Annotated in this window: 57 protein-coding genes, 3 pseudogenes and 1 CRISPR repeat array (2 of these 61 only partly in view); of the genes and pseudogenes, 59 read left to right on the forward strand and 1 reads right to left on the reverse strand. The window is 38.1% G+C overall.

Annotation, left to right across the window (positions count from 1 at the left end; genetic code table 11):
- From HHK02_RS05790 to cas9, 10 genes and pseudogenes are all read left to right on the forward strand, one after another.
- A protein-coding gene (locus HHK02_RS05790) for a polyprenyl synthetase family protein (RefSeq protein ID WP_181462881.1) crosses the window boundary here: on the forward strand, positions 1-781 show its 3' portion. It extends 200 nt beyond the left edge of the window; the window shows 781 of its 981 coding nt (coding positions 201-981); its start codon lies off the left edge, out of view; its stop codon occupies positions 779-781.
- Positions 782-2,578: pseudogene (locus HHK02_RS12900) on the forward strand (LPXTG cell wall anchor domain-containing protein); the annotation flags it as partial.
- Positions 2,579-3,331, forward strand: coding sequence for a coiled-coil domain-containing protein (locus HHK02_RS05800; RefSeq protein WP_231124910.1), 753 nt, complete (start codon positions 2,579-2,581; stop codon positions 3,329-3,331).
- Positions 3,332-5,350 (forward strand): beta-galactosidase, encoded by a 2,019-nt coding sequence (locus HHK02_RS05805; protein ID WP_181462882.1) that lies wholly within the window; start codon positions 3,332-3,334, stop codon positions 5,348-5,350. It abuts the gene before it with no gap.
- Positions 5,351-7,273, forward strand: coding sequence for a PTS sugar transporter subunit IIA (locus tag HHK02_RS05810; protein WP_181462883.1), 1,923 nt, complete (start codon positions 5,351-5,353; stop codon positions 7,271-7,273).
- Entirely contained in the window at positions 7,274-8,293 is a 1,020-nt protein-coding gene (locus tag HHK02_RS05815; protein WP_168240504.1) for a LacI family DNA-binding transcriptional regulator, read from the forward strand.
- A CRISPR array of direct repeats spans positions 8,294-12,987; the repeat unit is 36 nt; unit sequence GTTCTAAACATTATTGATTTGAAGTACATCTAAAAC.
- Positions 12,988-13,659, forward strand: coding sequence for a type II-A CRISPR-associated protein Csn2 (csn2, locus tag HHK02_RS05820; RefSeq protein WP_019253824.1), 672 nt, complete (start codon positions 12,988-12,990; stop codon positions 13,657-13,659).
- The gene (gene cas2, locus HHK02_RS05825; RefSeq protein WP_085680852.1) at positions 13,660-13,965 is read left to right on the forward strand and encodes a CRISPR-associated endonuclease Cas2; all 306 of its coding nucleotides are present in this window, start codon (positions 13,660-13,662) and stop codon (positions 13,963-13,965) included.
- Positions 13,966-14,874 (forward strand): type II CRISPR-associated endonuclease Cas1, encoded by a 909-nt coding sequence (gene cas1, locus HHK02_RS05830; protein ID WP_099979647.1) that lies wholly within the window; start codon positions 13,966-13,968, stop codon positions 14,872-14,874.
- The gene (gene cas9 / locus HHK02_RS05835) at positions 14,875-16,479 is read left to right on the forward strand and encodes a type II CRISPR RNA-guided endonuclease Cas9 (RefSeq protein WP_231124911.1); all 1,605 of its coding nucleotides are present in this window, start codon (positions 14,875-14,877) and stop codon (positions 16,477-16,479) included.
- A 73-nt stretch (positions 16,480-16,552) separates the two neighbouring features.
- Here the strand turns inward: cas9 and HHK02_RS05840 are convergent, their stop codons facing one another.
- Entirely contained in the window at positions 16,553-16,837 is a 285-nt protein-coding gene (locus HHK02_RS05840) for a hypothetical protein (RefSeq protein WP_231124912.1), read from the reverse strand.
- 477 nt (positions 16,838-17,314) lie between these two features.
- Between HHK02_RS05840 and HHK02_RS05845 the strand changes: the two genes are divergently transcribed.
- From HHK02_RS05845 to HHK02_RS06085, 49 genes and pseudogenes are all read left to right on the forward strand, one after another.
- On the forward strand, positions 17,315-18,436 hold the full coding sequence (locus tag HHK02_RS05845; RefSeq protein WP_181462904.1) for a glycerol dehydrogenase: 1,122 nt from the start codon (positions 17,315-17,317) through the stop codon (positions 18,434-18,436).
- Positions 18,437-20,566, forward strand: coding sequence for an LTA synthase family protein (locus tag HHK02_RS05850; protein ID WP_099979727.1), 2,130 nt, complete (start codon positions 18,437-18,439; stop codon positions 20,564-20,566).
- A complete protein-coding gene (locus tag HHK02_RS05855) occupies positions 20,567-20,830 on the forward strand; it encodes a hypothetical protein (RefSeq protein WP_078009744.1) in 264 nt (87 codons plus the stop codon). It abuts the gene before it with no gap.
- The gene (locus tag HHK02_RS05860; protein WP_099979726.1) at positions 20,831-21,484 is read left to right on the forward strand and encodes a histidine phosphatase family protein; all 654 of its coding nucleotides are present in this window, start codon (positions 20,831-20,833) and stop codon (positions 21,482-21,484) included.
- On the forward strand, positions 21,485-22,222 hold the full coding sequence (locus HHK02_RS05865) for an IclR family transcriptional regulator (protein ID WP_098035598.1): 738 nt from the start codon (positions 21,485-21,487) through the stop codon (positions 22,220-22,222). It begins immediately after the preceding gene.
- Positions 22,223-22,978: an SDR family NAD(P)-dependent oxidoreductase gene (locus tag HHK02_RS05870; RefSeq protein WP_181462884.1), complete on the forward strand. Its 756-nt coding sequence runs from the start codon at positions 22,223-22,225 to the stop codon at positions 22,976-22,978.
- A pseudogene (locus tag HHK02_RS05875) lies at positions 22,979-24,481 on the forward strand (YfcC family protein). It abuts the gene before it with no gap.
- Positions 24,482-25,891 (forward strand): Na+/H+ antiporter NhaC, encoded by a 1,410-nt coding sequence (gene nhaC, locus HHK02_RS05880; RefSeq protein WP_098035596.1) that lies wholly within the window; start codon positions 24,482-24,484, stop codon positions 25,889-25,891.
- Positions 25,892-27,220, forward strand: coding sequence for a nucleobase:cation symporter-2 family protein (locus HHK02_RS05885; RefSeq protein ID WP_098035613.1), 1,329 nt, complete (start codon positions 25,892-25,894; stop codon positions 27,218-27,220). It begins immediately after the preceding gene.
- Positions 27,221-28,654 (forward strand): C69 family dipeptidase, encoded by a 1,434-nt coding sequence (locus HHK02_RS05890; RefSeq protein WP_099979725.1) that lies wholly within the window; start codon positions 27,221-27,223, stop codon positions 28,652-28,654.
- Positions 28,655-29,572 (forward strand): magnesium transporter CorA family protein, encoded by a 918-nt coding sequence (locus tag HHK02_RS05895; RefSeq protein WP_003669776.1) that lies wholly within the window; start codon positions 28,655-28,657, stop codon positions 29,570-29,572.
- Entirely contained in the window at positions 29,573-30,493 is a 921-nt protein-coding gene (locus HHK02_RS05900; protein WP_098035637.1) for an RluA family pseudouridine synthase, read from the forward strand.
- Complete coding sequence (locus HHK02_RS05905; protein WP_003669779.1) at positions 30,494-31,249, forward strand: TerC family protein; 756 nt, start codon at positions 30,494-30,496, stop codon at positions 31,247-31,249.
- Positions 31,250-31,567, forward strand: coding sequence for a thioredoxin (gene trxA / locus HHK02_RS05910; RefSeq protein ID WP_003669309.1), 318 nt, complete (start codon positions 31,250-31,252; stop codon positions 31,565-31,567). It abuts the gene before it with no gap.
- On the forward strand, positions 31,568-32,890 hold the full coding sequence (locus HHK02_RS05915) for an MATE family efflux transporter (RefSeq protein WP_099979724.1): 1,323 nt from the start codon (positions 31,568-31,570) through the stop codon (positions 32,888-32,890).
- Positions 32,891-33,223 (forward strand): ArsR/SmtB family transcription factor, encoded by a 333-nt coding sequence (locus HHK02_RS05920; RefSeq protein WP_078009752.1) that lies wholly within the window; start codon positions 32,891-32,893, stop codon positions 33,221-33,223.
- Complete coding sequence (locus HHK02_RS05925) at positions 33,224-33,787, forward strand: cadmium resistance transporter (RefSeq protein WP_003669784.1); 564 nt, start codon at positions 33,224-33,226, stop codon at positions 33,785-33,787. It abuts the gene before it with no gap.
- Positions 33,788-34,552 (forward strand): ABC transporter ATP-binding protein, encoded by a 765-nt coding sequence (locus HHK02_RS05930; protein WP_003669785.1) that lies wholly within the window; start codon positions 33,788-33,790, stop codon positions 34,550-34,552.
- Complete coding sequence (locus HHK02_RS05935) at positions 34,553-35,452, forward strand: ABC transporter permease (protein WP_003665032.1); 900 nt, start codon at positions 34,553-34,555, stop codon at positions 35,450-35,452.
- On the forward strand, positions 35,453-36,448 hold the full coding sequence (gene trpX, locus HHK02_RS05940; RefSeq protein WP_003669786.1) for a tryptophan ABC transporter substrate-binding protein: 996 nt from the start codon (positions 35,453-35,455) through the stop codon (positions 36,446-36,448).
- A 120-nt stretch (positions 36,449-36,568) separates the two neighbouring features.
- Positions 36,569-37,597 (forward strand): C40 family peptidase, encoded by a 1,029-nt coding sequence (locus HHK02_RS05945; RefSeq protein ID WP_003669787.1) that lies wholly within the window; start codon positions 36,569-36,571, stop codon positions 37,595-37,597.
- The gene (locus HHK02_RS05950; RefSeq protein WP_003669789.1) at positions 37,598-38,209 is read left to right on the forward strand and encodes a DUF3278 domain-containing protein; all 612 of its coding nucleotides are present in this window, start codon (positions 37,598-37,600) and stop codon (positions 38,207-38,209) included.
- A complete protein-coding gene (locus HHK02_RS05955; RefSeq protein WP_003669790.1) occupies positions 38,210-38,419 on the forward strand; it encodes a helix-turn-helix transcriptional regulator in 210 nt (69 codons plus the stop codon).
- Positions 38,420-38,776: pseudogene (locus tag HHK02_RS05960) on the forward strand (site-specific integrase); the annotation flags it as partial.
- 24 nt (positions 38,777-38,800) lie between these two features.
- Positions 38,801-39,238, forward strand: coding sequence for a helix-turn-helix transcriptional regulator (locus HHK02_RS05965; protein WP_181462885.1), 438 nt, complete (start codon positions 38,801-38,803; stop codon positions 39,236-39,238).
- Positions 39,239-39,856: a CadD family cadmium resistance transporter gene (locus HHK02_RS05970; protein ID WP_098043624.1), complete on the forward strand. Its 618-nt coding sequence runs from the start codon at positions 39,239-39,241 to the stop codon at positions 39,854-39,856.
- Positions 39,857-40,207 (forward strand): ArsR/SmtB family transcription factor, encoded by a 351-nt coding sequence (locus HHK02_RS05975; protein ID WP_099979721.1) that lies wholly within the window; start codon positions 39,857-39,859, stop codon positions 40,205-40,207.
- Positions 40,208-40,609 carry an arsenate reductase (thioredoxin) gene (arsC, locus tag HHK02_RS05980; RefSeq protein WP_003669793.1) on the forward strand — a complete coding sequence of 134 codons (402 nt, stop codon included), beginning with the start codon at positions 40,208-40,210 and terminating at the stop codon, positions 40,607-40,609. It abuts the gene before it with no gap.
- Positions 40,610-41,644 carry an ACR3 family arsenite efflux transporter gene (arsB, locus tag HHK02_RS05985; protein WP_003669794.1) on the forward strand — a complete coding sequence of 345 codons (1,035 nt, stop codon included), beginning with the start codon at positions 40,610-40,612 and terminating at the stop codon, positions 41,642-41,644.
- The gene (locus tag HHK02_RS05990) at positions 41,645-41,956 is read left to right on the forward strand and encodes an ArsR/SmtB family transcription factor (RefSeq protein WP_098035345.1); all 312 of its coding nucleotides are present in this window, start codon (positions 41,645-41,647) and stop codon (positions 41,954-41,956) included.
- Entirely contained in the window at positions 41,957-42,478 is a 522-nt protein-coding gene (locus HHK02_RS05995) for a hypothetical protein (protein WP_003669796.1), read from the forward strand.
- Positions 42,479-42,592: 114 nt separating this feature from the next.
- Entirely contained in the window at positions 42,593-44,134 is a 1,542-nt protein-coding gene (locus HHK02_RS06000; RefSeq protein ID WP_003669797.1) for an ABC-F family ATP-binding cassette domain-containing protein, read from the forward strand.
- On the forward strand, positions 44,135-44,914 hold the full coding sequence (locus tag HHK02_RS06005; protein WP_035159531.1) for a putative ABC transporter permease: 780 nt from the start codon (positions 44,135-44,137) through the stop codon (positions 44,912-44,914). It abuts the gene before it with no gap.
- Positions 44,915-45,508, forward strand: coding sequence for a glycoside hydrolase family 73 protein (locus HHK02_RS06010; protein ID WP_003669799.1), 594 nt, complete (start codon positions 44,915-44,917; stop codon positions 45,506-45,508).
- Positions 45,509-46,894: a branched-chain amino acid transport system II carrier protein gene (gene brnQ, locus HHK02_RS06015; protein ID WP_003669800.1), complete on the forward strand. Its 1,386-nt coding sequence runs from the start codon at positions 45,509-45,511 to the stop codon at positions 46,892-46,894.
- Positions 46,895-48,130 (forward strand): DUF2325 domain-containing protein, encoded by a 1,236-nt coding sequence (locus tag HHK02_RS06020; RefSeq protein WP_003669801.1) that lies wholly within the window; start codon positions 46,895-46,897, stop codon positions 48,128-48,130.
- The gene (locus HHK02_RS06025; protein ID WP_181462886.1) at positions 48,131-49,210 is read left to right on the forward strand and encodes a DHHA1 domain-containing protein; all 1,080 of its coding nucleotides are present in this window, start codon (positions 48,131-48,133) and stop codon (positions 49,208-49,210) included.
- Positions 49,211-49,495, forward strand: a complete 285-nt coding sequence (locus tag HHK02_RS06030) for a hypothetical protein (protein WP_035159539.1) — start codon at positions 49,211-49,213, stop codon at positions 49,493-49,495. It abuts the gene before it with no gap.
- Complete coding sequence (locus HHK02_RS06035; protein ID WP_098035344.1) at positions 49,496-50,068, forward strand: hypothetical protein; 573 nt, start codon at positions 49,496-49,498, stop codon at positions 50,066-50,068.
- Positions 50,069-51,028 (forward strand): Lreu_0056 family protein, encoded by a 960-nt coding sequence (locus HHK02_RS06040; protein ID WP_098035343.1) that lies wholly within the window; start codon positions 50,069-50,071, stop codon positions 51,026-51,028.
- Positions 51,029-51,349, forward strand: a complete 321-nt coding sequence (locus tag HHK02_RS06045) for a DUF7671 family protein (protein WP_003669810.1) — start codon at positions 51,029-51,031, stop codon at positions 51,347-51,349.
- Complete coding sequence (locus tag HHK02_RS06050) at positions 51,350-52,033, forward strand: NAD(P)H-dependent oxidoreductase (protein ID WP_003669812.1); 684 nt, start codon at positions 51,350-51,352, stop codon at positions 52,031-52,033.
- Entirely contained in the window at positions 52,034-52,207 is a 174-nt protein-coding gene (locus HHK02_RS06055) for a hypothetical protein (protein ID WP_164480658.1), read from the forward strand.
- On the forward strand, positions 52,208-52,585 hold the full coding sequence (locus HHK02_RS06060) for a DUF488 domain-containing protein (protein ID WP_013923883.1): 378 nt from the start codon (positions 52,208-52,210) through the stop codon (positions 52,583-52,585).
- On the forward strand, positions 52,586-53,218 hold the full coding sequence (locus HHK02_RS06065; RefSeq protein ID WP_011953588.1) for a DNA-3-methyladenine glycosylase: 633 nt from the start codon (positions 52,586-52,588) through the stop codon (positions 53,216-53,218).
- Complete coding sequence (locus HHK02_RS06070) at positions 53,219-54,364, forward strand: AAA family ATPase (RefSeq protein WP_003669817.1); 1,146 nt, start codon at positions 53,219-53,221, stop codon at positions 54,362-54,364.
- Entirely contained in the window at positions 54,365-55,654 is a 1,290-nt protein-coding gene (locus HHK02_RS06075) for a vWA domain-containing protein (protein WP_099979720.1), read from the forward strand.
- The gene (locus HHK02_RS06080) at positions 55,655-55,948 is read left to right on the forward strand and encodes a hypothetical protein (RefSeq protein WP_003669820.1); all 294 of its coding nucleotides are present in this window, start codon (positions 55,655-55,657) and stop codon (positions 55,946-55,948) included.
- Positions 55,949-57,671, forward strand: partial view of a M13 family metallopeptidase gene (locus HHK02_RS06085; protein ID WP_099979719.1) — the 5' portion only. The gene runs 182 nt beyond the window's last position; the window shows 1,723 of its 1,905 coding nt (coding positions 1-1,723); it begins with the start codon at positions 55,949-55,951; its stop codon lies beyond the right edge, outside the window.

Below are 57,671 nucleotides of genomic sequence, written 5' to 3' on the forward strand. Positions count from 1 at the left end.
GCAAGAAAGACTAATTAAAATTGCCTCTTCACTGGAGGTTTTACACATGGCCACTTTGATCCATGACGATATTATTGATGATTCACCTAAGCGTCGCGGAGCCGTCAGTGTCCAAGCCGCTTTTGGTAAAGATACGGCTGTCTATACGGGAGACTTCCTTTTTACTATCTTCTTTGACCTCCTCGTAGAAACGATGACCGGGTCCCCCTACCTGACACGAAACGCCCGGACGATGCGCAAAATTCTTACCGGAGAACTAGGACAGATGGATAATCGCTTTGATCTTTACCAATCATTACTCGATTATTATCGCAATGTAAACGGCAAAACGGCTGCTATTTTTAGTCTTGCCGCTGAAGAAGGAGCCTATTTTGGTCATAGTGATCGTCGGACTATCAACTTAGCCAAACGAATTGGGCAAAATATCGGGATCAGCTTCCAGATACTGGATGACATCCTTGATTATTCAGGGGATGAACGCCTTAACAAACCTGTTTTGGAGGATTTAGCAACTGGTGTTTACTCCCTTCCCCTTCTTTTAACCTTGCAAAATCACCGGCATGAATTAGAACCGTTACTTGCAAAAAAACGCCAAATGACGATTGAAGATATGGAAAAAGTCCAAAAGATTGTTGTCACTCATGGCGGTGTTAAAAAGGCGCAAGAAATTGCTACTAAGTTTACACAAAAAGCGCAAACCGAAATTGATCAATTAGCAGATAAGCATACCCGAAAGATGTTGAAGTTGGTAGCAGATAAGTTATTGACGAGGGTAAATTAAATGACTTATCGTGATAAGTATGGTTTGAGTCACCCATCAATTTCTTTGACAGCTGTAGCTATTGCTATGCTTAGCTCTGATTTTCAACATTACTCTGATGAATTTAATCATCCTATTTTACTAACTGCTAAATATGGTCCGTTTTATGAAGATGAAGAAGATATATCAGCTGGAGACGTTAATCCAATTGATAATTGGATGAGTGAAAAAGCTGATATTGACAACTATATTAAAGACCATCCAGATGCAGCTACATATAGTTTTGAAAGTAATTATCCTCTAACTCAGGATGAATGGGAAAAAGATGTTGATTTTTGGAATGATAAACCAGTATATATTGGCCACTATACTTCCATGATTAAACCAGATGCTAATTATGTTGGATTAGCTGGAAATGAATATGAGATTCAACCATTGATGAATAATGCAGATAGTATGGATGAAATTATATTTAATCCAGTTAATGGAATGGACTTCGATAGTTATCAAGATTTAGTACACTCATACTTACAAAACTTTAAGCAAGAAGATAAAATTAAAACTCTTAATGCCAATGTAGTAACTGCAAACCAGAACTTAATTAATGCACAAAATGCAGTTAAATCAGCCCAAAATAACGTTCAGAGTCTACAAGCTAATCTAGCAGAATTAAACAATGGTTCTACTAAGATCAATAAGGCAATTTCAGATACACAAGCTGCTCTTGCTAAGGGCCAAGAAAATCTAGAATTTGAACAAAAACAACTAGATCAAGCAAATCAAACCTTAGCAGATGTTCAAGCTAAAGTTGGTACAAAAGCAAAAGCCTTAGATGATGCTAAAGCTGCCCAATCTAAGGCAGTTGAAGCTTTAAGTCAAGTACAAAAGGCCTTAGACGAAACAAATGATGAAGTTAAAGCTGCCCAATCAAATGTTGAGACTGCCCAAAACAATCTCAATACCAAAAATAATGATTTAAAGAATGCTCAAAATAAATTGACAGCATTAAATCAAACTTTGAGTAATTTAGAAAATAGTAAGGCTAATTTAGAAAAAGCGCAAAAGGCTTTAGATAATGCAAATGATGAAGCTTTGCAAGCAAATAAGGATGTCATTACTCAACAATCAATTTTGAGTTCTTTGAAGAAAAATAAAGAAAAAGCAGATGCCCAGGTTATAACTGCAATAGAAGAGCTTAAGCAAGCTCAATCAGACTTAACTGTTGCAAAGGGTAGACTAGTTGCTGAACAAAAGATAGCAGAACAAGAGGCACAGAAGGATAATCAGCCAACAAGTCAGCCAACTGCACAGCCGACAGAGCAGCCAACAAGTCAACCAACCGCTCAACCGACTGAACAGCCAACGAGTCAACCAACTGCTCAACCAAGCGAACAGCCGACAGAGCAGCCAACAAGTCAACCAACCGCTCAACCGACTGAACAGCCAACGAGTCAACCAACTGCTCAACCAAGCGAACAACCGACAGAGCAGCCAACGAGTCAACCAACCGCCCAACCGAGTGAACAACCAACCGCTCAACCAACAGAACAACCAGCAATTGAATCAAATACGCAATTACCTGGTGAACAAAAGAATGAAGAACCACAACCAATGACTACACAGGTCACTACCAAGAATGGCGAAACTTCTATCGTCGAACCTACTAACTCTTCATCAACACAACCAACTACTAAGCAAGATGCTCAACAATTGCCACAAACTGGTAATCAAAAGTCATCAAGCTTAATTGGTCTTGGTTTTGCTAGTTTTCTCTCAGCACTTGGTTTAACAAAAGTAAATAAGAAACGGAAAGATTAAATGAAAAAATTAAGATATACAAGTGTAGCTGTTGCAACATTGGCTGCTGCGACTTTAGCGAGTGCTAATAATAAAGTGAGTGCCGATGCAACTAATAATACTGTTATTACAGAGTCAGCCAGCCAAACGGTTCAAGACGCTGTAAGTGATGCACAAAATGCGGTTAATAGTGCACAATCAAATGTAAATAGCAAAGAACAAGCGTTATCAGATGCTCAAGAAAAGGCACAAACAGCAAATAATGCTTACACTACACAGCAGTCTAAATTAACAGATAGCCAGAAAAACTTAGCTAATAAACAAGATGCCGTTAAGCAGGCGCAAAATAACTTAGATAATGCAGAAAAACTTGCGCAACAAGCAACTCCAGAAAATATTAAACAAACGCAGAAAAATATTTCTGATCAACAAAAAGTTATTCAAAACGCTCAGGGAAATGTTAATGATGCAAATACAGAATTAAATAGAGCTCAAGATCAATTAAATAATGCTAAGCAAAAGCAGGCTAATGCTCAAAAGTTAGTCAATGATAAGAATCTAGCAAAGCAAGATGCTGATAATAACGTTTCTAAAGCAGAAGATGATGTTAAAAACAGCGGCTTAAATGAAGCAGAACAAAATGTACAAAAGGTTCAAACTACTTTAGATAATATAAAAAAGACGAATAGTAGTAATGAATCTGTTTTAAAACAAAATCAAATTGCATTGGCGGATAATAATAAGAAAATTGCAGATTTAAACACCCGACAATAAATGATGAAGAAAGAATTGCCTCGTTTCTTATATGGTGGCGACTATAATCCCGAACAGTGGCCAGAAGAAACGTGTGCTGAAGATATTAAAGTATTTAAGCAGGCAGATATAAATACCGCCACGATCAATGTTTTTTCATGGGCTTTACTTGAACCGCAGGAAGGAAAATACGATTTTACCAAGCTTGATAAAATTATCAAAGAATTAACGGCTGCTGATTTTGATATCGTTCTTGCCACTTCAACCGCCGCGATGCCCGCTTGGATGTTCAAGAAATACCCAGATGTTGCGCGGGTCGACTACCAAGGACGCCGCCATGTATTTGGTGCCCGGCATAACTTTTGCCCAAGCAGTAAAAATTATCGGCGTTTAGCGAAAAATCTTGTTGAACAGCTCGCTAAAAGATATGGCGATAATCCGCATATTGTTGCTTGGCATGTTAATAATGAATATGGTGGCAATTGTTATTGTGAAGAATGCCAAACAGAATTTCAGCAATGGTTGAAGGTGCGCTATCAAACCTTAAATAATCTTAATCATGCATGGAATATGAATGTGTGGAGTCATACAATTTATGACTGGAATGAGATTGTTGTGCCTAATGAACTTGGTGATGCATGGGGCCCAGAAGGATCGGAAACAATTGTCGCCGGACTTTCAATTGATTATTTACGTTTTCAATCGACCCAAATGCTTGATTTATTTAAGATGGAAAAGCAAATCATTGAAAAGTATGATCCAACGACCTTAGTCACTACTAACTTTCATAGTCTGCCCAATAAAATGATTGATTATCAGCAGTGGGCTAGTGCGCAAGACATTATATCATATGATAGTTATCCGGCTTATGATGTACCGGTTTATCAGCCAGCATTCTTATATGATTTGATACGTTCTTTAAAGCACCAGCCGTTTATGCTGATGGAATCCACGCCATCACAAGTTAACTGGCAACCATATAGCCCATTAAAACGTCCGGGACAGATGGCGGCCACTGAATTACAGGCAGTTGCGCATGGTGCGGATACCGTTCAATTTTTCCAGTTGAAGCAGGCACTGGGCGGATCGGAAAAGTTTCATGGTGCCGTGATTAGTCACGCCAACCGGACTGATACCCGGGCATTTAAAGAAGTAGCGAAATTAGGTCATGATTTAAGAAAAGTGGGCCCGGTTATTAAAGATTCTCAGACTAAAGCGCGGGTGGCCCTTATCTTTGACTGGAGTAATTTCTGGTCTTTTGAGTATGTCGATGGTATTACCCAGGACCTAAAATATGTACCAATTATTCTTGATTATTACCGGCAATTTTATGAGCTGAATATTCCGACTGATGTAATTTCCGTTGATGATGATTTTAGCCAATATGACCTCGTAGTTGCTCCGGTCCTTTACATGGTTAAGGATGGCTTAGGCAAGAAGATTACAGATTATGTTGCAAACGGTGGTAATTTTATTACTAGTTTTATGTCCGGAATGGTAAATGAATCCGATAATATCTATCCGGGAGGTTATCCTGGACCATTAAAAGATGTAATGGGGCTGTGGGTTGAAGAAAGCGATGCAATCCTTCCTGATAAAGATGTTAAATTAGCAATGACGACCGGGAATGAATTAACTGGACATTTGATAGCAGATTTAATTTGCCTTAATGGAGCCCATGTCTTGGCTAAATACGCTAGTGAATTTTATGCTGGGACTCCCGCGGTAACCGAGAATACCTATTCAAAAGGGAAAGCATGGTATGTTGGTAGTCGCCTTGACCATACTAGTCTCCGTAAGATCATTATGCATATTGTTGATGATGTGCACCTTTCCGCGTTAGTCAAAGAGCAAACAGAATTGGAGATAACAAAACGCCAAAATTCAGCAGGTCAGGATATTTACTTTGTCCTTAATATGGGAAAGGGTAAACAACCATTACCAGTAGAATTTCAAAAGGGTTATCGAGACCTTTTGACTGGTGATTCACCTGAAACGCTGCTTGATTCGTGGGATGTTGAGATCTTGGTTCAAGAATAAATGACACATAGCCATAAGCTCACGGGGAAGCAGCTTATTTCTCGTGCTTCGTTTTGCTTTGGTAACTTAGGACACTCTGCATTTTATGGGGTAATGAGTACTTACTTTATTATCTTTGTAACAAGCGGAATGTTCGCGGGACTAAGCAAAACGGTTGCTAATAAACTAATTGGGTTGATTACTGGTTTGATTGTTTCTGTCCGGATTTTGGAATTATTAATTGATCCGCTGTTAGGAAATATTGTTGATAATACTAAAACTCGGTGGGGAAAATTTAAGCCGTGGATTTTAATGGGAAATATCGTTAGTGCGATTCTGCTATTAATCCTCTTTACCGGAATCTTTGGCTTAGCAAAATATAATTGGGTTCTTTTTGCCATTTTATTTGTTATTATTTTCATTACGTTTGATATTTTCTACTCATTTTCTGATGTTTCGTATTGGGGAATGGTGCCCGCTTTAAGTGAAGATTCTGAAGAGCGGGGCGTTTATACCGCTCTCGGTGCCTTTGCGGGAACACTTGGTTGGAATGGATTAACGATTATCGTGGTACCGATTGTAACGACCTTTACTTATTTAGCTACTGGTCATCATCGGCAGGGGCCTGCTGGTTGGTTTGCCTTTGCTGCCATTATTTCGGCATTAGCTGTTATCTGTGCCTTGGTTGTTTGTGTTGGGACGAAAGAAAATTACAATGTGATCCGTAAGTCTGCCCAGGATAAGACAACTATTCGGGAAGTTTTTTCAGCAATTTTTCACAATGACCAAATCTTATGGCCAAGTTTGGCATATTTACTTTATTCATGTGCCTATGTTGTAACTAATGGTGTCCTTTTCTACCTTTACAAGTTTGTTATTGGTAAACCTGGTGAATTCTGGATTGTTGGGGTCATCGCTACGATTATTGGTTTCTGTACTAGTCCTCTTTATCCTATTTTGAATAAATTTATTCCACGAAAATGGCTATTCATTGGTGGCCAAGTCTGCATGAGTTTAGCATATTTAATCTTTATTTTTGCCCGCTCTAATGTTTTAATGATGGACTTTGGATTGGTCTTGTTTAACATTAATTTTGCCCAATTGGTAACAGTTTTAACATTAACGGATGCAATTGAATATGGCCAATTAAATTCTGGTCAACGAAATGAAGCGGTTGTTCTTGCTGTGCGACCAATGATTGATAAATTAACAGGGGCGATCTCAAATGGCCTTGTCGGTTATATCGCAATCGCAGCCGGAATGACGGGGAGCGCGACTGCTGCTGACATGACAGGTCATGATATTCGGACTTTCGATAGTATGGCATTCTATATCCCGCTGGCATTAGCTGTTTTGTCAATTTTTGTCTTTCTTTTTAAGGTGAAATTGAGTGAAGAAGTTCATGCGGAAGTAGTTGAAGAATTAAAGGATAAATTAGCACAAGGAGAACTGACAAGTGAAGCGTCGACATCATCGACTGGTCTTAAAGAAGAAACGATTTATGCCCCAACAGATGGCGAATTAGTTGCAATGAAAGAAGTCGTCGATCGTGATGGTCAACCGTTCCCCGGAAAGGGCTTTGCGATTAGGCCAACTAGCGATAAATTGTACGCCCCATTTGACGGGAAGATTAACTTTACGTTTGGCACCCGTCATGCGTTTGGTATTACTTCTGACAAGGGATTAGAAATGATTGTTCATATTGGTATCGGGACCGTAAATATGCGTGGAGAAGGCTTCAATGTCCATTATAATGACGGTCAAATCGTTAAAAAGGGTCAGCTACTCTTTGATTTTGATCGTGAATTGATTAAACAAAGCGGGTATGAAGACTGGGTAATTACTTTCTTTGCGCAACCACATAATATTGAAGCAACGGCTGGTTTTACTCCCGGTAAGCTTATTAAGCATGGTGATAAGGTAGTAACAGTAGAATTTAAATAAATGGCGACAATTAAAGAAATTGCGGAAAAATCAGGATATTCACCAGCAACGGTTTCGCGCCTTTTGAATAATGATCAAAATTTATCGATCAGTCCAAGCACCCGCAATAAGATCATGACGGTGGCTAATGAGCTTGGCTATTGGAACAACCACAAGAAAAACTCTCAGCAGCAACCAATCCGTCCTAATCTTGCTCTATTGTATCGGGTAAGCGGTGAAGAACAACTACAAGATGAATATTTTGCGTTTTTGCGAAATGCAATTATTAAAGAAGTCGATGAGGCGGGAGCGCAGGTTGAAATCTTTAGTAATATCAAGGATTTGATTGCGGTGGCTGATTCGTTCCAAGGATTTATTGGCGTGGGTGCGGACCGGGTAACGCAGGACCAGCTTATCGAACTTCATCAATACTTACCACATGGAGTTTTTGTTGATATAAATCCGATGCCACAATTATTTGATTCCGTTCAACCTAACCTTGAATTAACGATTCAGGATGCTCTCCATCGCCTCGCCAAAGCAGGTTATGAACGAATCGGTTTCATTGGTGGAAAAGGACTTAATCTCAATAACGTCCAACAAGCTGATGCCCGTGAAATCGCCTTTCGTGAATTTACAGGGATGCAAGGGATAAAAGAAGCGCCATTATATGTGGACGGACCATTTAATGTTAAAAACGGTTATCAACTTGGTAAACGGGTTCTTGAACAAAGTGGTGGTAATTTACCAGAAGCCTTTATTATTGCCTCTGATACGTTAAGTGTTGGTGTTCTCCAGGCTTTTAATGAAGCAGGGGTAATTGTGCCACGTGATACTGTCGTGATTAGCATCAATAACAGTAAAGTTGCTAAGTATGTTTCACCGCCGTTAACGTCCTACAATATCAACCAAGAAACGCTTAGTCGGATGGCGATTAACCTTCTCCAAGATTTAATAACCCATCCCCAGCGTCCGCACGTTCATCTGACAGTAAATACCAATATTGTTTTTCGTAAAAGCTTTCCCAAAGAAAATAAGTAGATTATAAACATCATTGATTTGAAGCACATCTAAAACTGGGTATCGGTCATAGAAGAAATTCTGTACGTTCTAAACATTATTGATTTGAAGTACATCTAAAACCCCGTCAAACATTCCTCTCGTGTATTCTGAGTTCTAAACATTATTGATTTGAAGTACATCTAAAACTTGCATTGACACAACCTTGAAGCGGCTTCCGTTCTAAACATTATTGATTTGAAGTACATCTAAAACAGTAGAAGCGAATTGTGTTATTACTGCTACGTTCTAAACATTATTGATTTGAAGTACATCTAAAACAAGAAATTATTGCCGGTTCATTTGTTGGCGGTTCTAAACATTATTGATTTGAAGTACATCTAAAACAAAGAGGGTGCCGTTGATTTGTATAAGGGGGTTCTAAACATTATTGATTTGAAGTACATCTAAAACTCAAGTATTTCCAATCACCAAAGAATACAAGTTCTAAACATTATTGATTTGAAGTACATCTAAAACAGATCGTATTGATTACGTTTTTAATCGAATGTTCTAAACATTATTGATTTGAAGTACATCTAAAACTATGATCGCACTCTAGAGAACAACCTTTCGGTTCTAAACATTATTGATTTGAAGTACATCTAAAACGCTGGGATGGAGGAGGGATGAGAGTGGTAGGTTCTAAACATTATTGATTTGAAGTACATCTAAAACACGATTTACCTTCATGATACTTCCAATGATGTTCTAAACATTATTGATTTGAAGTACATCTAAAACACATACTTGCGACTATCGCCATCTAGTTTCGTTCTAAACATTATTGATTTGAAGTACATCTAAAACGCTACAGAAATGGTAAAAGAAAGTTGTTCAGTTCTAAACATTATTGATTTGAAGTACATCTAAAACCCCAGACAAGTCTTCCTATGACAGCCGTTTGTTCTAAACATTATTGATTTGAAGTACATCTAAAACTTGCGTAATGAATAGCGTACAATGCACTAGGTTCTAAACATTATTGATTTGAAGTACATCTAAAACAATTGAAGCTAGCTTTGCCCGTGCTGTTTTGTTCTAAACATTATTGATTTGAAGTACATCTAAAACTTGCGGCTGTAAAAGTGCCATTTTTCTTATGTTCTAAACATTATTGATTTGAAGTACATCTAAAACTTCTTCGTCAGCCATTTAATCGCCTACTTAGTTCTAAACATTATTGATTTGAAGTACATCTAAAACCAACGGCTTGTGCTATCAAATCAGTAACTTGTTCTAAACATTATTGATTTGAAGTACATCTAAAACTAGTAAATAGGATTTGAGCAACCTTTTTCCGTTCTAAACATTATTGATTTGAAGTACATCTAAAACTACCCTCACCAACGTCTGTTGTTAGCCCTAGTTCTAAACATTATTGATTTGAAGTACATCTAAAACTACCCTCACCAACGTCTGTTGTTAGCCCTAGTTCTAAACATTATTGATTTGAAGTACATCTAAAACTTAATGGTAACCAACGAATTGATTTTCTATGTTCTAAACATTATTGATTTGAAGTACATCTAAAACTGTAGCATTAGTTAATCACCGTCTCTTCTGGGTTCTAAACATTATTGATTTGAAGTACATCTAAAACGCAATTAACAACGTTTTTAACTGCATTTTCGTTCTAAACATTATTGATTTGAAGTACATCTAAAACTAGGTTCGGAGCAGGACTAATTAATTGGATGTTCTAAACATTATTGATTTGAAGTACATCTAAAACAGGCACGAATCACTTTACTGGCAACACCATGTTCTAAACATTATTGATTTGAAGTACATCTAAAACTCGTGTTTCTTCCATAGCCTTGATACAAGCGTTCTAAACATTATTGATTTGAAGTACATCTAAAACAGGATCTGTCACAACATTTTTCATAGGCTCGTTCTAAACATTATTGATTTGAAGTACATCTAAAACCGATCGTAGAAGTCTTGCATTTCCAGTTGCGTTCTAAACATTATTGATTTGAAGTACATCTAAAACATAAGCGATTTAACTTTAATTTCAAAAAGAGTTCTAAACATTATTGATTTGAAGTACATCTAAAACAGAGATGACTGTCGATCAACGTAAGAAGTAGTTCTAAACATTATTGATTTGAAGTACATCTAAAACCCCCTCGTCTTAACAAGTCATCAACAATATGTTCTAAACATTATTGATTTGAAGTACATCTAAAACGCTAGTGAAATCCAAACGGGACTTTCTGATGTTCTAAACATTATTGATTTGAAGTACATCTAAAACATTAGGCAGCCGTGTCCCACCTGTCTTAAAGTTCTAAACATTATTGATTTGAAGTACATCTAAAACATTATAAACATCATTGATTTGAAGCACATCTAAAACTGGGTATCGGTCATAGAAGAAATTCTGTACGTTCTAAACATTATTGATTTGAAGTACATCTAAAACCCCGTCAAACATTCCTCTCGTGTATTCTGAGTTCTAAACATTATTGATTTGAAGTACATCTAAAACTTGCATTGACACAACCTTGAAGCGGCTTCCGTTCTAAACATTATTGATTTGAAGTACATCTAAAACAGTAGAAGCGAATTGTGTTATTACTGCTACGTTCTAAACATTATTGATTTGAAGTACATCTAAAACAAGAAATTATTGCCGGTTCATTTGTTGGCGGTTCTAAACATTATTGATTTGAAGTACATCTAAAACAAAGAGGGTGCCGTTGATTTGTATAAGGGGGTTCTAAACATTATTGATTTGAAGTACATCTAAAACTCAAGTATTTCCAATCACCAAAGAATACAAGTTCTAAACATTATTGATTTGAAGTACATCTAAAACAGATCGTATTGATTACGTTTTTAATCGAATGTTCTAAACATTATTGATTTGAAGTACATCTAAAACTATGATCGCACTCTAGAGAACAACCTTTCGGTTCTAAACATTATTGATTTGAAGTACATCTAAAACGCTGGGATGGAGGAGGGATGAGAGTGGTAGGTTCTAAACATTATTGATTTGAAGTACATCTAAAACACGATTTACCTTCATGATACTTCCAATGATGTTCTAAACATTATTGATTTGAAGTACATCTAAAACACATACTTGCGACTATCGCCATCTAGTTTCGTTCTAAACATTATTGATTTGAAGTACATCTAAAACGCTACAGAAATGGTAAAAGAAAGTTGTTCAGTTCTAAACATTATTGATTTGAAGTACATCTAAAACCCCAGACAAGTCTTCCTATGACAGCCGTTTGTTCTAAACATTATTGATTTGAAGTACATCTAAAACTTGCGTAATGAATAGCGTACAATGCACTAGGTTCTAAACATTATTGATTTGAAGTACATCTAAAACAATTGAAGCTAGCTTTGCCCGTGCTGTTTTGTTCTAAACATTATTGATTTGAAGTACATCTAAAACTTGCGGCTGTAAAAGTGCCATTTTTCTTATGTTCTAAACATTATTGATTTGAAGTACATCTAAAACTTCTTCGTCAGCCATTTAATCGCCTACTTAGTTCTAAACATTATTGATTTGAAGTACATCTAAAACCAACGGCTTGTGCTATCAAATCAGTAACTTGTTCTAAACATTATTGATTTGAAGTACATCTAAAACTAGTAAATAGGATTTGAGCAACCTTTTTCCGTTCTAAACATTATTGATTTGAAGTACATCTAAAACTACCCTCACCAACGTCTGTTGTTAGCCCTAGTTCTAAACATTATTGATTTGAAGTACATCTAAAACTACCCTCACCAACGTCTGTTGTTAGCCCTAGTTCTAAACATTATTGATTTGAAGTACATCTAAAACTTAATGGTAACCAACGAATTGATTTTCTATGTTCTAAACATTATTGATTTGAAGTACATCTAAAACTGTAGCATTAGTTAATCACCGTCTCTTCTGGGTTCTAAACATTATTGATTTGAAGTACATCTAAAACGCAATTAACAACGTTTTTAACTGCATTTTCGTTCTAAACATTATTGATTTGAAGTACATCTAAAACTAGGTTCGGAGCAGGACTAATTAATTGGATGTTCTAAACATTATTGATTTGAAGTACATCTAAAACAGGCACGAATCACTTTACTGGCAACACCATGTTCTAAACATTATTGATTTGAAGTACATCTAAAACTCGTGTTTCTTCCATAGCCTTGATACAAGCGTTCTAAACATTATTGATTTGAAGTACATCTAAAACAGGATCTGTCACAACATTTTTCATAGGCTCGTTCTAAACATTATTGATTTGAAGTACATCTAAAACCGATCGTAGAAGTCTTGCATTTCCAGTTGCGTTCTAAACATTATTGATTTGAAGTACATCTAAAACATAAGCGATTTAACTTTAATTTCAAAAAGAGTTCTAAACATTATTGATTTGAAGTACATCTAAAACAGAGATGACTGTCGATCAACGTAAGAAGTAGTTCTAAACATTATTGATTTGAAGTACATCTAAAACCCCCTCGTCTTAACAAGTCATCAACAATATGTTCTAAACATTATTGATTTGAAGTACATCTAAAACGCTAGTGAAATCCAAACGGGACTTTCTGATGTTCTAAACATTATTGATTTGAAGTACATCTAAAACATTAGGCAGCCGTGTCCCACCTGTCTTAAAGTTCTAAACATTATTGATTTGAAGTACATCTAAAACATGAAACTCGTTTATAAAGGTCATCCACCAGTTCAAATAGATAAAGGGAAATTTACAGTATTGGCAACAAATAACCGAAAAACTTATTTTGAGTTGATTCGGGGATTGCAAGGATTCAATGATAGACTAACTATTTTAGATGATGATTATCAAGACTTAGATCCCGAAAAGGCAATTGATTGGGATGGTGACTTGGTTGCGAATAATAATTTAGCAACAATTTATTCAACGGAAATTGTAAAGTCAATAATAAAAAATTTAACAGAAGAGGATCGTCATTTGCTAGATGCTGAAGCACGTCGGCTTTATTCGAATGTTCAAGAAATTTTATTTATGACAGATTTACCGCTCGAAGTTCGTTACGATGGTGACATCAAACGATTATTAAATTATTGTAAGATTAAATTTTCACCATTAGTTCAGCAAAGCCCTTATGATATAATAAAAACAGATTTAAAGTTACATTTAGAATGTGCTGATAGTTCATGTGTTGGGTTAAGTAATGTCGCTAATTACCTAGATTCAGCTCAATTTAACGAACTACAACAACTAAACATTGAATTGAAAATTCCTGTTTTATTAATAGAATTCACAGAAATAGATAATCGTAAATACTATGGAAATGCGGATTTTTATTATATTGACAAGGATTTTGTTGATTGGAAGTTATAAATGCGCTTATTAATCATGTTTGATTTACCAGTAGAAACAAGTAAGGAGAGGAGAGAATATCGTCAATTTCGTAAACGATTAATAAATGAAGGCTTTTTGATGATTCAATATTCGGTATATGTGCGGGTTTGTGTCAACAAAAAATCAGCTCAATTTATTGAAAAAAGAATCAGCACTTTTTTACCTGAGTCAGGGACAATTCAATCAATGATTATGACGGAAAAACAATATAATGATATGCATTTTCTTCTAGGAGAGAGTAGTAAAGATGTACGGAATTTATCAGGAAGGACAATTATTCTATGAATGGGATGGCGTTCTGTTATTGTTACGCAACACGCAAAATTATCGTATACATCACATTTAATGGTGGTACAAACTAACGACGGAATTAATCAAATTCCAATAGAGGATATTGAACTGCTATTAGTTTCCACTACTCAAGCAGTTATCACATCTGCATTATTGAGTGAGTTGGCAAAAAGGGAGGTTAAAGTTATCTTTGTAGATAATACATTACAACCAGTTTGTGAAACAGTCAGTTATTATTCTAACAATCGATCATATGAATTAATCGAAAATGAATTTCATTGGGCAAAACGCCGAAAAGAAATTTTATGGACAAAAATAGTAGCTGCTAAAATTATTAATCAGTTACAGGTTCTTGATATCTATGGACACGACATTAGCCTAATATCAGATGAACTAAATCAGCTCGAATTAAATGATGAGACTAATCGTGAGGCTGTAGTAGCCAGAAAATATTTTCCGTTGTTATTTGAAAATGAGAAATTTTCTCGACGATCAATGACGGCGGTGAATGCAGCGTTGAATTACGGGTATTCGATTTTATTATCGACGGTAAATCGGGCAATTGTAACAAAAGGCTACTTAACTCAGTTAGGAATTCATCATCGAAGCAATGAAAATCAATTTAATCTTGGCTCGGATTTGATGGAGCCGTTTAGACCAGTAATTGATTATTGGGTAGCAAATCAGAATTTTACGGAATTAACTCCAGATGTGAAGTTTGGATTAGTAGACTCATTAAATTTAGAAATCACATTCAATGATAAAAAGATGCTAGTACGAAATGCAATTAATTTGTATGTAAGCCAGTGTTTAAATTATTTAAGTGAAAAAAGTAAAGAAATAAAGATTGAGATGAAATTTAATAATGAGGTACCAAATAATGCGCTTATTAATCATGTTTGAATGTATGACATTGACCATATTCTTCCCCAGGCGTTTATTAAGGATGATTCATTAGATAACCGAGTACTTGTAAGACGACAGGATAATAACGCTAAATCTGATAATGTTCCGGCTTTGAAATTTGGGAAGATGAAACCGTTTTGGAACGAATTACAGAAGCATGGCTTGATTAGTAAACGTAAACTTAATAACTTGCAAACTAATCCTGAAAGTATCGATAAGTTTAAGGCAGTTGGATTTGTCAATCGTCAATTAGTTGAAACACGGCAAGTCATTAAATTAGCTGCAAATATTTTAGCAAGTTGTTATCCTGACTCTAAGATTATTGAAGTTAAAGCAAGTTTGACTCATCAGATGCGTGAATCATTTAACCTAATTAAGAATCGTGATGTTAATGACTATCATCATGCTGTTGATGCGTATTTAAGTGCATTTGTAGGGCAATACCTATATAATCGTTATCCTAAATTGCAGCCATATTTTGTTTATGGCCAGTTTAAAAAATTTGATAAACAAAGTACTCGGATTGGGATGAAAACTAACCACTTTAATTTTTTGTATGATCTTGAACCCGAAGGCAAAAATGTAAAAATAAAGAAACCAACTAAGATTATAAACAAGGAAACTGGTGAAATTATTGGTGATCGTGATGAATTAGTTACCAAATTGAACCGTGTTTATAATTTTAAGTACATGTTAGTTTCGCAAGAAGTATATACGCGAAGTGGCGCATTATTTGATCAGACAATTTACCCAGCTAATTCAGGTAAGAAATTAATTCCACTGAAGCAAAATAAAACTACAGCAATTTATGGTGGATACAGTGGAAGTAAAGCAGCGTATATGTCTATCATTAGGTTACGAGATAAAAAGGGTGAAACTTACCGTATTGTTGGAATCCCAGTAAGAGTAGTTAATAAATTAAATCAAGCAAAGAAAAAGAGTAATGAAAAGTACCTTGCAGAATTAAAGGCAGTCATTGAGCCACAAATTGCTAAGACAAAGAAGGATCGAAAGACTGGTCAAAGGGTTCTTGTACCACAAGAGTTTGATGTGATTATCCCTGAAGTTATGTATCGTCAGCTAATAGTTGATGGTGATCAGAAGTTTACGTTGGGTAGTTCTACTTATCAATATAATGCACGTCAGTTAGTGTTAGATTCAAAATCATTAGTAACTTTATCTAAGAATTTTATTGAAAGTAATAGTGTTACAAGCGAGATAAAAAATAACCGCTTGATTAAAGTTTATGATGATATACTTAATAAAGTTAATAAGTATTTTAGTCTCTACAATAAAAATAAATTTCGCCAACGGTTAAATGAAGGTCGAGAAAAATTCATTAAACTACCAATTGATAATGAATTTAAGAATAATAAAAAGATTACAGTTGGAAAGAGGGAAGTATTACAAAATATTTTAATTGGTTTGCATGATAATGCAGGTATGGGAAATTTGAAAGTATTAGGGATAAATACACCATTTGGAATGATACAAACTTCTAATGGAATTATATTATCACCTAATGCATGCCTGATTTACCAATCACCAACCGGCTTATTTGAGAGAAAAGTTTATCTAAATACTATTTCACCGTTAAAATAGTAACTGAAACTTGAAAGCACCTTAAAGAACCAGAGCCCACGCCAGCTCTGGTTTTGTTGGCCTTAAATTAGTTTTAGACAGCCACTCTAAGTACCCTTTGGATGTTTTGCGGTAAGTAGCCGATGAATTGGCAAAAGCGGAGACCATTGGTCTCACAGAAATGTTCAATTACTCGCGAATAAATTCCAGTCGCTTCAAAGTAGATAATTGGCTTCTGAGCTTTCTTAATCATATCTCGTAGAGCATTAAACCCCGCTTTCGTGTGTACTAAAGAAAACTCCTTTAAACAGTGTTTCCCTCGATACCAGACACAGTAGCTTTTCCCCATTGAAACATCCAAGGCAAATATATCAGACATAAAAAGACTTCCTCTCTATAAATAGAGCTAGATATAACCGCTATCCTAGATTTATACTTCATTTCCTAAATACTCGAACTCGTAGTTCCACAACCTAAAAGCAAAATATCAAATCAAAGATAGTGGAGATCATTTTATAATACGGACTCGAAGTCCCTGGGAGCATGATCGATCTTAGCTCTATCTTCAGAATAACAAAAAAGTCCAGGACAATAATTATTTTTGTCCTGAACTAATCTTAGGTTGTTTATGTCTGATATATTTGCCTTGGATGTTTCAATGGGGAAAAGCTACTGTGTCTGGTATCGAGGGAAACACTGTTTAAAGGAGTTTTCTTTAGTACACACGAAAGCGGGGTTTAATGCTCTACGAGATATGATTAAGAAAGCTCAGAAGCCAATTATCTACTTTGAAGCGACTGGAATTTATTCGCGAGTAATTGAACATTTCTGTGAGACCAATGGTCTCCGCTTTTGCATGGTTGAAGAATTTGGCTCACCATCGTCTTACATCCAAGGCAAAGGTGTCCTTTTTGAAAGTGATAAGTATCTTAAAAACTTTGGCACAAAACCGTTATTACTGGCTGGCGAAACCGTCTATAAAATTGTAGGTAAGCGTTTTGAACAATATCTTCAAGAAAGTGGTTATGATGTTACCCGTGTTCAATTTAATGGGGAATCATCCACTAACGAAGTAAACCGGGTCACAGAAATTGGTAAAGAAAATAATGTAACCGTCGTTTATGGTCTTGGTGGGGGTAAAACAGTTGATACCGCCAAAGCAATTGCCGACAATCTCCATCTACCCGTTGTAATTATGCCAACGTTGGCTTCAAATGATGCACCTTGTTCACGTCTCTCAGTAATTTATACTGATGACGGTGGATTTGACCATTATCGTTTCTACAACCAAAATCCTGACTTGGTCTTAGTTGATACACAAGTTATCGCCAATGGTCCTGTTCGGATGTTAATTTCTGGAATTGCTGATGCTTTAGCTACTAATGTTGAAGCACAAGCAGTTGCCAAAGCTAATAGCGATACAATGCTTGGTGAAAAACAAACCCTTGTTGGAAATGCAATCGCTCAGAAGTGTGAAGAAACATTATTTAATTACTCACACCTAGCTGTAGCTGATGCAGAAGTGCATGTCGTTACACCAGCATTTTCTAATATCGTTGAAGCAAATACACTAATGAGCGGTCTCGGTTTTGAAAGTGGTGGTCTATCTGGTGCCCACGCTATTCATGATGGCTTAACAATTTTAGAAGAGACTCATGATTTAACACACGGTGAAAAGGTCGCATACGGTACCTTAACACAATTAATGTTGGAAGGCGCTGACCAGGAACGTTATAACAAGTACTTCCAATTTATTCTTTCTTTAGGTCTACCAACTACTCTTGCTGATCTACATTTAGAAAATGTCACTGATGAAGAATTACTCAATGCTGGAAAAGCCGCCTGTTCAGAACAAGATACCTTAGATCGTTTACCATTTAAGGTAACACCAGATGACGTGGCTCAAGCATTACGAGCAGTTGATGCATATACTAAGCAATATTTAAATAGTCACCATTGTCATCATAGCCAGATGTAAATGAAAAAATTAAGCAAATTTGTGGATACTAGGATTGGTTTTTTCACCCTCCTAGTTATCCTTTTTTGGTTAAAGACCCTGTTTGCTTACTTTACTGACTTTAAGCTTGGCGTTACGGGAATTTTTCAATACCTTATTTTAATTTTTAACCCATTAGCGACCACCTTTTTTATTTACAGTTTAGCATTCTACTTTAAGCGTTCGCGGTTCTTCTACCCAGTTATTATGGGTCTAGATATCGCAAACACCCTATTACTCTATTTAAACGTCATCTATTATCGTGAATTTACCGATTTTATGACAATTGCTACGATGACCGGTTATTCAAAAGTTAATCAAGGTTTAAGTGGTAGTTCACTTGCCCTCACTAACTTTCATGATGTCTTTTACTGGTTAGATATCGTCGTAATTCTTATTTTAATGCTCTGTAAAGTTATCAAATTTGATCCACGAGCAATTGGAACGCGGTTAGCATTTGCTTTTAGCTCCGTTGGCCTTGTCTTATTTGGGATTAATTTATCTTTTGCAGAAATGAGTCGCCCACAATTACTCTGCCGGACATTTGATCGTTCCTACATTGTGAAATATCTTGGGATTGATACTTTTACTGGTTATGATTTAGTGAAGTCGCAACATATCAATAATATGCGACAAAGTGCTACTAAACCTGAGCTCCTAAAAGTTAAGAAGTTCACTGATAAGCACTACGCTCCGGCCAATCCACAAATGTATGGAATTGCAAAGGGTCGTAACGTGATTATTATTCACCTTGAAAGTTTCCAACAATTTTTAATTAACAAGAAGATCAATGGGCAAGAAGTTACCCCATTCCTTAACTCGCTTTATAACGGTAAGGATGCCTACTCGTTTGATAATTTCTTCCATCAAGTCGGTCAAGGTAAGACCAGTGACGCGGAAAACCTTTTAGAGACTAGTACATTTGGATTGCCACAAGGATCTTTATTTGCCACACTAGGGAGTGACAATACTTTCCAAGGTGCTCCTGCGATTCTTAATCAACGCGCCGGTTACACGAGCGCAGTCTTCCACGGAAACGTTGCTAGTTTCTGGAACCGCAATAATGTATACAAGAATTTAGGCTATCAGTACTTCTTTGATGCTAGTTATTACGATACTTCTGGAGACAAGGCTACCGGATATGGACTTAAAGATAAGTTATTATTCAAAAACTCGATCAAGTATCTTCAAAGTTTACAGCAACCATTCTACGCTAAATATATTACTGTTACTAACCACTTCCCTTACACGCTTGATGATGAGGATAAAGATCCAAACTTCCAAACAACTAATACCGGGGACAGTAACGTCGATAATTACTTCGTAACAGCTCATTATCTTGATCAATCAATCCAAGAATTCTTTAACTATCTCCAAAAGACTGGGCTTGATAAGAAATCAATCATTATGATTTATGGTGATCATTATGGGATTTCAAACAGTGAAAATACTTCCTTAGCAAGTGTTCTTGGGAAGAGTGCAGATGATTGGACTGACTTTGATAATGCTCAGCTGCAACGTGTACCACTAATGTTTGTCATTCCTGGTACGGGTCACGGAAAAGTTTATCATACCTATGGTGGAGAAGTTGATGTTCTTCCAACCCTCCTTCACTTATTAGGAATTAGCAGTAAACGCTATATTCAATTTGGAACCGATCTCTTCTCCAGCAAGCATAATCAAGTGGTTGCCTTCCGTAATCGGGATTTTGTTACGCCAACTTATACGAGTGTGGGCGGAACAATTTACAATAATAAGACTGGGAAAGAAGCTAAACTTACCAAGAAGCAGCAAGAGAAATTAAAGAAGGATCAAGATTTTGTAAATAAGGAATTAACTCTTTCTGATTCATTAAATGAAAAGAATCTCTTGCGGTTCTACCATCCAAAAGGGTTTAAAAACGTTAACCCAGCTGATTATAATTATTCAAATGGTCTAAAACGAGCGCAGCGAATCGAGAAGAAGAAAGGAATTAAATCAACAAGTATTTACTCAGAAAACGGTGACCGTTCAACTGTAGATGACTACAGCACTGACGCCCCTGAGCAAAGCCACTCTTCCACTGATTCCAACCGTATTAAGATCACTAACCCAGATGCTAATAATAAGTAGATGAAACTTAGAGACACTAGTCAACCAAATATTGTTGCCGCTAAGATTATTAAAGTTACTCCGAAAAATGTTACCGTAATTACTGAAGAAGGCCACTTACTCAAGATTCCATTAACTAAACAATATCGGGAAGATAAAACTTTACGGGCATCATTGGTTGATATCTTGAAAGCAGGAATATGGATTCCAGTAAATAAAAAGCTAAAAAAATTATTTAGTTATGACTGGCTTTTTGTTCCTGCCTTGGTCCCAGCAAAGAATTAAATGACTAAATTGAATATTTATCTTGTTCGTCATGGACAGACTTTCTTCAACATTTACAACAAATTACAGGGTTGGAGTAATTCGCCATTAACTATGAAGGGCAAAGAAGATGCAAAGGTAACTGGGGAGAAGTTACAAAACATTCACTTCGATGGTGCGTTTTGTAGTGACCTTTCCCGAGCAATGGAAACAGCACAAGTAATCTTAAATCTTAATAATGCTAATTCTGTAGCTCATCCAGTCACTGCTCCTTATTTTCGGGAAGAGTTTTATGGATCATATGAAGGAACAAATATGGATCTTGCTTGGTACAATGCGGGTGCCCCTCATGGCTTTAAGAACTTCCGTGAAATTGTAACCGCATATTCCATTGGTCAAGCCAAAGACTGGTTAAAGGATGCTGATCCATTTCATGATGCCGAAAATAATGAAGAGTACTGGCAACGAATGAACAAAGGGATTGAATTAATTCGGAATGCTGATTTACCTGATAATGCAAATGTTTTATGGGTAAGTCATGGAAATACCGTTTTAAGTTTAGTAGAACGGTTTGGTCATGGAAAGTATGATGTGACAGAGCGCCCAGCAAATGGAAGCCTGACGCGCGCAACGTTGACTGATAATGATATGGAAATTGTTGAATATAATAAGTAAATGAATGATAATTTTTCAACCACTTTGGTTAAAGCACAACAAATAAAAGATTATATCAAGAAACAAGAAAATGGTTGCACATTAACCGAAATCGCTAAAAATGTTAAATTAAATAAAACTACTACCTATCGTTTATTACAAACTTTAGTTACATTAAAAGACTTAATCAAGGTCAATCGTCGTTACTATCTTAATCAGTATTTTAATGCTAATTATTTACCAGTTGGATGGCTTGCAAGCCGGATAGTTCAACCATTGGTAAATAAATATGAGCTGAGTGCTTTTTTAGGGATGCCGTTTAACCAACAATTAGTAATTACCCAAGTCATTGCCTTCGAAAAACGACTGAATGATTTCCATCAGTTAGGAAAAGCCCAGGCGTTTAATACTAGTGCGATGGGAAAATGTGCACTAGCCTTTATGAATCAGACGGTTCAAACTGATGTACTAACGAGAACTAAACTACAAACGCAAACCAAAAACTCGTTAACGGATCAAAATAGTTTAGCTTATAGTTTACAAATTATTAAAGACCAAGGCTATGCATTAGATGATGAAGAAGTGGAATTAGAGAATCGTTATTTAGCGGTACCAGTATTTGATAAAAATGAGCAACTAGTTGGAACGTTGGGAGTATTAGGAACAAAGACAACATTACAGCGTCGAAAAATCAATAAATTAGTTCATGATCTGCAAATAGCTAGTAGCCAATTAACTGGCCAAATCTTTAATAACTAGATGAAAAATATTATTATTACTGGTGCAGGGACTGGTATGGGCCTAAGCATGACAAAAAAGTTTTTAGAGAATGACTGGCATGTGATTATAGGAGTTCATAATCTCAATAAAGCTAAAAATGTGTATCAGGAGCTTGTTCAAAAATATTCACTTGAAAAAGTTACACTAAAACAAGTAAATGTAGGGGATTCTGAATCAGTTGAGAAATTTAGTAACGAAGCAAATGCGGAAAATGATCATATTGATGCAATTATCAATAATGCAGGAATTTTTATTGGCGGTCAGCTTCAAGATTTAACTGAAGAAGAATGGGATAAGACGATGGCAGTGGATGTAAAGTCAATTTATCTAATGACAAAGGCATTTATCCTTGGAATGATTCAGCGTCGGGCTGGCAGCATAATTAATATTGCTTCAGTTGCAGGGTTACTTGGGGATTATAGTATGCCAGCGTATAATGCCGCAAAAGGAGCAGTAGTAAATTTAGTTCGATCGATGGCGCTTGATTATGGTCCTTATGGAATTCGTGTGAATAATATTAATCCAGGTGCAACCAATACCCCAATGTTTAAAGGAAATCCAGAAACAGTAAAGCAGAGTTATCGAGATGCAAGCCCGCTAAAGAGAATTGCAGAACCAGAAGAAATTGCCAATGTTGCTTACTTTTTAGTTTCTGAAGAGGCAAGTGCAATTACTGGACAAAATATCGGCGCATCAATGGGATATGGAATTTGGAGCGGACAGCCTAAACAATAAATGCCAGGCGCGTTTACAGTTTTATTCTTTCTGACAGTGATCGCAGTAATGCTTGCTTGGATTGTTCCAGCGGGAAGTTATTCTAAGTTAGCATATGTCAATGATCATCTCCAAGTAACACAATCAACTGGAGAAAAAATTAGTTATCCGGCAACACAGGCAACATTAGATAAATTGCACATTCAGATTGATGTCGACCAGTTTAAATCTGGTGCAATCAATAAGCCAATTTCAGTACCGGGAACTTATAAGCGGCTTGAACAGCATCCTGCTTCGGTCAGCGATATTTTCTTTAGTATGGTCGATGATACGATAGAATCAGTTGATATTATGATTTTTATCTTAGTCTTAGGTGGTTTGATTGGTGTTGTTAAAGCAAGTGGAGCCTTTGAATCTAGGCTAGCCGCGCTATCTACCAAAATTAAGGGGAAAAATTTATTTTAGGTGTTCCTCGTGACAGTTTTACTAGCACTTGGCGGAACCCTATGTGGGATTGAAGAAGAAGCGGGTACCTTTTATCCAATCTTAGCCCCAGTTTTTATTGCGATGGGTTATGATTCAATTGTTTGTGTTGGGGCTATTTTCTTAGCAAGTTCGCTTGGAACAACATTTTCAGTAATCAATCCGTTTTCAGTTGTAATTGCGTCAAATGCTGCTGGGACAACTTTTACGCAAGGAATGGCAGGACGAATTTTTGGCTTGGTTATTGCAGTTACTTGTTTATTATTTTACTTGCATTGGTATGCACGTAAAGTACAACAGAACCCCCAGTTTTCCTATTCTTATGATGACCGGGATAAATTTGATCAAATGTGGGGAATGACTACTAGCGAAGAAAAAGATCAGCGGTTTACTTTAAAAAAGAAAATTATTTTAATTTTATTTGCTTGTGCTTTCCCAATTATGATTTGGGGAGTAATGGCCCAAGGATGGGCCTTTCCTAACATGGCATCAGCTTTCTTAACAATTGCTATTATTATGTTTTTAACATGTTTCGAGCACCAAGAAGGTTTAGGCGAATATAAGACCACAACAGCTTTTTCTAATGGAGCAGCTAGCTTAGTCGGTGTGTCATTAATTATTGGTTTGGCACGGGGAATTAATAAAGTGCTTAATGATGGCTATATTTCTGATACAATTCTCTATGCTTCTTCAAAAATGGTTGCGCATATGAACGGATCATTTTTCATTATTGTGATGATGTTGGTATTCTTTGTCTTAGGCTTTATCGTTCCATCATCATCTGGTTTAGCAGTGCTAGCAATGCCAATTTTAGCGCCACTAGCTGATACGGTTCATATTCCACGATATGCGGTTGTTACTGCATATCAATTTGGGCAATATGCAATGTTATTCTTAGCACCGACTGGATTAGTAATGGCAACTTTGCAAATGCTTGATATGCGATATTCTCATTGGCTGCGGTTCGTGTGGCCGGTAGTTGTCTTTGTTTTAATCTTTGGTGGTGGATTGTTGGTAACAGAAGTATTAATTGCAGGATAAATGAAGAGTATTCGTTTCAAAGAGGCAGTAACTCTTTTACTTATCATGTTAATAATTTTAGGAACTGCCGTGATTAAGTTTGGTTTATCACCACAGATTCCCGTCCTATTTGCCATTGCTTTGCTTATTTTTTGGGTTAAATTTCGTGGTGCTAGTTGGGATGAGATCCATAAAGGCATTCAAGAAGGAATCGGTACCGCAATCATCCCCATTTTTATCTTCATCCTTATCGGGGCATTAATTGCCGTTTGGATTCAAACTGGAGTTATTCCTACAATTATGATTGTGGGATTTAAATTAATTAGCAGTCAATTTTTTGTCCCATCAACATTTATTGTCTGTTCTTTAGTTGGTTTATCCATTGGTAGTGGTTTCACAACTATTTCGACAATCGGGATTGCTTTATTCGGAATGGGAGTTGCACTCAATGCTAATCCTGCTTTAGTAGCGGGTGCAATCATCTCGGGAGCGGTTTTTGGTGATAAAATGTCGCCACTCTCTGATTCAACTAATCTTGCCTCGGCAATCGCTGGTAGTGATCTTTTCGCCCATATCAAGAATATGATGTGGTCAACGATTCCTTCTTTTCTTGTTTCGCTAATTCTATTCTGGTTCTTTGGTAATTCCAGTTCCCATATGAGTGCCGGTAAGATTGCCCACACGATGGCTATCCTTAATCAACAATTTACGATTTCATGGTGGGCCTTATTGCCAATTGCCTTAATGTTTATCTGTGCATGGCGTCATATTCCAGCTATTCCAACCTTATTTATTAACATCCTCGTTACAGTAATCATGATCTTCTTCCAAAAGCCAGGAACTTCTCTTCAATCTCTCGCCAAATTAATTAGTGATGGTTTTGTTGCTCATACCAGCGATGCAACTGTTAATACATTGCTTACTCGTGGTGGGATTAGCAACATGATGGGAACAGTTTCCTTGATCATTGTTACTCTTTCACTGGGAGGAATTTTGATGAAGTTTAACATTGTTCAGTCGGCAATGAAGCCACTCGTTGATCATCTTCATAAGCCTGGCAGTCTTATTACTGTTACCATTCTCTCAGGTATTGGCATTAATCTTTTTGTTGGGGAGCAATACCTTTCCGTTATTCTTCCAGGTAAGGCATTTAAGGGTGCATTTGATAAAATGGGTCTTTCACCTTTAGCTCTTAGTCGTGTCCTTGAAGATGGCGGAAGTGTTATTAACTACTTAATCCCATGGGGAGTTGCCGGCTCATTCGCCGCCTCAACCCTTGGTGTACCAGTCCTTCACTTCCTACCATTCGCTTTCTTTAGTCTGCTTTCACCAGTCTTCTCAATTTTAAGTGGAGTTACGGGGATTGGTTTGAAGTGGCAAAAAGGAAAGCAACGCAATACTACAAATGAAAATCAAATAAAGGAAGCTTAATTGAAAGAACCTGTTTCATCTATTCAAGCACCTAGTCGTCACACTAAAATCGATTTCACTCGTCAATGGCAAAATTTTGTCCTTGGTTTCCAGCACTTACTTGCAATGTATTCTGGGGACGTTCTTGTTCCGCTATTAATTGGACATTACTTACATTTCTCCACGCTTCAAATGACTTACCTAGTCTCAATCGATATTTTCATGTGTGGTGTCGCAACCCTCTTACAATTAAAACGAACACCATTAACTGGAATCGGCTTGCCTGTTGTCCTCGGTTGTGCAGTTCAAGCTGTTACTCCCCTCGAAACAATTGGTGGAAAGCTAGGAATTACTTATATGTATGGGGCCATTATTGCAGCTGGGATCTTTGTTTTCCTAATTGCTGGCTTTTTTGCCCGCTTAAAGAAGTTTTTTCCGCCGATCGTTACCGGATCTTTAATAACTATTATTGGATTTACTCTTGTTCCAGTAGGTTTCCAAGACCTAGGAGGAGGTACGCCAACTGCTGCTTCATTTGGTGATCCCGCTAACCTCCTTATCGGCTTTCTAACAATTGCCATCATTCTGTTATTCAATGCTTTTGCTCGCGGCTTTATGAAGTCAATCGCCATTTTATTAGGAATTTTAATTTCTTCTTTCATTGCAAGCGCATTAGGCTTTGTCTCTCTTAAACCGGTTAGTGAAGCTGCTTGGTTCCACACTCCACAATTATTCTTCTTTGGCGTTCCACGTTTTGATATGAGTGCCATGATCACAATGATTCTTGTTTCGCTCACGACAATGATTGAGTCAACCGGTGTTTTCTTTGCCCTCAGCGATATTACTGGCCGGCAATTAACAACCAACGACTTAGAACGTGGATACCGCGCTGAAGGAATTGCTGCAATTTTAGGCGGACTTTTTAATACCTTCCCTTATTCTACTTTTTCTGAAAATGTGGGTGTTCTTAAAATGTCTGGAGTGAAAAGCCGCCAACCCGTTTACTATGCCGCCTTTTTACTCTTATTGCTTGGTCTTTTACCTAAAGTCGGCGCTCTCGCAACGGTTATTCCAGAACCGGTCCTTGGTGGCGCAATGATTGTGATGTTTGGGATGGTCGGTGTTCAGGGAGTTCAAATTCTCCATAAAGTTGATTTTTCTAACAATGCCAACCTTCTTACTGCATCTGTTTCAATTGGACTAGGATTAGGGATTACCATGTATCCGCAACTGTTCCAGCATATGCCAACTGAATTTCAAATCATCCTGGGTAACGGGATTGTCGTCACCAGTCTTTCGGCCGTTCTTCTTAATCTGTTATTTAATCACCGGTGGGCTAATCATGATTAAATGCAAAAGCTAATGAGTAGTTGTACGGCAATGCTTGTTGGAAAGAATGCGACGATTGATGGTTCAACAATTATTGCACGTGATGAGGATGCAGAAGATGGAGTCAATCCTAAGACATTCAAAGTATTTCCAGCCCAAGATTATACTGGTGAACATTATGTTTCAAAATATAATGGGTTAACTGTTGAGATGAAGGGACAGGGATGCCGTTATACGGCAACTCCCAATGGCGTGCCTGATGAAGGACGCTGGGATGAGCAAGGCATTAATGAATATAATGTTGCAATGAGTGCGACAGAAACCGAAATGACAAATGCCAGAGTGCTTGGTCATGATCCGTTAGTAGAAAACGGAATTAATGAAGACTCAATGGTTTATCTCGTCCTACCATTTATTAAGTCCGCCCGCGAAGGAGTTCAACGTCTTGGTTCCCTAATTGAAAAATACGGTACTGGTGAAAGTAACGGAATTGCTTTTAGCGATAAGGATGAAGTCTGGTATTTTGAGACCGGTGGAGGTCATCAATGGGTTGCCCAGCGGATTCCTGATGATGCTTATGCAATTGCACCGAACATTATGTGTATCGAAGAGGTCGACTTTAACGATCACGATAGCTTCATGTATGCGCCGCAAATTAAAGATTTTGTTGAAAAATATCATTTAAATCCTAATCCACAAACGTTTAATTTCCGGAATATTTTTGGCACACAAGATGAGGCAGATGCCTACTACAACACCCCTCGTTCTTGGTATGGTCAAAAGCTCTTTACTCCATCCTTAAAACAGGAGCCTACCAGCCAAAAAATTCCATTTGTTCAACATGCAGAAAAGAAAATTGCCGTTGAGGATGTAGAGTACTTCCTCTCATCGCATTATAACGGTACTCCTTATGATCCAATGGGAACTTATGCTTCTGGAACACCGGAGGAACAGAGAAAATTCCGTTCAATTGCACTTGATCGTAATCAAAGTTCATGTATTTTGCAAATTCGGAATGACGTACCGGCACAATATGCTGCTATTCAATGGATTAATTTTGGCTTTTATTGCTATAGCCCTTATGTTCCGTTCTTTACAAATATTAGTGATACTCCGGCAAAATATAAGTATGCGACAGATGATGCGCAGCCGGATAAGAGTGCTTATTGGTTAAATAAATTGTTAGAAGTGATTGTAGAACCACACTATCATGAATTTATCAATGAGGTAAATGATTTCCGTGATCGGTGTCAAAGCTATGGCGTAGGACGAGTAGACACAATTACAAAAACAGCCCAGATTCAAAATTCAGCTAATTTAATTAACTGCCTAACTGAACAAAATATGAAAACCGCTAATCATGTTCTGAATGAAACGCATAAATTGATTAACCAGCTTTTACATGAAGCGTTGTTGAATTCTAAATTTCAATTTGAACGTGGCGATAACTTATAAATGTTAACAACAGAACAAATTAATGATCATAGTAAATGGATAAGTATATTCGAACCTCTCCCCCATGAGCGATTAGATTTAATTGAAAAATATGAGGTTACTCAAGAATTACTTGATTATGCAATTGACCCTTACGAAAAAGCCCGGGTTGAAATTGATCCAGATGCAGGAGTTACATTATTAATTTTCGATGTCTATGTACCAACTCATGCTGTGACTGCTCCACAGACTGCACCAATTGGCATCATGCTCACCGCTAATAATATCATTACTTTTACAAATGCAAAAACTAACTTTGTAAATGGAATCATCGCTAATCAGCTACAATTATTAAAGAAACACGGGGAAAATGACGACAAATTAAACTTAGTGTTCCCAGTTCTTTATCGCCTTTCGACTGATTATTTTGGTCCCCTTCGTCGTGCAGATCAACAGCGACAAGAAATTCAACGAAATCTTCAACGACGAACGGGCCGCCAAGCCATTACTCAATTTATGGAAATCGAAACTGGCCTAGTTTATATTCTTACCTCGCTCAAAGGGAATGTTTCCCTACTCGAAGAATTTAAACGCCGCTTTGGTAACCACATTACTACTAAGCAATATAATGATCTTGACGATGTAATTGTCGAAGCACAGCAAGGGCTAGAAATGGCACAGATGACTTCAGATGTTTCTGCCCGTGTCTCTAATGCTTATAGCAAGGTTCTTGATAGTGATCTAAACCAAACGATGAAATACCTAACCATTTATTCAATTGTTCTCTCAATCCCAACAATTGTATCTGGCTTTTACGGTGAAAACGTCAAACTACCCCTTGCGAACGGGACCTATTCATGGGTTTTTACAATTTTCATTACTATTGTCTTAATGTTGGCATGTGTCATCTTTCTTATTAATCGTCATTGGTGGAAATAAATGAAATATCGGTGGCAAATTAGTGAAAAGTTAGCTGATGACCAGGTGACAAAACCATTACGCAAATTACTGCATGATCAATGGCTGCTTCCTAATCGTCTAATCCACTATTTACGAATTAGGCGGACAGTGCTTGTTAATGGTGAATATCGGTCAATGAATGAACTGGTGGGAAGAAATGATAATATTCAGTTGCTATTTTGTGGTGATGAAATTCGGACCCCTGCCGCAAATGATTATATTCCGTCTTCACAATCACACTTAGAGGTCCTCTATGAGAATCGCGATTTGTTAGTAGTAAATAAACCGCGAGGACAAAAAACTCACCCTAATTACCATGGTGAAACAGGAACATTAATGAACGATGTTGCAGGCTATTTAGCGCATAGTCAAAATAATGCTTATATGGTTCATCGGATAGATTTACAAACGAGTGGAGCAGTAATTGTTGCTAAGAATCCAATTGTTGTCCCAATCCTTAACCGATTAATTAGTGATGGACAAATTCACCGACAATATTTGGCGTTAGTGGAGGGTAAGATGGCTCAGAGTGGAAAGTTCGATTGGGCAATTGGGCGTAATCCAGTGAATCCCCATCTTCATCAAGTAAACGGACAAAACGCGCAGCCGGCCTTGACCTATTATAAAACACTAGCAAGTAATCACGAACGTTCCTTGGTGAGACTTCATTTAGTAACTGGCCGTACACACCAACTCAGGGTTCATTTGGCACATAGCGGTCATCCGATTGTTGGCGATCCGCTTTATAATCCTTTATCAACAGAGGGGATGCTGCTTCATGGTGTAGCGCAAAAACTCATATTACCCTTCGTAATGAAATCTTTAAATATTAGTGCGCCATTACCGTCGTATTTTGAAAATTATTTGGTAAAATATAACTTAGCTAAAAAGCAAATTTAATTGTCACTTTTAGAGAAGTTGTATGGACCATTTTTTGATCCACATAACTGGGCAACAGTCGTTACATCAGGGCAGGATTGGTTAATCATCTTTTCGTTGGTTATGATTGAATGTTTACTGTCAGTTGATAATGCTGTTGTGTTAGCGGCTCAGACACGTGTATTACCAACGTTAAAAGAACAAGAAGAATCACTTTTCTATGGTATTTGGGGTTCTTACATTTTCCGATTCTTAATTATTGGAATCGGAGTATATCTCATTAACTTTTGGGAAATCAAAGTTATTGGAGCTGCTTACTTAATTTACCTTGTCTATCGTTACTTTCATAATAAGTTCTTTGGTAAGCGAGCAATGCGAAAGACCCGTGAAGGTAAAACGCATTTAACTGGACGAAAGCTTTTTTGGACAGTTGTTTTACAGATCGAATTTATGGATATTATTTTCTCCATTGATTCTGTTTTGGCGTCATTAGCTGTCTCTAATAATCCGGTTATTGTTTTAATCGGTGGTCTGATTGGGATTGCATGTATGCGAGGAATTGCTGAAGTTATTATGAAACTGATGCGCAAAGTTCCTGAGTTAGAACCGATGGCATATATCTTAATCTTTGTGATTGCTATTAAACTTTTCTTAACGATTCCTGCAATTGACATCGAGATTCCATCAGGGATTTTCGGTAGTTTTATCTTGCTTGTTTTTGCGGTAACGATTATTATTCACTTTATACGTAGATCACAGAAAAAGAAGGTAGAATAAATGGCAATTGATGCAACAGCTGAGACCTTTGATAAGGATGTTCAAGGCTCAATGACGGTTGTTGATTTTTGGGCACCATGGTGTGGTCCATGTAAAATGATGGAACCAGCTATGCAAAATCTAGAAAAGCAATACGGTGATAAAATCAAGTTTGTGCGGATGAATGTTGATGGAAATCAAGAAATTGCACAACGGTATAAAGTAATGAGCGTCCCAAGTCTGGTCCTTTTTAAGGATGGACAGGCGAAAGAAAAGGTAACTGGATATTATCCAGAGGCTAAACTGGCTCATTACTTTGAACGAAAAATAACCGAATAAATGGACGAGCTATTTGAACATTCTTCAATCAAACGCGCATACTTTACACTTGCACTGCCGGTCGTATTGAGCATGGCAGTAACTTTGATTTATAACATGGTTGACACCTTTTTCGTCGCCAAAACTGGTAACCCTGATTTAGTTGCAGGAGTTTCTCAGGGAGCCCCAATTTTTACGTTAATGATTGCCCTAGGTGACATTTTTGGGCTTGGCGGAAGCTCAGTTATTTCCCGCTTATTCGGTGAACATCGTGATAAATTAGCACGTTTTGTCAGTGGCTATTGCTTCTATGCACCGATTATTTGTGGAATCATCGTAACTGCAATAATGATTATCTTTCAAACACCAATTTTACATTTATTAGGTGCCTCGCCAGCTACTTGGCAATATGCACGAGAATATTACTTAGTGATTGCTTGGGGCGCGGTTTTCATTATCTTTGGACTTTCACCAACTAATATTTTGCGAACAGAAGGGCTAGCCATTCAGTCGATGATCGCTAGTATGGTGGGGACCGGAATTAATATCGTTTTAAATCCAATTTTTATTTTTACATGTGGACTCGGCGCAGCTGGTTCAGCGTTGGCTACTGTAACAAGTACTGTTATTGGCGATATTTTAATGATTTATTATTTGCGAACAAAGAGTAAAAAGTTGACGACTTCAATTCATGAAACGAAAATCGGCTGGAAGCTTCAATTTGAAATCTACGCTATCGGAATCCCGGCCTCGGTCACTAACATCATGGCAACGTTTGCGGTTGCGTTAACTAATCGTTACTTGATTGTTTATGGTGCGGATAGTGTAGCTGCCATGGGAATTGCGATGAAAGCAAATATGATCATCAATATGGTAATAGTTGGTTTTGCATTTGGCGCGCAACCCTTGATCGGATACGTATACGGCGCTAAAGATGAGCAACGGTTTAATAAAGTTGTTAAATTTGATATTCAAGTTGTTGCTAGTCTTACCTTTATGCTCACTATTATTCTTTTCATTTTCGCTCCCCAGGTTATTCGCATTTTCATGAGTGATCCCCAAATAGTAAAAGAAGGTGCCTTGATGCTTCGCTGGCTGTCAGTTTCGACTACTCTTGCTGGTATCATTCTCGTTTTTACAACCATGTTCCAATCAACGGGAAAAGCAACGCCTGCATTTTGGCTCTCATTCTGTCGTCAGGGGTTGATTTTCGGGGTAGTGATTAGTATTTCCGCAAAATTATTTGGTTATACTGGAATCATTGCTGCTCAGGCTATTTCCGATTGTTTAACCTTTATCCTGGCACTTATTTTCTTTTATTGCTATCGTCCGCGTTTTAAATAATTGTCTTCAACCCAAGCCTTTATTGATGAAGCTGCTAAAATCTATAAAGTTTTAAGTAATAGTACGCGCTTAAATATCTTATATTATCTCCGGCACTATAACGGTGAAACGGATGTTAAAACAATCGTTAATGACCTTCACCTTGCGCAACCGATCGTCTCAAAGCAACTCGGTATTTTGTATCGCTATCAGTTAGTCAGTCGCCATAAAGAAGGGACCCGCGTTTACTATGCTTTAGATGATCCTCATGTCATTGAAATGATCGATGATATGTTAAAGCACGTTAAACATGAAATTAAGGGTGAACCTCATCCCCGTAATTTATATAAATAAATGAATTGGTGGATTATTTTTATCACATTTCTTGCCGTAAACCTCGATTTCTTTTTCATCTTAATCTTTTTACTCGAAAGGTATAACCTTCGTGATGTAATCATTGGCTATCTTGGTGCCCTTCTTGTTCTGGTTACCATCAGCTTTTTACTAGGAAAAACTCTCGCCATTTTCCTCCCTGAATGGATTTTAGGAATACTAGGGATCCTCCCTATTTACATGGCTCTGCATGACAACGATGAAGACCCAACTCATGCAGAAAAGCACGGCCCAATTATTACCACCTTAATAACCTATCTGGCAGTTTGCGCTGGTTGTAACCTCTCAATTTTCTTACCAATTTTAACGAATCTTACCTTCCAGCAATTTACTCAGGCACTTCTTTTTATCGCAGTCCTTTCAATTGCGATCGTGATTCTCATTAAGGGAATTGGTAATATTACACTAATTAAGCAAGCAATGCAACGTTATAGTGAAACCTTAATGAAAGTTATTTATATCGGTGTTGGTTGTTATGTTTTTTGGGATAGTGGATTAATTACCCACCTTATTCACCTTCTTTAGATGAATAAACCTATTTTGGAATTACAAGGTGTCAAAACCATTGTTAATAAGGGCACATCGAGTGAAACAACTATTCTTAAAGGCTTAAACCTTAAAATTAATGAGGGAGACTTCATTACGATCGTTGGAACGAATGGTGCTGGTAAATCGACCCTTTTTAATGTCATCGGCGGAAACCTGCACGCTGACGAAGGAAAAATTTTGCATAATGGACAAGATATTACCAATACAACAGAAGAACAGCGAACAGCTTTCTTATCCCGTGTTTTTCAGGATCCAAAACTGGGGACGGCTGCACGAATGACCGTTGCTGAAAACATGCTATTAGCAACTAAACGTGGTGAACGTCGCCATCTTATTCCCCGGAAGCTCAAAAGTAATATGGACCGTTTCACCAAGCTAGCTGCAACAATGAATAATGGTCTTGAGAATCGCATGAATACAGCTACTGGCGCCCTTTCGGGGGGACAACGGCAAGCATTAAGCTTTTTAATGGCAACAATCAAACGACCTGACATTATTTTGTTGGATGAACACACTGCTGCTCTTGATCCTCATACAAGCTTAAATCTATTACACGCTACTAATGAACGGATCACTAAAGATCATTTAACTGCCTTAATGATTACCCATAACCTTGAAGATGCCTTAGAGTATGGAAATCGTCTAATCGTGCTTAAAGATGGTGAAATCAAAGCAGATTTTAATGCAGAGCAACGAAAATCTCTTACCCCTGAGAAACTTTATACTTATTTTGAAGGATAGATGAATCTAATCGTATCATCAATCGGTCAAGGACTATTATGGGCTTTACTTGGTCTTGGTCTTTACCTGACTTTTAGAATTCTTGATTTTGCTGATATGACTGTTGAAGGAACTTTCCCTCTTGGGGCCGCCAGTGCTGTTGCTGCAATCACACATGGCATTAATCCCTTTCTGGCAACTTTAATTGCAATTGGTGCTGGAATGCTCGCCGGTTTGATCACTGGATTGCTCTACACTAAAGGAAAAATTCCCAGTTTATTAGCCGGAATTCTAACTATGACCGCCGCCTACTCCGTTAACCTCCGCATTATGGGTAAATCAAACGTTTCGTTGCTTGGTCAAAAGACTCTCTTTAGCGGTGAATTCATGCGAAGTCTGCCCCAATACTTTGATAGTGTCTTCTTGGGAATAGTTACGATTGCGATTATTACCGTAATCCTGGTCTTCTTCCTTTCAACTGACTATGGGCAAGCTTTTATCGCAACTGGTGATAATCCTGTGATGGCAAAATCATTCGGGATTCATACCGACACAATGGTCATCATCGGTCTAATGGTATCAAATGGGATCGTTGGACTTTGTGGTGCGTTGATTGCTCAAAATAATGGATACGCTGATATTAACATGGGGATTGGAACGATTGTTATCGCCCTTGCTTCAATCATTATTGGTGAAGTAGCCTTTGGTGAATTAACACTTAACCAGCGACTTGTCGCCGTTACTCTTGGTAGTATCATTTACCGAATCATCTTACTTGCTGTGCTACAACTTGGTTTCTCCGCCAACGACCTCAACCTTATCTCCTCAGTTGTCCTTGCAATCTGCATGATGTTGCCACAACTTGAAGAACGCATTCACCTTAAAAAGCCAATTTTGAAAGGAGTCCGGCCTCATGAATAAATGAAAAGAATGTACAGTTTAATTGCAATTATTATCGCTTTCCTTTGTTTCGCATTCTTTAGAGAAAACAATGGATTCGTAACTAAGCAACGAATTCCAAAAGTTGGTGTGTTAACCTTGATGCATCACCCAGCGTTAGATGAAATTTATAAAGGATATGTTGATGAATTAGCAAAGGAAGGTTACCACAACGGTAAGAATATCAAGATTGAGTATCAAAATGCGAACGGTGACCAAAGTAATCTTAAAACAATGGCTTCAAAACTCGTTGATGATAACTCAACTGTTCTTTTTGGAATTACGACCCCTGCTGCTCAAGCATTAGCTAATTCTACTACCAAAACACCAATTGTACTTGGTGCTGTTACCGATCCAAAAACAGCTGGACTAGTTAAAAATAATCAGCATCCGGGTGGCAATATTACTGGAGTATCTGACCAAGCACCAATTCGCGAGCAACTCAATTTGATCAAGCAATTCATGCCGCGAATGAAAATACTGGGGGTCATCTACACTTCAAGTGATGCTTCAGCAGTAGCCGGTTATCACCAAATCAAGCGTGAATGTCGTAAGATGAATATTAACTTGAAGGCCTATTCAATTGCCAACAGTAATGACTTAAACCAAGTTTCCGAACAAATGCTTAGCCAGGTTGATGCAGTAATTGTACCAACAGATAATACCATCGCTGGAGCAATGCAAACTTTAGTTAAGAATGCGGATGCCGCTAACAAACCAGTCTTCCCGGCAACTGACACAATGGTTAAGCAAGGTGGCGTTGCAACTTACAGTGTTAACCAACGTGCTTTAGGTGTCCAAGGTGCAAAGATGACGGTTGCAATCCTCAAAGGCAAGTCAAAACCAGCTGATACTCCGATTGAGTACATGAAGCATGGGACTCCTGTTCTCAACATTAAGCAGGCTCGAAAACTTAACTTACAAATTCCTGCTCAATTTGAAAAGGATGCAGAAACGAAAGGAGAGGTTTACAAATGAATGCAATCTGTTCTTCAGGTCGCATCCATGACGAAACAACCTGAATTACCGGCTTTGCCAACGAGTATTAACGTTGATAGTTTGATATACGTTCATTATACTTACTCCCTACTTAATTAAATGTCAAAAGTCCTTGCTGCTGCCTTAGGTGCTGCTGGTGCATTAGCTGTTGCTAACACTGCAAGTGCTGACACACAAGTTCAAGTACAATCAGGAGATACAGTATGGGGATTTGCTCAACAATACGCTACTACTGTTGATTCAATTTCTACTGCTAACCAATTAGCTGACCCTAACGTAATTTACGTTGGTCAACAATTAGTTATCCCATCTTCTGCTATCAGTGCTGCTTCTGCTGCCGCAACAGTTGCTGCACCTACTGCAACTGATAACGCTACTGCTAGTCAAGCAGCCGTTGAAACTACTGAAACAACCGCTGCATCAACTACACCAGCTGTTTCTGCCACAAACGCAAGCAACGTAGCCGACCAGGCACAACCAACAACAGTCGTATCTGCTGCTTCTGATAACAACACTACTGCTCAAGTTAGTGCCGTATCCCAAGTTCCAGCCCAAGTAAGTGCTGCTTCTGCTACTATTAGCGTTGCTCAAATTAGTGCTGTAAATACTAACAACAACGTTACTACTTTAACAACAACTACTAACACTGCAGCTCCAACACAAACTACATACGCTGCCACTGAAGCAGTTGCTACTCCACAAAGCAACACTACTGTTCAAAGTACTGCTGCTGTAACCGCTACTCCAGCAACTTCAACTGCTGCTGGCCAAGGTAATGGTTCTACTGCTAATGCGGTTGCCGTTGCTCAAGCACAAATTGGTACTCCATATGTTTGGGGTGGTAACCAACCAGGCGGATTTGACTGCTCAGGATTAGTTCAATATGCATATGGTCTTGGTTCGAACTACCGGACTACTTACCAACAAACTAACCTCGGTGCCCACCACAGTGATATCCAAAACGCTCAAAGTGGTGACCTTTACTTCTGGGGCCCAGATAGTGCTCCTTACCACGTTGCAATCGCTACTGGTAATGGTGGTTACATCCAAGCTCCTACACCAGGTCAAAACGTTCAAACTGGTAACATCAACTACTACACTCCTAGTTTCTACATCAGCATGAACTAAATGAAAGAAACAATTAGCACCAAAATCATTAAGTGGTTTTACGGTATTCATGGACCATTAGATGAATATCGCCGCAATGAACTCAATCGAATCGGTAATAATATTGCCATATTTTTATTATCAATAAATCTATTATTAAGTTTTATTGCTAGCCTTTTAATGCTTAGTACTAATAATTCTGAACTTACTCTTGATATCCTACTATTAACTGTTTTCGCTTCTTTAGGCTATATTCTATATAAAACTAAACGACATCATTTAACAGAAATTGATGTTGAAGCCAAACAGGAGAGCAAGACTAAACAAAAATTTATTAAAAGAGCAATTGGCTTAGGAATTTATTTTGTAATTGTAATGTACAGATTAACAATCCTTATCGATTGGTTGCCTAACAAAGGAGCCTTAATTCCATTACTTACAGAACCTTCTACAATTAGTAGTGTTATTGTCAGTGGCCTTATCTACGGACTATTAATGGGTACTTGGGAAATATATCAAATTAAAAGCGATCCTAATGACAAAAAAGTAACTCAAAATCACTTACATCAAAAATATTGGTTAGTTTTATTTATTATTATCGTTATTACTAGCCTTCTATTAATACATAAGTAATTGAACCGTGTTAAACAATTTCGAAAAGATCAAGGATTATCCCAGTTAAAGCTAGCTCAAAAAATTGGAGTAGCTCGTCAAACTATCAACTTAATTGAAAATAATAAGTATAACCCCTCGTTAGAACTTTGTATTAATTTAGCTAAAGCATTAAATACTGATCTTAATTCACTATTTTGGGAGGAACATACGGATGAAAGAAACAATTAGATGAAACAACACGTTCTACCCATCAAAGACACCAACATTCTACACGAAGTCCAGGACGCCTTACTTAATAATTTCCGCTATGGTCGCCGAAACTATACCATCTTCCAAGTCGGCAAGGCAACATTGCTTCGAGTGAGTGATGTATTAGCGCTGAGACGCAACGAAATCTTCGCTGATGATGGAACTATCAAGAAAAATGCGTATATTCGCGATAAAAAGACTAAAAAGCCCAATATTTTGTATCTAAAACCGGTTAAACAGGATTTACTAGATTATTATGCCTGGCTTCAAGAAAATGATATTCAATCCGAATGGCTCTTTCCATCAACCACTCATCAAGACCGGTACTTATCGGATTTACGTAATCCCTTGTCACAGTAAATGGAGTTTGCAAAGCAATTAAAAAAGTTACGAACAGATAAAGGTTTATCACAAGAAGATATCGCACAAAAGATTCATGTGACAAGACAAGCTGTTTCACGATGGGAGGCTGGTTCCTCTGTTCCTGACTTAGAAGCAGCCGTTCAGTTGGCAGCTTTCTTTGACGTAAGTCTTGACTGGCTAGTATTAGACAAGCAACCAGCCGATAATGTTACAAATCAAGATATATTAAATGCAGTCAACGAGCTAAGAGACGACATCGATGATCTAAGTAATGATATTGATGATTTAGATGATGGCGGTGTTGGTTTTAGTGATAATAGAAAATCATTTGGTAGTTTTCTCGAGGATAATTGGTTTCTAATTATAGTTATGTGTGTCCTTGTATATATGGGATTCCATGGAGGTATCAGCTCCTGGAACGGTAAATTTTTCTAAATGTTAGGAACAATTATTGCTGGTGTGGTGACTTACTGGAGTACTGCTATTGACTTATTAATAATTCTGATGCTTTTTTTTGCGAAAGTTAAAGATAAAAAGGGTGTTAGAGATATTTATATAGGCCAATTTCTTGGGTCTGGGCTTTTGATATTAGTTAGTTTGTTCTTTGCTGTCATTTTACATTACGTTCCTGATAAACGATTATTAGGTTTTCTAGGAATAATTCCTGTCTTTTTGGGAATAAAGGCTTTAATTTTGGGAGATTCAGACGGTGAAAAAATGGCTAATGAAAAATTGAAAGATACAAATCAAAATAATTTGATTAAAACCTTGATTTTCATTACTATTGTGAGCTGTGGTGCTGATAATGTTGGATTATTTGTACCTTACTTTATTAGTTTGGCACTACCAAAGTTATTAATAACTTTGGTAGTGTTTTTGATAATGATTTTCTTATTAGTTTTTATTGCCCAGAAGTCGGTTAGTATTCCAACTGTAGGTACAGTTCTTGAAAAATATAGTCGTTGGTTTATAGGAATCGTTTATATCTTTATTGGTGGTTCCGTTTTGATCGAAAATGGATCAATTCAACTTTTCGTTAATTTAATTAAATAAATGAAAAGCAAAAGTGCTGACATTACTTGTGATCAGACATTGGTTGAGACAGATAAAGTAATGAAGGTCTCGGAATTCTTGGGTAAATCATGTATTAAGAAATACTTTTATGTATTGTCTAAAATCTCAGATGAGAAAAAGTTAAAAATCATTTTCTCTTTAATCGCTCAGGAATCGTTATGTGTTTGTGATATTGCATATATTTTAGGCTGTAGTATTGCAATCGCTTCTCATCACTTAAGAATGCTGTATGATGCTGACATTTTAGACCGTCAAAAAAAGGGGAAAATGGTGTACTACTTTATAAAAGATGATGATCTGAAAAAAATACTTGCTCAACTTGACAGGTGAATGAAAAAAATCTATTTTTTGTGTACTGGTAATTCTTGTCGTAGTCAGATTGCGGAAGGTTATGCCAAATTATTACTCAAAAATCAATATGAATGTAAAAGTGCCGGTGTTGAAAAGCATGGTCTCAACCCTTATGCAGTAGAGGTTATGGCTGAGGATGGAATTGATATTAGTCAGCAAAAATCAAAGCTGATTGACTTAGATTATTTCAATGCGGCTGATTTAATTGTGACCTTGTGCGGTGATGCGAAAGACCGCTGTCCTATAATTCCTCCCCAAGCCCAAAGCCTTCATTGGCCCTTACCAGATCCAGCGCAGGCTAAGGGAACACACGAGCAGAAAATGATTGTATTTCGTCAAGTACGTGATGAAATTAAACAATTAGTTAGAGGATTAATTTAGATGAAGAAGTCGAAAAACCTATCATTTATGGATCGTTACATGACGCTGTGGGTATTTTTAGCTATGGCACTTGGTATTTTAAGTGGATTTATTTTTCCTTCATTACCTAAGTTAATTAATAGTTGGTCAATCGGCACCACCTCAATTCCGATCGCAATTGGCTTAATTTTAATGTTATACCCGCCACTAACTAAGGTTAATTATGGGAAAATGGGTGATGTTTTTAGAGATAAAAAAGAACTCAGTTTCTCACTAATTCAAAATTGGATTGTCGGGCCATTATTGATGTTTGCTTTAGCCATCATTTTTCTACACAATTATCCCAATTATATGATCGGTTTAATCATGATTGGGTTGGCACGTTGTATTGCGATGGTCATTGTATGGAATGAGCTAGCTCACGGTAATAATGACTATGCCGCCGGATTAGTAGCTTTGAATTCGATCTTTCAAATTATTTTTTACTCTATTTATGCCTACATCTTTATTAGTGTTTTACCTAAGCTGTTCGGAATTAAGACACAAACGGTTAACATTACCATGGGTGAAATTGCAAAGACTGTTTTTATTTATCTTGGAATCCCGTTTATCCTAGGGGTTTGTTCTCGTTACTTGATTATCAAGGGTAAAGGAAAAGACTGGTTTGAAGATAAGTATGTTCCTAAAATTAGTCGCATTACAACTTGGGCATTACTATTTACCATCGTAGTTATGTTCTCGGTAAAAGGCGCTAAAGTGGTTCAACTACCTTTAGATGCCATACGTATCGCGATTCCTTTGCTTCTCTACTTTATTTTAATGTTCTTCCTCACTTTCTGGATTGCGAAGAGGACTGGCACAAACTACCCAATCTCGGCCACGCAATCATTTACTGCTTCAAGCAATAACTTTGAACTAGCTGTTGCAGTAACTGTTGGTGTCTTTGGATTAAATTCTGGGGAAGCATTTGCAGCTGTTATCGGTCCAATGATTGAAGTTCCAGTTATGATGCTATTAGTTGATGTTTCACTTTGGATTAAGAGGAGATTTTATTAAGTGGATTATCAAAAATTAGCTAAACTACTAAAAGTTGTTGCTGAACCAAATCGATTAAAGATTCTTGAAATGCTTTCATGTGGTGGAATGTGTGCTTGTGATATTCTTAATTATTTCAACTTTACTCAACCAACACTTTCACATCATATGAAAGTATTAGAAGATAATGGACTAGTCATTGTCGATAAGAAAGCGAATTGGCATTACTATTCATTAAACCGAGCTGCAGCAGATTTCCTTATCAGCAATTTAACAGAAGCATTGTCGGTCACCAAGGACTGCATTTGCAATGATAAGAATAAAAAATGTTAAATGCCTGAGAAACGCTATACTATCAAGCAATTAGCCGATGAACTAGGGGTAACTAAACCAGGAGTTCGTAAACTAATGACCGCAAACTTTCGCAAACAGTATACAGAAACTGTCGGAAACCGAATATTAATAAATAGCGCTGGTGCTAAAGTAATTCGGAAACATTTCAGAAACAACGGTGATAATGTGTTTCCGGAAACGAAAACAGAAACAAATAGTAACAAACAGAAACAAGCAGAAACAGTTTCCGATAGTGATAAAAATGCTGTCGTATCAGCGCAAGAGGAGACTATTAAGCTCCTGAAAGAAGAATTAAAAGCGAAAAATGATCAACTAGCTAATATGCAAAAATTAATGGATCAAAATCAACAACTTCTTCTCAATACTCAGGCAGAAAATAAAACTCTCCTGGCATTGACACATAAAAATGATGCTGAACCAGTCAAGGAAGCTGAATATAAGGAAACGGATCAAGCTCCTCAACATCCTAAGCACAAAGTCTGCCTCACAAGCAAAAAGTGATTGGATAAGTATATGAAATTTATCAAGCAAAAACTAGCAAAAGTTTGTTGCATGCTTGTTATATCAATAGTTTTGGTAAATAACTTACTTGATGGAATTATCCCAATAAATTGAATGGCAGTATTAGATGTTGAAGGACTGACGATGAGCTATGCCGATAAAAAGCTCTATGAAGATGCCAGCTTTCAACTAGAAAAGCACGAACACATGGGAATTGTCGGGCAAAATGGTGCCGGAAAGAGTACCTTGATTAAGATTTTGATCGGGAAAACTCTCCCAGTTGATGGCACTATTAAATGGCAAAAAGGGGTCAAGATTGGATACTTAGACCAGTATGTAGATATTCCAGTGGGGATGACATTGATTGACTTCCTCCATACTGCTTTTACGGAACTTTATCAGCTTAATGACCAGATGAATAAGCTTTATGCGGATTATGCAGAAAAGATGGATGATGAGCTCCTCACCAAAGCAGGCCGAATCCAAGAAAAACTTGATGCTAATAACTTCTATGAAATTGAAACGGAAGTAGAGCGGGTAATGAATGGTTTGGGATTAACTGATATCGGTAAGGATCATGTTGTCTCTGAGATGAGTGGGGGACAACGGTCAAAGATTATTCTTGCGAAGATGTTATTGGAGAACCCAGATGTCATTTTACTAGACGAACCGACAAACTACCTTGATACGGCTCACATTGAATGGTTAATCGACTATCTTAATGATTTTGATGGTGCCGCAATGATCATCTCGCATGACTATGACTTTCTTGAACAAGTTACGAATACCATTTGTGATGTGTCATTTGGTAAAATTACCAAATACCGCGGAAGCTTCCAACAAGCAATGCGGCAAAAGGAAGAGCGGAAAGAAGCCCAAGAGCGGGAATATGAGAAGCAGCAAGTGGTCATTGAAAAGGCGCAACGGTTTATTCGGAAAAACAAGGCCGGTTCAAAATCGACTATGGCTAAATCGCGTGAAAAGATGCTTGCACGAATGAAAAAGATTGATCCACCCGAAGATAATCTAAAAGCAACTTTCCATTTTCCGTATGAAAATACCGGATCAGCAAATGCGTTGCGGGTAGAAAAATTATCAGTTGGTTATAACCGACCATTACTAGCGCCAGTAACTTTCTCGATGACAATGGGTGAAAAATTATTGTTCACCGGATTTAACGGGGTTGGTAAGTCGACTTTGATTAAATCAATTTTAAAGAAAATTCCAGCGTTGGGCGGAACAGCAACCTTCTCCCCATCGGCCCGGATAAATTACTTTGACCAAGATTTGGAGTGGGATGACCCAACGCTTACGCCACTGCAAACAATTCAAAATATGTTCCCAACAATGCAGCCACGGACGATTCGGACAAAGTTGGCGCGGGCTGGGATTAACGCTGCTAATACAATGAAGGAAATGAATCTTTTATCAGGGGGCGAGCAGACGAAAGTTAAACTTGCCATTCTCGAGTTAACCCCATGTAATTTTCTTATCATGGACGAACCTACAAACCACCTGGACGACGAAACTAAGGAAGGGTTAAAGAAAGCCCTGCAGGATTTCCCAGGGAATTTAATTTTAGTTAGTCACGAACAAGGATTCTTTGAAGGATGGCTTGATAAGATCCTGAACGTTGAAAAACTTAGCTTGAAATAGGTGCCCTATTCACTTTCTGAAATCATTGTCTTATTTTTTACCTATTCATTTATTGGCTGGTTATGGGAAACCTGTTACTGTTCAATTAAGGACCATCATTTCGCCTACCGGGGATTCTTATTTGGCCCTTATTGTCCAGTATATGGATTTGCCGTTACGACGATTTTGATTACTACCTATCCGTTTCAAGATAATATTTTTCTGCTATTCGTAGTAGGGTTTATTGTGGCTTCGATCTTTGAGTATGTAGCAAGTTGGCTGCTCGAAAAACTTTTTCATATGAAGTTATGGGACTATTCGCATCTAAAAGGAAACATTCAAGGAAGAGTTGCTCCCCAAATTTCATTTTTCTGGGGGATTGGCGTTGTCTTGCTGGTTAAGTTTGTTCAGCCATTTATTCAGCGGATTATTAACTGGGAAGAATCATGGACCCACGAGATGCTTGCCCTAATTATTGTCCTCGTGATGGGAACTGACACTATCCTCAGCGTTATTAGTGTGGAAAAATTCCATATTACAACTCAACAATGGGATGAACGAGCAGCCGCTTATCGAAAGGAACTGCTGGATCGACTTGAAAAAGCAGCTCCTAAGGATAAATTAGCAATTAAAGATCACCTTCAAGATTGGCAACGGTACTTTGCTCAACATCTAAACAAAGAGGGAGCTGGTAAGCAATTGAGTTGGAATCATCGCCGGCTAATCAAGAGCTTTCCTAAATTGAAGATGACTGATAGTAAGTACTTTAATAACTATAAAAACGAGCTTAAAAGTAAATAAATGAAAAAAGAAACAAAAATCATTTGTGGAAGTGTACTTGCATTTTTGATTATTTTATTTGGGATTGTGGCGATTATTATCCATCAATCTCCCCAAATTCAACGTGAGACCCACCCGACAGATATAACCGTCAATGAATTTGTTCGTCAGATTGCGCCAGCTGCTCAACGTGAACAGAAGAAGTATCATATTCCAGCTAGCATTACGATTGCACAAGCAGGACTTGAATCGAACTGGGGTCGGAGCCGGTTAGCGAATAAATACAATAACTTATTTGGAATTAAAGCTAATAGTGACGACGAAAAGGTTCAAATGTATACTACCGAAAATATTCGGGGTAAAAATGTTCAAGTAAAACAATACTTTACAGTTTACAACAGCTGGGCTGATTCAATTAATGCGCACACATTGCTCATTGTAAATGGAATTGCTGATAATCATGCACGTTTCCATGGAGTACAAACAGCAAAAACTTATCAACAGGCAGCTTACGAATTACAGTGGAATGGTTACGCAACCGATCCAGATTATGCCAGCAAGCTGATCTATGCGATTAAGAAGTTTAATCTTGCCCAATACGATAATGTTAAATAAATGCAAGATTTAACATCGCGCAAGTTAACATTCAAAAACTATTTAGTTGTTGCATCATTGCTTTTCGGTTTATTCTTTGGGGCCGGAAACTTGATTTTCCCGTTACACCTTGGTCAATTAGCTGGTAGTCATTGGGGACCAGCTGCAGTTGGCTTTCTGATTACTGGAGTTCTTTTACCACTTCTATCAGTTCTCGCCGTTGCTGTTACGCGTGCAGAAGGGGTCTTTGATATCGGTCGTCCGCTTGGCGTTGGTTTCGCCTTAGTATTCATGGTTCTTATCCACGCTACGATCGGTCCATTATTCGGTACACCACGGACTGCTACTGTTTCATTCACAGTTGGGCTTGCCCCATTCGTTGATAAACAATATCAATCCCTTGCCTTGCTATTATTCTCAGCTTTATTCTTCGGGGCAGCCTTCCTCTTCTCATACCGGGAAAATGATATCCTAGCTAATATCGGAAAAGTATTAAATCCCGTCTTCTTAGCCCTTTTATTCCTTGTCTTTGTTGTTGGTTTCGCTCATCCGCTTGGTAACCCTGCTACCGCACCTACAACTAGTGCTTATGTTCACGGCGCGCTCACTAACGGGTTCCTTGAAGGATACAACACTATGGATGCTCTTGCCGGTCTTGCATTTGGGGTAACAGTGGTAACCGCCGTTCGTTCTATGGGACAACGGTCAGCAAAAGATGTATCCAAAGTCGTTGCAAAAGCTGGTGTCCTCTCAATGGGTGCCGTTGCTTTTATCTACTTATTACTAATCCTTCTTGGCGCAATGTCTCTTGGTCGTTTCAAAGTTTCCCCAGATGGTGGAGTTGCCTTTAACCAATTAGTTAATGCTTATGCCGGTGCATTCGGACAAGTTGTACTAGCATTCTTGTTAACTGTTACTTGTTTAACGACGGCTGTTGGTTTAGTTGCTGCTTTTGCTCAAGACTTCCATAAGCACTTTCCAAAAGTTAGCTACCATGCATGGCTTGCCCTCAGTTGTCTCGCCTCTTTCCTTACTGCTAATTTTGGCTTAGACCAAATCATCGCTTGGTCAACACCAATGTTAATGTTCCTTTACCCATTATCAATGGTGCTTATCCTTTTATCTGTGACATCACCACTCTTTAACCGTGATGGCGTTGTCTACTTCTTCGTGGTCCTTTTCACCGTTGTACCAGCTCTCGGTGATATGGTTGTTGCCTTCCCAGCGGTTGTTAGCCAAAGTTCATTTGGTTTATCTGTTGCCGCTTTGCGAAATAACTTACCACTTGCAAGTATGGGATTATCCTGGCTTGTTCCAGCACTTGTCGGCTTAGTCCTTGGTCTCTTAGTTCACTGGTACCGTCATCAACGGGTTGCTTCCACCAGTATGCAAAGCGAAGTACATTAAATGGAAGTTTATGATTATCGTCAAGAATTGATTGACCTCTTAAATAATACCGCTGATGATCCACAAAGCTTACTGCAGACACAGCGAAGTCTTACCACCATTCTTAATATTTTAAATCATTACCAGGAAAGCAAACCCGTTAAACAAAATGCACCACGGTTTGTTCAACGCAAAATTCAATCGTCAAACGAGTTGCCTCCGCAAGCACGCAAAACATTGAAGTCACTGCTTACCGGTCCTGCTAATGATGAAGAGAAGCCAACCTCAACGGCAAGCCCAGTTGCATCTCCTTCAGTTGAAGCACCAAAAGAAATCACCGAAGAAGAACGCCTAGCAGCCGACAATCGCTACTTAGTACACCGGAAATTAAGTGGAGCCGAGATTAATCACCGTTACTACCCGGAAGCAATTCTGCATGCATTACCATTTCCTATTGAGGATGGGGACATTGCCCAACTAGACTATGAACAAAAAGTCCGCGGCCTTCCAGTTATTCGGCAGATTACCGGTGACCACCTTAGCGATTACACTCCCGAAAAAGTCAATGTGATTGAATATGGTGAATTAAAACGCGTGCCCGGTTCTGATGTGCTTCAACTGAGTAAAACAATTAAGGGTAATTCAATCGTTGACGAAGCGCCAGAAAACACCATCGTAATTGATCCCTTTAAGTACCCTGGCCGCGATATTAAGCCAGGAATGGTTATTGATTTTGCCTACTATGATCGAGGAAATGGCCTAACTGATGCCAAAGATGGCGCGATTCGCTGGATTCATGAAAAGCAAGATTATGATACAACTAAGCAACCAGCTAAACCAAAAGTTGTTAAAAAGCCTGCTAATTCTCGTCATGATTATGAGAAAAAGCTGGACTATGACCTTCATCAACGAAAGGTACTTGTTATTACCGGAATCCGCAGCAAGGTTAAGGGTCTTAAACCAGTCATTGACAAACACCACGGTCTGTTCCGCGGATTAGATGCGTCTGCAGAAGAAAAAGTTTCTAGCAGTAAATTAAAACGCGAAATTCGTGATGCAGATTTTGTGATTGTCTGCATCGATGCAATTCACCATCGAATTAGTCAACTCGCCAACCATCACGCTAAACGTTATGAAAAGCCACTTGCCATTGCAAATGTTACTTCTAATACTGCTGTTGAGCGAGCCATTGCCCGGGCATTAAATGGTGATCCTGCATACGCCGAAAGTAGCGAAGATTTGAAAAATTATAAATAAATGGCACAACGGTTAATAAAATTATTTTCCCACAATGATTTAGATGGATTCGGGGCTCCATTATTATTAAAAACACTACAACCAGTAATGTTTGAAGACACAGAGTTTGATATGACAAACTGTGGCGCTGGACGAATCGATGAAGAGTTAAGTCGATGGATGCAAACAGCGGAAGTAGGGCGATTTACAGATGTTTACATCATGGATATGACGCCAGATAGCGATTATTCATTTAAGTTATTGAATGAACGTTTCGCTAATCATTGGCTTGTCTTTGACCATCATGAAAGTGAAGCAGAACTACGACAAAAGTATGCGGCCAATAGTATCGTACCTGCTGATCCAACAGTTAACCCAAGTGCCACAAGCTTGGTATGGGATTGGTTAAAACAACAATCGTCTTTTACAAAGATTGATGAGCAACGGCAAAAAGACCTTGCTTATCTTGTGGAATTGATTCGGGCATATGATACTTGGGATTGGCAAAATGATCCAGAAATGAATGAGCAGGAACGAATTGATGCCGATAATCTTGATCAGCTCTTTTGGTTTTATCCCCTCCAAGATTCGGAAGAGTTTGTCCAAAATGTTTTTAATACCAGCTGGCAACAATATCAGGAAGAAAATCGGCTGTTGATTCGGACACTAAACGAACGGCGGGCAAAGTACCTTAAGAGCCATTTGAAAGATATTTTAATTACAGATATCGATGATCATAAATTTGGTGTCGTATATGCAAGTGACTATAAATCTGAAATTGCCCACGAATTATTAGTGCAACATCCAGAAGTCGATGCGGCCTTGGTAGTCAGTCCGGTTAGCGTGTCGCTTCGAAGCAACGGAAAGTTAGATGTGGCTAAATTTGCTGAAAAATACTTTAATGGTGGCGGTCATGCTGATGCTGCAGGTGGCCGGTTAACGGTTAATCCGATTGAAATTGGTGAGCAAGCAGTCATTGATGACCTTAAGCAAACGATCACTAATCAGCAAAATGAACAAAAATCAAATGAAAGTACGCTTGCCGATAATCTTGATCCCGAAGTAGCAGCAAAGATGGCAGCTTTGTTTGGGAAGAAGTAAATGTTCGACGTTATCTTTTGGATTCTTGCAATCTGGTTTGTAGTAAACGTTGTATGGATGTGGTTTGCCCTTGATAACCAAGTTCTACAAAAAACATTCGCATGGATTAATGTATGTGCAATCGTAATTGGTTTTTGGGTATATTACGGCATGACTCACGACGGCAACGCCCTTAACGGCTGGTTCCTTACAATGAACTGGGTAAACATTGCAATTGCTGCTATCCAATTCTACTTTGGTTATCGTGAAAACAGCGTTACCCACAACGGTCACACAACCGCATGAATGAATGAATTCTTACGCAAAAAGTGGGAGATGGCGGGCTTAGCCGATGACTATATCTTCAACAAAGTGATGCCTAATTATGATGTTAAGATGCAAGTAGCTGACCTCCACGATATTGCCCAACGAAAAGTTGAAGCGACCGATCCGCTTGTCGTAAAATTAAAGGAGAGAATAGCAGTTGTAAAGCGGAACCGGAAATGGAGGCCGGAATACATGCGACGTTCAGTATATGAAATGGATCAAGAAATGCGCGAGAAAAAGATTCGTGAGGGTGAACGTAGGATACGGGATGGCAAACGGGAGATACTAGAAGGAAAACGTGAACTCCTAGAAGGAAAACGAGAACTTCAGAAAAGTAAACATGAAATTAAAGAAGGCCAGGATCGACTCAAAGAAAAAGAACAGCTAATTCAAGAAAGAGAACAAAAATTACACGAAAATCAGCAGACAATAATTAAAACATCGATTGAGGCAATGAGAGCGCTGAATATTGATAAAACAACAATCAAGAAAGAGATAAAAGAAAAGTTTGACTTGTCAGACAAAGAAATTAAGGATTATTTTGCTGAATAAATGAGAAAAATAGCGCTAATTTTGATGCTTTCATTGACGATGATGGTTATGGTGGCTTGTGAGAGAACATCCTCAAGTACTAATAGATCAACTAGTAGTATGACTAGTTCTTTATCAAGTACACAACAAATAAGGGATGATGCAGCACTAAACGCTGAACGATTAACACTTAAGCAAACTGCTGCACTTGTGTTGTACTATCGTGATGCACATATGCCAGGAGCAAATGATTATGATTATTCTGCTGATATGGAAAACAATAATCAGGGAGCAACAGTTAAGATTTATGATAAAGGTGCAGTGCCATGGGGAGAGGGATCCTCTGCTAAGACTTATCCTAAAGGCGCCAAAGTTTTATACATGATTAAATTAACTTCCAAAAGTGATGAAGATGGCGATCGTTTAAATTCAACCTATTATACAATTGTCGGAAATAAGGTTTACTATGCGAACAGTAGTAATGGTATTCGCAAAACAGGCGTAACACTCGCTGAAATGGTGACGTATGCCAAAACTCATGGGGAAGTTAATCGTGTTTTGAAAGTAGCAAAAAACACCAAAATTATTGATATGCGTGGTAAAGTTACAATTACGGATAAGGATGGATTAACTACCCAGCAGCTAGGAACATTAGTTGCATTGTTAAAGAACCCTGATTGGTTTAAGGCAGGAGTTCAAAATGGTGAAATGTATTATGGAACGCATTATGGTTATGGTGAAGTTGCGGATTATCAATATGTAACAACACAGGGTGATTTGACTAGCTATATTTGGTTTAAACGTAAAGGCAATGATGTCACAATTAAAATGATTGGATCAACTGAAAATCAAAATGTGACAGGGGCACCAATGACTACTACGCATACCACTGTTACGAATTTGATAAATAATTACTACACAAGTGAAGACCAACAGGATGAGGTTAATGCCTATGCGGACCAATTAAAAGTGGAACCGTAAATGGGTAAAAAAGATAAGTATGATGTTCAAAAGTTTACCGGGATTCCCGTCGAAACAGATGCTAGTGGAAAGTATCAGTTGAAATTTGACCAGAATGGTGAGGCTAAATTACATACTTGGCGGACTGGAAAACATACTAAGGGGAAATTTAAATATCCGGGTCAGTTAATGCTGACGGAAAATAATTTGACTGTTGTAATTCTAAAAGCAGAACCAATGGCTTTTAAGGATCGTCATAGTGAAACGCCTCTGCAACGATTTCTAACTGTCGATGTTACAGAAGATGTCTTGAAACAAGGCCTTGCAGAATTAAAGGAGTGAATGAAAACACTGGTAATAGTGGCTCACCCTCAACTTGCGAATTCATCGACTGAATCATTTTTAAAGGCAGCCGCTGATGATGAAAATAACGTTATGTGGCATGAATTAAAAACACCTTTTGATATTTCTCAAGAGCAGGAATTACTTAAATCGGCAACCCGAATTATTTTTCAATTTCCGCTGTATTGGTATAGTGCGCCGGCGATCTTAAAGCAATGGCTTGATGAGGTATGGAATTCACAACTTACAAGCAGTCATTTGCTAAAGGGTCGTGAATTGGGGATTGTTACGACGGTTGCTCATTCTGCGTCTGCATTTCAACCGGGTGCCAGTCAAGGATATACAATTGCTGAACTTTTACGACCATATCAGGCTTTAGCGCACGCGATGGGGATGAAGTATTTGCCACCATTGCCGATCTATCAATTTGCCCAACAGAGTGAAGAAGAGCGGCAGTCTTTATTTATCCACTATCAGCAATATTTGACCTTAGATAAATTCTTGCATTTTAGCAATCAGACGCAATGGTTTATTGACCACCTTAACGTTAAAATTGCTCAAGAGTTAGATCCTCTTCAACAAGCTAAATTAGAACAATTATTGGCACTTTTACAAGATCAACAAGAGGAGCTGGATGATTTACATACTTCTATCGGATGGCTTCGAGAAAAAGAGGATGACTAAATGGATGAGAATCAACAATGGGCACACGAAGAATTAAAAAAATTAATGAAAAATAGCCCAACATATGAAGATCAAGCTTTTTACCGGGCATTAGAGCAGTTAATGCTTGAACAAGCACAACGCCTAGTCAATGCCGCCGGTGAGCTCGATGGTCGTAGTTGGGCTGACAAATAAATGGAACTAAAAATTGAACGAATTTATACTAAACCTGTTGATTTAGATGGTTATCGTATCCTTGTTGACCGCATTTGGCCACGCGGGATTTCAAAAGAAAATGCACATCTTGATAAGTGGCTCAAAGAGGTCGGCCCAAGTACCGAGCTGCGGAAATGGTTTGGTCATGACGTTGCTCGTTATCCAGAATTCAAAGAACGTTATCTCGCAGAATTAACCAACAATCCTGTTTACTATAATTCATTAAAGGCAATTGTCCAAAGTAAGTTGCCGAGTCAGAACGTTATTCTCCTTTACGGGGCAAAAGATGAAGAACATAATCAAGCAATTATTCTTGCTGACAAGCTCCAAAAAGATTTACAACTCGCTATAAAATAAATGCTAACAAAATATCAACAATTTTTTACTGGACGGCCCACAGTCGAAATTGCGAAGGATCTTTTAGGGAAACTAGTAAAATACCAAACTAAAAGTGGAATCATTGGTGGTTATATTGTTGAAACAGAAGCATATTTAGGAGAAAAAGATTCTGCATCACATGCTTTTAACGGACGACGCACTGGCTACTCGGAATCTTTGTATGGGATGCCCGGGAATATTTACCTATACCAAATCCGTGGACATTATTGTTTTGATATTGTGGTTCAGGATGCAGAGGAACCTCAAGGAATTTTACTTCGCGGAATAGAACCGGCGCTAAACATCGATAAAATGATCGAAAATCGGCACATGTCAGGGGTAAATATTACTAACGGTCCCGGTAAATTAGTACAAGCTCTCGGAATTCATTCACGGGATTTAGATGGGCAGCCTATGGAAACAAGTCCACTAACGGTTGATTTACATAATTATAAAATTCCTGGAGAAATAGCTATTTCTGCGCGGATTGGAGTTAATTTGAAGGGGAAAGATGGGTTAAGTCCACGCCGCTTTTATGTAAAAGGCAATCCCTATGTATCAAACGTGAAAAAACAAGACATGGATCTGGAATGTCATGGTTGGAAGGGGTAAATGGCGCTAACTTATCAACAACTATTAACGGCAGTTCCCGTTGTTCTCGATGCGGGTAGTGTTCCGAATATTGTCGGGGATGCGGGGATCGGTAAATCTGCTTTAGTTCGTGAAATTGCTGCTAATCTGAATGCGGCATTATTTACTACGGTTGTCAGCTTAAGCGAAAAAGGAGACCTTGCAATTCCGGTTCCCCCCTTGACCAGTGAATCTTTTGTTGAAACGAAGAATTATGGTCGTCTTGCAAATGTACAATTCGGTTACTCTGAAACTTTAATTAGCATTATTAAGTATGCCGAAGCCCATCCTAATCAATCAATTATTTGGTTTTTAGATGAATTTAATCGTGGAACGCAAGCTGTTCAAAGTGAACTAATGAACCTTGTCCTTCAACGAAAGATTAATGCTTTGCGTTTGCCTTCTGCAGTACGGATCATTATTGCGGAGAATCCTGATTCTACGATGACAGGATTTACTGATCGTGAATATGGTGTTGCGACTGGGGATGCTGCAATTAAAGATCGGACAGTTCGTTTAGTAATGACGAGTTCAACGGCGGAATGGTTAAAATGGGCCCAAGCAACCGGAATTAATGACCTTGTTTCCGCCTATCTTACGCAATATCCTGAACAATTATTAGTTGTTGATCCGAACAATGAAGATTTGGCTCCCACGCCACGTGCTTGGGAAAGAGTTTCTCGCAATCTTGATCAATTACAGGCGTTAGACCAGAAAATGCAAAAAGAACTTGCTGCTGATATATTTAGTGGTGACTTAGGTGATGAAGTAGGGGTGGCCTTTGCTCAGTTTGTCCTTGCACAGGGGCAAGAGCTTACAGTGGCAACCTTGAAAGACGCTAAAGATGGCAAGGAGCAGTTTGAAAATGCTGATGAAGCAACCAAAATTCAAGTATTACGTTCATGGCTAAGTCCTAAGCTAGCATCTGAAGAAGAGGCAGCTCTATTTATTAAGTATCTCCAATTAGTCAGTGAAGATGGGCAGTATGCGATTGTTCAAACAGTTGGTGAGGATTTCGTCGACCTCTTGCAAGTAATGTATGAGCAAGCCATTAAACATCCCCAAGGCTCTGTAGCGCAACTTTATCAATATTTTGCGGAAGTTGCGACGAGTGGTGATAATCGATGAATGAGTTTAGGGGACTTTCTAGCACGGTTACATCAAAATGATGGAAGCAATAATCATGTGACATCTGCGCAACGGATTAGGGAGGCAATTATTATCATCCTTCAAAAACAGCGCCTTTTCGGAGAAGTGTTATTACAACTTCCACGAGAGAATGATTTACAGTTACCCGCAATGATGGGATTGAGGTGGGAAGACAATCGCCTTGTACTGGTTATTAATCCAGAAAAGTTAGCGAACGTTCGTAATGATGAACTTCAAAGCTTATTAGAACATGAAGCCCTTCATCTTATCTGGATGCATCCATTACGTTATGCTTCTTATCCTCATCAAGATTTAGTCCAGATTGCAACTGATGTAGCGGTAAATCAGTATTTAACTGAGCCACCCCAAGGAACAGTAACCCTTAGCCAATTGGAAAAGGTTCTTCGTCAAAAACTAATGCCAAAATTAGATTCGCAGGATTATCTCAATATATTAGAACAGCTGCCTGCTGAACAACAAGAAAAACTACATCAGACAGGCCTTAAATTGAGTGGCAGCAAACAAAAGGAAAATGCAACGGCAGATGAGGTTAAAACCCCCGATACTCATAACGGCTGGCAGGAATCTAAGACAAGTCAGCAGGTCAGCAATCAGATCGTGCGGTTAGCGAATATTAAGCGTATTTTGAATAATTCTTGGAGGCAAACCCCGCAACGAGATCGCGGTTTGTTACCAGGAAATGTAAGATCACAGCTACAGAAAGTCCAAAAAACTAAAATAGTTGATTGGCGGCAGGTTTTTAGGCATCAGTTTGGGTTGATTGCACGAGGACAAGTTAATTCGCATGCTCGCTTTAACCGCCGGCAACCATTACGAATGGATTTGCCTGGCAAAGTTACGAGATTGGATCCAGCTGTTGACATTTTTGTTGATAATTCCGGATCGGTCACCGATCAAGAAATCGTTCAAACACTAACGATACTTGAAAAGATGCTTAAGAAAACAAAACTGACAGCTAATGTTTATTCGTTTGATGCCCGGGTGACCACCAAACAAAAACTACATGATGGTAAAAAACTTGATTTTAGACGAACAGGTGGCGGGGGTACAAGTTTTCAGTGTATTTTTGACTATCTCCATCAGCACCACCTAACTAAACGAAATCGTATAATTATTATTACTGATGGGTGGGGAGAGGAAAGAATCAATGATTATCATTATCAAAATGTTTATTGGCTAATGATGACAAAGGCTAATCAATTATCAGTAAAAGAGCCACCGGGAAGAGTATTAGAAATGAGGGGATAAATGACAACAATTTTAAATCCGCAGGCCATGCAAAAGGTACTTACCCATAGCAAAGAATATGAGCGGGCAATTGGTCTTCTTAATAAGCGGTGGGATCCATATGAACAGCCGATCTTTCGCAACGTTCTCCAGTCCGCAGATGTTCAATTTGCTCGGCAGCTCCAAATTGCTGGATTAATTAAGGGCAAGGTTGACTTAAGTAATTACCAGGAAGTAAATCAATTACTGATGCAACATGACTCATGGTTTTCAGAAAGTGCTCGGAAAACTTTATTAAGTCCTTTTTTAGATTGAATGGCAGTGAATAACGAATTAATTAAAGACGACTTATACGAAGCAGTAAACGGGGAATGGCTAAAGACGGCGAAGATTCCTGATGATAAGCCAGCTACTGGGGGCTTCAATGACCTCGTTGATGAGATTGACAAGCAGCTAATGGATGACTTTGATGCCTATGCAGCGGGGAAGGAAAAGTCTGATGATTCGCGGTTTAATGAGATGATTAAGCTATATCGCCTCGCTAAAAAGTTTGATTGGCGTAAGAAAGTTGGCCCACAACCGCTTAAACGGATGTTGGCAAGTGTAGAAAATCTTAATTCATATGAAGATTACCAATCTCAATGGAAGAACTGGATTTTAGCAGGGATGCCTTCACCGATTAGTTTTGATATTGACGCTGATATGAAGAATGCGACTGTTTATGCTTTATTTGCCTCATCACCATCGCTTATTTTGCCTGATAAGAGCTACTATGAAGCAGAAAAGAAGGCTCAGCACGATCAATTACTCCAATTATGGTCTTCAATGGTGGAAGCCTTGATGGATAAGTTGGGGTATAGCAAAGAAGAAGCAAAAAAGATTATTGATGATGCAATCAAATTCGATGCCCTTCTTGCGCCAAATGTAAAAAGTGCAGAAGAAGCGGCTGATTATAGTAAGATGTATAATCCACAAACGGTTGCAGAACTAGCTAGTGCCACTGATCAACTTGATATTGCGGCAATAATTAAGCAGTTAGTTGGGGAAGAACCGGAAAAGATAATTGTGACAGAACCGGAATACTTTAAGGCCCTGAACAAGATCTTACAAGATAACTTTGAGCTATTTAAAAACTGGGCATTAATTCGTGTCATTCGCGAAAATGCTAGTTACCTTGATGATGAAATGCGTGAAATCAATGGACGTTATGGTCGAGCACTTTCTGGAAGCAAGAAACCAGTTAGCCAGCGTAAATTTGCGTTCTATCTTGCACGTGACATGTTTAGCCAAGTAGCTGGTGATTATTATGGGAAGAAGTACTTTGGACCGCAAGCTAAAGCAGATGTTCACCACATGGTTGAGCAAATGATTAAAGTCTATAAAGGACGTTTGACCAATAATCAATGGCTTAGTAAGGATACCCGTGATAAGGCTATCCTCAAGCTTGATAAACTGGGCATTCAAGTTGGGTATCCAGATAAGATTCCTGCTCTCTATGATCAATTTAAGGTTGATGAAGAGGAATCATTGATTGCAAACCTAAATCAATTAATAGTGACGGCTAATAAAGAATTATTCAGTCGTTGGAATACACCTGTTGATCGGATGCGATGGGAAATGAGTGCGGCCACAGTTAATGCTTACTATCACCCATTTAAGAATATCATTGTATTCCCAGCTGCAATCCTACAGGCACCGTTCTACTCGTTGAAACAAAGCAGCAGCCAAAATTATGGTGGGATTGGTGCAGTAATCGCTCATGAAATTTCCCACGCCTTTGACAACAACGGGTCATTATTTGATGAGTTTGGAAATCTTAATAACTGGTGGACAGATGAAGATTCTGCACACTTTAAGCAATTAGCTCAAAAGATGATTGATGAATTTGATGGGATCCCATTTGCTGGTCAAAAGGTAAACGGGAAGCTCACGGTTTCTGAAAATATCGCCGATGCAGGAGGTCTCAGTTGTGCACTTGAAGCAGCAAAAACTGAAGCTGACTTCAATGCCCAAGAATTCTTTATTAACTGGGCAACTA

The organism is Limosilactobacillus reuteri (genome assembly GCF_013694365.1).
GTDB classification, from domain to species: Bacteria; Bacillota; Bacilli; order Lactobacillales; family Lactobacillaceae; genus Limosilactobacillus; species Limosilactobacillus reuteri_E.

Bases quoted from the DNA above. Each gene is read 5' to 3' on its own strand.
- HHK02_RS05800 (WP_231124910.1), top strand. From the start codon at position 2,579: ATGAAAAAATTAAGATATACAAGTGTAGCTGTTGCAACATTGGCTGCT.
- HHK02_RS05805 (WP_181462882.1), top strand. From the start codon at position 3,332: ATGATGAAGAAAGAATTGCCTCGTTTCTTATATGGTGGCGACTATAAT.
- HHK02_RS05810 (WP_181462883.1), top strand. From the start codon at position 5,351: ATGACACATAGCCATAAGCTCACGGGGAAGCAGCTTATTTCTCGTGCT.
- HHK02_RS05815 (WP_168240504.1), top strand. From the start codon at position 7,274: ATGGCGACAATTAAAGAAATTGCGGAAAAATCAGGATATTCACCAGCA.
- csn2 (WP_019253824.1), top strand. From the start codon at position 12,988: ATGAAACTCGTTTATAAAGGTCATCCACCAGTTCAAATAGATAAAGGG.
- cas2 (WP_085680852.1), top strand. From the start codon at position 13,660: ATGCGCTTATTAATCATGTTTGATTTACCAGTAGAAACAAGTAAGGAG.
- cas1 (WP_099979647.1), top strand. From the start codon at position 13,966: ATGGGATGGCGTTCTGTTATTGTTACGCAACACGCAAAATTATCGTAT.
- cas9 (WP_231124911.1), top strand. From the start codon at position 14,875: ATGTATGACATTGACCATATTCTTCCCCAGGCGTTTATTAAGGATGAT.
- HHK02_RS05840 (WP_231124912.1), bottom strand. From the start codon at position 16,837: ATGTCTGATATATTTGCCTTGGATGTTTCAATGGGGAAAAGCTACTGT.
- HHK02_RS05845 (WP_181462904.1), top strand. From the start codon at position 17,315: ATGGTTGAAGAATTTGGCTCACCATCGTCTTACATCCAAGGCAAAGGT.
- HHK02_RS05850 (WP_099979727.1), top strand. From the start codon at position 18,437: ATGAAAAAATTAAGCAAATTTGTGGATACTAGGATTGGTTTTTTCACC.
- HHK02_RS05855 (WP_078009744.1), top strand. From the start codon at position 20,567: ATGAAACTTAGAGACACTAGTCAACCAAATATTGTTGCCGCTAAGATT.
- HHK02_RS05860 (WP_099979726.1), top strand. From the start codon at position 20,831: ATGACTAAATTGAATATTTATCTTGTTCGTCATGGACAGACTTTCTTC.
- HHK02_RS05865 (WP_098035598.1), top strand. From the start codon at position 21,485: ATGAATGATAATTTTTCAACCACTTTGGTTAAAGCACAACAAATAAAA.
- HHK02_RS05870 (WP_181462884.1), top strand. From the start codon at position 22,223: ATGAAAAATATTATTATTACTGGTGCAGGGACTGGTATGGGCCTAAGC.
- nhaC (WP_098035596.1), top strand. From the start codon at position 24,482: ATGAAGAGTATTCGTTTCAAAGAGGCAGTAACTCTTTTACTTATCATG.
- HHK02_RS05890 (WP_099979725.1), top strand. From the start codon at position 27,221: ATGCAAAAGCTAATGAGTAGTTGTACGGCAATGCTTGTTGGAAAGAAT.
- HHK02_RS05895 (WP_003669776.1), top strand. From the start codon at position 28,655: ATGTTAACAACAGAACAAATTAATGATCATAGTAAATGGATAAGTATA.
- HHK02_RS05900 (WP_098035637.1), top strand. From the start codon at position 29,573: ATGAAATATCGGTGGCAAATTAGTGAAAAGTTAGCTGATGACCAGGTG.
- trxA (WP_003669309.1), top strand. From the start codon at position 31,250: ATGGCAATTGATGCAACAGCTGAGACCTTTGATAAGGATGTTCAAGGC.
- HHK02_RS05915 (WP_099979724.1), top strand. From the start codon at position 31,568: ATGGACGAGCTATTTGAACATTCTTCAATCAAACGCGCATACTTTACA.
- HHK02_RS05925 (WP_003669784.1), top strand. From the start codon at position 33,224: ATGAATTGGTGGATTATTTTTATCACATTTCTTGCCGTAAACCTCGAT.
- HHK02_RS05930 (WP_003669785.1), top strand. From the start codon at position 33,788: ATGAATAAACCTATTTTGGAATTACAAGGTGTCAAAACCATTGTTAAT.
- HHK02_RS05935 (WP_003665032.1), top strand. From the start codon at position 34,553: ATGAATCTAATCGTATCATCAATCGGTCAAGGACTATTATGGGCTTTA.
- trpX (WP_003669786.1), top strand. From the start codon at position 35,453: ATGAAAAGAATGTACAGTTTAATTGCAATTATTATCGCTTTCCTTTGT.
- HHK02_RS05945 (WP_003669787.1), top strand. From the start codon at position 36,569: ATGTCAAAAGTCCTTGCTGCTGCCTTAGGTGCTGCTGGTGCATTAGCT.
- HHK02_RS05950 (WP_003669789.1), top strand. From the start codon at position 37,598: ATGAAAGAAACAATTAGCACCAAAATCATTAAGTGGTTTTACGGTATT.
- HHK02_RS05965 (WP_181462885.1), top strand. From the start codon at position 38,801: ATGGAGTTTGCAAAGCAATTAAAAAAGTTACGAACAGATAAAGGTTTA.
- HHK02_RS05970 (WP_098043624.1), top strand. From the start codon at position 39,239: ATGTTAGGAACAATTATTGCTGGTGTGGTGACTTACTGGAGTACTGCT.
- HHK02_RS05975 (WP_099979721.1), top strand. From the start codon at position 39,857: ATGAAAAGCAAAAGTGCTGACATTACTTGTGATCAGACATTGGTTGAG.
- arsC (WP_003669793.1), top strand. From the start codon at position 40,208: ATGAAAAAAATCTATTTTTTGTGTACTGGTAATTCTTGTCGTAGTCAG.
- arsB (WP_003669794.1), top strand. From the start codon at position 40,610: ATGAAGAAGTCGAAAAACCTATCATTTATGGATCGTTACATGACGCTG.
- HHK02_RS05995 (WP_003669796.1), top strand. From the start codon at position 41,957: ATGCCTGAGAAACGCTATACTATCAAGCAATTAGCCGATGAACTAGGG.
- HHK02_RS06000 (WP_003669797.1), top strand. From the start codon at position 42,593: ATGGCAGTATTAGATGTTGAAGGACTGACGATGAGCTATGCCGATAAA.
- HHK02_RS06010 (WP_003669799.1), top strand. From the start codon at position 44,915: ATGAAAAAAGAAACAAAAATCATTTGTGGAAGTGTACTTGCATTTTTG.
- brnQ (WP_003669800.1), top strand. From the start codon at position 45,509: ATGCAAGATTTAACATCGCGCAAGTTAACATTCAAAAACTATTTAGTT.
- HHK02_RS06020 (WP_003669801.1), top strand. From the start codon at position 46,895: ATGGAAGTTTATGATTATCGTCAAGAATTGATTGACCTCTTAAATAAT.
- HHK02_RS06025 (WP_181462886.1), top strand. From the start codon at position 48,131: ATGGCACAACGGTTAATAAAATTATTTTCCCACAATGATTTAGATGGA.
- HHK02_RS06030 (WP_035159539.1), top strand. From the start codon at position 49,211: ATGTTCGACGTTATCTTTTGGATTCTTGCAATCTGGTTTGTAGTAAAC.
- HHK02_RS06035 (WP_098035344.1), top strand. From the start codon at position 49,496: ATGAATGAATTCTTACGCAAAAAGTGGGAGATGGCGGGCTTAGCCGAT.
- HHK02_RS06040 (WP_098035343.1), top strand. From the start codon at position 50,069: ATGAGAAAAATAGCGCTAATTTTGATGCTTTCATTGACGATGATGGTT.
- HHK02_RS06045 (WP_003669810.1), top strand. From the start codon at position 51,029: ATGGGTAAAAAAGATAAGTATGATGTTCAAAAGTTTACCGGGATTCCC.
- HHK02_RS06050 (WP_003669812.1), top strand. From the start codon at position 51,350: ATGAAAACACTGGTAATAGTGGCTCACCCTCAACTTGCGAATTCATCG.
- HHK02_RS06055 (WP_164480658.1), top strand. From the start codon at position 52,034: ATGGATGAGAATCAACAATGGGCACACGAAGAATTAAAAAAATTAATG.
- HHK02_RS06060 (WP_013923883.1), top strand. From the start codon at position 52,208: ATGGAACTAAAAATTGAACGAATTTATACTAAACCTGTTGATTTAGAT.
- HHK02_RS06065 (WP_011953588.1), top strand. From the start codon at position 52,586: ATGCTAACAAAATATCAACAATTTTTTACTGGACGGCCCACAGTCGAA.
- HHK02_RS06070 (WP_003669817.1), top strand. From the start codon at position 53,219: ATGGCGCTAACTTATCAACAACTATTAACGGCAGTTCCCGTTGTTCTC.
- HHK02_RS06075 (WP_099979720.1), top strand. From the start codon at position 54,365: ATGAGTTTAGGGGACTTTCTAGCACGGTTACATCAAAATGATGGAAGC.
- HHK02_RS06080 (WP_003669820.1), top strand. From the start codon at position 55,655: ATGACAACAATTTTAAATCCGCAGGCCATGCAAAAGGTACTTACCCAT.